The sequence below is a fragment of the Coprococcus sp. RTP21281st1_F1_RTP21281_210402 genome (genome assembly GCF_040915325.1).
GTDB classification, from domain to species: domain Bacteria; phylum Bacillota; class Clostridia; order Lachnospirales; family Lachnospiraceae; genus Coprococcus; species Coprococcus aceti.
This window is the reverse complement of record NZ_JBCPDQ010000007.1, coordinates 87,242-144,912: the sequence shown is the minus strand read 5'-3', so window position 1 is coordinate 144,912 and position 57,671 is coordinate 87,242. Positions and strand designations below refer to the sequence as shown.

Annotated in this window: 34 protein-coding genes, 7 tRNA genes and 1 other RNA gene (1 of these 42 cut by a window edge); 30 read left to right on the top strand and 12 right to left on the bottom strand. The window is 45.5% G+C overall.

Going from position 1 to position 57,671, the window contains the following annotated elements; all coding sequences use genetic code 11:
* The 5 genes from glyA to AB5150_RS11420 all read left to right on the top strand — a co-directional run.
* Positions 1–729 carry the 3' portion of a serine hydroxymethyltransferase gene (gene glyA / locus AB5150_RS11440; RefSeq protein WP_015533968.1) on the top strand. It extends 507 nt beyond the left edge of the window, so the window shows 729 of its 1,236 coding nt (coding positions 508–1,236); its start codon lies beyond the left edge, outside the window; the stop codon is at positions 727–729.
* A gap of 97 nt (positions 730–826) precedes the next feature.
* Positions 827–1,801: an LCP family protein gene (locus tag AB5150_RS11435; RefSeq protein WP_158576563.1), complete on the top strand. Its 975-nt coding sequence runs from the start codon at positions 827–829 to the stop codon at positions 1,799–1,801.
* Between the two features lie 7 nt (positions 1,802–1,808).
* The gene (gene srtB / locus AB5150_RS11430; RefSeq protein WP_368291884.1) at positions 1,809–2,771 is read left to right on the top strand and encodes a class B sortase; all 963 of its coding nucleotides are present in this window, start codon (positions 1,809–1,811) and stop codon (positions 2,769–2,771) included.
* 104 nt (positions 2,772–2,875) lie between these two features.
* The gene (locus tag AB5150_RS11425; RefSeq protein ID WP_015533966.1) at positions 2,876–3,499 is read left to right on the top strand and encodes a hypothetical protein; all 624 of its coding nucleotides are present in this window, start codon (positions 2,876–2,878) and stop codon (positions 3,497–3,499) included.
* 200 nt (positions 3,500–3,699) lie between these two features.
* Positions 3,700–22,557 (top strand): fibronectin type III domain-containing protein, encoded by an 18,858-nt coding sequence (locus tag AB5150_RS11420; protein WP_368291882.1) that lies wholly within the window; start codon positions 3,700–3,702, stop codon positions 22,555–22,557.
* A gap of 76 nt (positions 22,558–22,633) precedes the next feature.
* Here AB5150_RS11420 and AB5150_RS11415 read toward each other — a convergent pair whose 3' ends face one another.
* Positions 22,634–23,347: a hypothetical protein gene (locus AB5150_RS11415; RefSeq protein ID WP_055147013.1), complete on the bottom strand. Its 714-nt coding sequence runs from the start codon at positions 23,345–23,347 to the stop codon at positions 22,634–22,636.
* 262 nt (positions 23,348–23,609) lie between these two features.
* Between AB5150_RS11415 and ftsH the strand changes: the two genes are divergently transcribed.
* Positions 23,610–25,415, top strand: a complete 1,806-nt coding sequence (ftsH, locus tag AB5150_RS11410) for an ATP-dependent zinc metalloprotease FtsH (protein ID WP_055147076.1) — start codon at positions 23,610–23,612, stop codon at positions 25,413–25,415.
* An 85-nt stretch (positions 25,416–25,500) separates the two neighbouring features.
* On the opposite strand, the gene yfbR is transcribed toward ftsH, so the two are convergent.
* Together yfbR and uvrC are read right to left on the bottom strand one after the other, a co-directional pair.
* Positions 25,501–26,103, bottom strand: coding sequence for a 5'-deoxynucleotidase (gene yfbR / locus AB5150_RS11405; RefSeq protein WP_055147010.1), 603 nt, complete (start codon positions 26,101–26,103; stop codon positions 25,501–25,503).
* 13 nt (positions 26,104–26,116) lie between these two features.
* Positions 26,117–27,940: an excinuclease ABC subunit UvrC gene (uvrC, locus tag AB5150_RS11400; RefSeq protein ID WP_368291881.1), complete on the bottom strand. Its 1,824-nt coding sequence runs from the start codon at positions 27,938–27,940 to the stop codon at positions 26,117–26,119.
* Positions 27,941–28,100: 160 nt separating this feature from the next.
* Between uvrC and AB5150_RS11395 the strand changes: the two genes are divergently transcribed.
* The 5 genes from AB5150_RS11395 to AB5150_RS11375 all read left to right on the top strand — a co-directional run bounded on the left by AB5150_RS11395 (position 28,101) and on the right by AB5150_RS11375 (position 33,957).
* Entirely contained in the window at positions 28,101–29,105 is a 1,005-nt protein-coding gene (locus tag AB5150_RS11395; RefSeq protein WP_022216126.1) for a deoxyguanosinetriphosphate triphosphohydrolase, read from the top strand.
* Between the two features lie 28 nt (positions 29,106–29,133).
* Positions 29,134–30,948, top strand: a complete 1,815-nt coding sequence (gene dnaG, locus AB5150_RS11390) for a DNA primase (protein WP_022216125.1) — start codon at positions 29,134–29,136, stop codon at positions 30,946–30,948.
* Positions 30,949–31,022: 74 nt separating this feature from the next.
* A complete protein-coding gene (rpoD, locus tag AB5150_RS11385; RefSeq protein ID WP_117549470.1) occupies positions 31,023–32,168 on the top strand; it encodes an RNA polymerase sigma factor RpoD in 1,146 nt (381 codons plus the stop codon).
* A 47-nt stretch (positions 32,169–32,215) separates the two neighbouring features.
* Positions 32,216–32,941, top strand: coding sequence for a class I SAM-dependent methyltransferase (locus AB5150_RS11380; RefSeq protein WP_117875429.1), 726 nt, complete (start codon positions 32,216–32,218; stop codon positions 32,939–32,941).
* A gap of 8 nt (positions 32,942–32,949) precedes the next feature.
* Positions 32,950–33,957 (top strand): uridine kinase, encoded by a 1,008-nt coding sequence (locus AB5150_RS11375; protein ID WP_015533961.1) that lies wholly within the window; start codon positions 32,950–32,952, stop codon positions 33,955–33,957.
* Positions 33,958–34,073: 116 nt separating this feature from the next.
* Here AB5150_RS11375 and rnpB read toward each other — a convergent pair.
* Positions 34,074–34,433: RNase P RNA component class A (gene rnpB / locus AB5150_RS11370), an RNA gene on the bottom strand.
* A 198-nt stretch (positions 34,434–34,631) separates the two neighbouring features.
* On the opposite strand from rnpB, the gene AB5150_RS11365 reads away from it, so the two are divergent.
* The 9 genes from AB5150_RS11365 to AB5150_RS11325 all read left to right on the top strand — a co-directional run bounded on the left by AB5150_RS11365 (position 34,632) and on the right by AB5150_RS11325 (position 44,979).
* Entirely contained in the window at positions 34,632–35,345 is a 714-nt protein-coding gene (locus tag AB5150_RS11365; protein ID WP_055223258.1) for a hypothetical protein, read from the top strand.
* Between the two features lie 24 nt (positions 35,346–35,369).
* Complete coding sequence (locus AB5150_RS11360) at positions 35,370–35,912, top strand: nitroreductase family protein (RefSeq protein WP_015533958.1); 543 nt, start codon at positions 35,370–35,372, stop codon at positions 35,910–35,912.
* A gap of 93 nt (positions 35,913–36,005) precedes the next feature.
* Positions 36,006–38,396 carry a PEP-utilizing enzyme gene (locus AB5150_RS11355; RefSeq protein ID WP_349818745.1) on the top strand — a complete coding sequence of 797 codons (2,391 nt, stop codon included), beginning with the start codon at positions 36,006–36,008 and terminating at the stop codon, positions 38,394–38,396.
* A gap of 5 nt (positions 38,397–38,401) precedes the next feature.
* Entirely contained in the window at positions 38,402–39,085 is a 684-nt protein-coding gene (locus tag AB5150_RS11350; RefSeq protein ID WP_015533956.1) for a gamma-glutamyl-gamma-aminobutyrate hydrolase family protein, read from the top strand.
* 80 nt (positions 39,086–39,165) lie between these two features.
* Complete coding sequence (locus AB5150_RS11345; RefSeq protein WP_015533955.1) at positions 39,166–40,125, top strand: hypothetical protein; 960 nt, start codon at positions 39,166–39,168, stop codon at positions 40,123–40,125.
* 237 nt (positions 40,126–40,362) lie between these two features.
* Positions 40,363–41,040 carry a PspA/IM30 family protein gene (locus AB5150_RS11340; protein WP_015533954.1) on the top strand — a complete coding sequence of 226 codons (678 nt, stop codon included), beginning with the start codon at positions 40,363–40,365 and terminating at the stop codon, positions 41,038–41,040.
* A 39-nt stretch (positions 41,041–41,079) separates the two neighbouring features.
* Positions 41,080–42,060: an SPFH domain-containing protein gene (locus tag AB5150_RS11335; protein ID WP_055223264.1), complete on the top strand. Its 981-nt coding sequence runs from the start codon at positions 41,080–41,082 to the stop codon at positions 42,058–42,060.
* Positions 42,061–42,191: 131 nt separating this feature from the next.
* On the top strand, positions 42,192–44,540 hold the full coding sequence (pcrA, locus tag AB5150_RS11330) for a DNA helicase PcrA (protein WP_015533952.1): 2,349 nt from the start codon (positions 42,192–42,194) through the stop codon (positions 44,538–44,540).
* Positions 44,541–44,709: 169 nt separating this feature from the next.
* On the top strand, positions 44,710–44,979 hold the full coding sequence (locus AB5150_RS11325; RefSeq protein WP_015533951.1) for a hypothetical protein: 270 nt from the start codon (positions 44,710–44,712) through the stop codon (positions 44,977–44,979).
* Positions 44,980–45,113: 134 nt separating this feature from the next.
* On the opposite strand, the gene AB5150_RS11320 is transcribed toward AB5150_RS11325, so the two are convergent.
* From AB5150_RS11320 to AB5150_RS11290, 7 genes are all read right to left on the bottom strand, one after another.
* Positions 45,114–45,193, bottom strand: a tRNA-Leu gene (locus AB5150_RS11320).
* Positions 45,194–45,242: 49 nt separating this feature from the next.
* A tRNA-Lys gene (locus tag AB5150_RS11315) sits at positions 45,243–45,315 on the bottom strand.
* Between the two features lie 20 nt (positions 45,316–45,335).
* Positions 45,336–45,407, bottom strand: a tRNA-Gln gene (locus AB5150_RS11310).
* 33 nt (positions 45,408–45,440) lie between these two features.
* A tRNA-His gene (locus tag AB5150_RS11305) sits at positions 45,441–45,514 on the bottom strand.
* A gap of 79 nt (positions 45,515–45,593) precedes the next feature.
* Positions 45,594–45,667, bottom strand: a tRNA-Arg gene (locus tag AB5150_RS11300).
* 41 nt (positions 45,668–45,708) lie between these two features.
* Positions 45,709–45,779: transfer RNA gene (locus AB5150_RS11295), tRNA-Gly, on the bottom strand.
* A gap of 30 nt (positions 45,780–45,809) precedes the next feature.
* A tRNA-Pro gene (locus tag AB5150_RS11290) sits at positions 45,810–45,884 on the bottom strand.
* A 217-nt stretch (positions 45,885–46,101) separates the two neighbouring features.
* On the opposite strand from AB5150_RS11290, the gene AB5150_RS11285 reads away from it, so the two are divergent.
* The 6 genes from AB5150_RS11285 (at position 46,102) to AB5150_RS11260 (ending at position 52,013) form a co-directional block, all read left to right on the top strand.
* Positions 46,102–47,046 (top strand): AEC family transporter, encoded by a 945-nt coding sequence (locus AB5150_RS11285; RefSeq protein WP_022215932.1) that lies wholly within the window; start codon positions 46,102–46,104, stop codon positions 47,044–47,046.
* A gap of 24 nt (positions 47,047–47,070) precedes the next feature.
* Positions 47,071–47,529, top strand: a complete 459-nt coding sequence (locus AB5150_RS11280; protein WP_022215931.1) for an Lrp/AsnC family transcriptional regulator — start codon at positions 47,071–47,073, stop codon at positions 47,527–47,529.
* On the top strand, positions 47,526–48,035 hold the full coding sequence (locus AB5150_RS11275; protein ID WP_055146992.1) for a shikimate kinase: 510 nt from the start codon (positions 47,526–47,528) through the stop codon (positions 48,033–48,035). The genes AB5150_RS11280 and AB5150_RS11275 overlap by 4 nt, the downstream gene beginning before the upstream one ends.
* Positions 48,036–48,120: 85 nt before the next feature.
* Positions 48,121–49,083, top strand: coding sequence for a calcium/sodium antiporter (locus AB5150_RS11270; RefSeq protein ID WP_015533950.1), 963 nt, complete (start codon positions 48,121–48,123; stop codon positions 49,081–49,083).
* Positions 49,084–49,400: 317 nt separating this feature from the next.
* Positions 49,401–50,942 carry a sodium:solute symporter gene (locus AB5150_RS11265; RefSeq protein ID WP_055223271.1) on the top strand — a complete coding sequence of 514 codons (1,542 nt, stop codon included), beginning with the start codon at positions 49,401–49,403 and terminating at the stop codon, positions 50,940–50,942.
* Between the two features lie 123 nt (positions 50,943–51,065).
* Entirely contained in the window at positions 51,066–52,013 is a 948-nt protein-coding gene (locus AB5150_RS11260; protein ID WP_015533947.1) for a magnesium transporter CorA family protein, read from the top strand.
* 64 nt (positions 52,014–52,077) lie between these two features.
* On the opposite strand, the gene AB5150_RS11255 is transcribed toward AB5150_RS11260, so the two are convergent.
* Entirely contained in the window at positions 52,078–53,271 is a 1,194-nt protein-coding gene (locus AB5150_RS11255; protein ID WP_015533946.1) for a DUF4317 domain-containing protein, read from the bottom strand.
* Positions 53,272–53,484: 213 nt separating this feature from the next.
* On the opposite strand from AB5150_RS11255, the gene AB5150_RS11250 reads away from it, so the two are divergent.
* The 4 genes from AB5150_RS11250 (at position 53,485) to AB5150_RS11235 (ending at position 57,574) form a co-directional block, all read left to right on the top strand.
* Entirely contained in the window at positions 53,485–54,174 is a 690-nt protein-coding gene (locus AB5150_RS11250) for a response regulator transcription factor (protein WP_015533945.1), read from the top strand.
* Positions 54,174–56,606 (top strand): sensor histidine kinase, encoded by a 2,433-nt coding sequence (locus AB5150_RS11245; RefSeq protein ID WP_368291878.1) that lies wholly within the window; start codon positions 54,174–54,176, stop codon positions 56,604–56,606. The genes AB5150_RS11250 and AB5150_RS11245 overlap by 1 nt, the downstream gene beginning before the upstream one ends.
* Before the next feature lie 104 nt (positions 56,607–56,710).
* Positions 56,711–57,196 (top strand): transcriptional repressor, encoded by a 486-nt coding sequence (locus AB5150_RS11240; RefSeq protein WP_156327910.1) that lies wholly within the window; start codon positions 56,711–56,713, stop codon positions 57,194–57,196.
* A 21-nt stretch (positions 57,197–57,217) separates the two neighbouring features.
* On the top strand, positions 57,218–57,574 hold the full coding sequence (locus tag AB5150_RS11235; RefSeq protein WP_015533943.1) for a heavy-metal-associated domain-containing protein: 357 nt from the start codon (positions 57,218–57,220) through the stop codon (positions 57,572–57,574).
* Positions 57,575–57,671 lie beyond the last annotated feature (97 nt).

Below are 57,671 nucleotides of genomic sequence, written 5' to 3'. Positions count from 1 at the left end.
GTAGCAGGAGCTTCAGCATATGCCAGAGCTATTGATTTCAAGAGATTCAGAGAGATCGCTGATGAGGTTGGAGCATATCTCATGGTAGATATGGCACACATCGCCGGACTTGTGGCAGCAGGACTTCACATGAGCCCAATCCCATATGCTCATGTGACAACAACCACAACGCACAAGACTCTCCGCGGACCTCGTGGTGGTATGATCATGTGCAGCAACGAGATAAATGAGAAGTTTAATTTCAACAAGGCTGTATTCCCTGGAATCCAGGGCGGTCCTCTCATGCATGTGATAGCCGGTAAGGCAGTATGCTTCAAGGAGGCTCTTACACCTGAGTTCAAGGCATATCAGGAGCAGGTTGTCAAGAATGCGGCAGCACTTGCAAAGGCACTCATGGCAAGAGGCTTTGATATTGTATCAGGCGGAACAGACAATCATCTGATGCTCATGGATCTCAAGAGACTTGGACTTACAGGTAAGGAAGTTGAGAAGCTTCTTGACGAGGTTCATATCACAGCAAACAAGAACACTGTTCCAAACGACCCTAAGTCACCATTTGTAACAAGTGGAATAAGACTTGGTACACCGGCCGTTACCACAAGAGGTGCAAATGAGGCTGACATGGAGATCATAGCAGACGCCATAAAGGCAGCAGTCCTTGACAATGATAAGGCAAAGGCTGAGCAGCTTGTAAAGAGCATTGTAGAGAAGTATCCACTGTATGCATAATCGATAAGAAATATTGATGCATTGCAGTACGTCAGGCATATAAGATAAGAACAAGAGCGGCACGGAAGTTTCCGTGCCGCTTTTTGAGAACATGAACATGAAAAGTAACAGTAAAGTTAAGAAAAAATTACTCATAGCAGCCGTGGCTGTTCTGGCTATAGTTGTGGCGGTGATCCTGGTATGTGCGGCATATCTTCATGCGGGCAGAAGCTCCCTCAGAGGACAAAGATCCAGGGATGCTGAAATGCTGTATGAAGGTCACAGCTACATGTATGATGAAGACAACATTAATATACTGTGTATCGGTGTGGATGCCAGAGGAGAGGCTGACACCGTGGGACAGGGGGATGCCCTGATACTTGTCACACTCAATGTCAGGGACAAGACGATAAGATGCCTGAATATCAACAGGGATACTCTGGCACCTGTCAAGGTATTTGGTGTTGCGGGCAAATATATCACGACCCAGAATCTTCAGGCAGCACTGGCATTTTCATATGGCAGTGATGTGGCTGACGGTGCGGAACTCACGGAATATACGGTATCAGAACTGCTTGACGGACTTCCGATACATGCATATGTGACGCTTGACTTTGATGGGATCAGCAAGATGAACGAGCTTGTCGGCGGAGTGACGGTGAAAGCCATGGAGGATCTGGACAGAGCAGATATACGCCAGGGCGAGACAGTGACACTGTCGGGGGAGCAGGCGGTATATTATGTGACGGAGCGCAACAGTGCCTCGGAGGATATAGGAACAAATGCCGCCCGTATGGACAGGCAGAAGCAGTACATGTGTGCATGGTGCGGCCTGCTAAAGGAAAAGCTTAAGAGAAATCCCCTGAAGATATGGGATATGTATGAACAGATGTCGGGATATATATCAACAGACATATCCAGAACCGGGATGCTGTATCTGGCGTGGAAATTTGCCGGGGCGGAGTTTACTGATGACGGAATGTATGAGTTCCCGGGTTCATATGAGAGAGAGAATTATTATGATGAATATATTGTTGACGATGCGGCGTTAAAGGAGCAGCTTGTCGAAATGTTCTACAGAGAAGTGGAGTAATGCCTGTATGCAGAACGATGATAGACAGGAAGAATTAGAAAGAAAAATTGCAGAGGCGGTGGCGCTCGCGCAATCCGTTGTCGAGGACAATGAGCGGGAAAGTCACGCAGAAAATGGAAATACCGACAGCCCTGAGATAGAGGCAGTGATGACCGAACCGGGAGGAGAGCGTAAGAAGCTCTTATGGAAGGTAGTCTTGGGGGTATCATCGGTGGTTTTGCTGGTGTGCATCTGCCTGATCGTGAGATATGCGTTTGCACATAACCGGAGCAACCGTGCAAACCGGGCACTCAGGGAGTATGTGGATTATGGAACAGATGGAGCTACGGAGAGCGATGCCTCGTCCAAGCAGGATGCAGGAATTGATGATGTGATATTCCCGCATGTGAAGGTGGACTTTGATGAACTTCAGAAAAAGAATCAGGATATATGTGCGTGGATATACATACCTGGAACAGATGTCGATTATGCGGTACTGCAGGGCAGTGACAACAGCTATTATCTGAGCCATGATGCATATGGGGAGTACAGCCCTGATGGAGCAATCTTCATAGACTCTGCAAATTCCAGAGGATTTTCGGATTTTGATACGGTCATGTATGGACACAACATGTCCAGTGGAACTATGTTCAAGACTCTGCACAATTATGAGGATGAGGAATTCCTCAGAAACAACAGGAATGTGTATGTATACACACCGAACAGTACGCTGTGTTATACGGTGTTTGCTGCATACAGGACAAATGACAGACATATATTCACATACAATGATTTCTCTGACAAAAAAGGCAGACGGTCGTACATAGATGGAATATTTGACGAGAATTTTGATATTGGGGTTGTGCAAAATGACCAAAAAATAGATGTTGACAGCAGACTGCTGACTCTTTCTACATGTTGTGGAATGGATGGAAAAAGATGGATCGTGCAGTCGGTACTCACAGGGGAAATAGAAGCGGATGCCAGATAAAAAAGGGAGTTTTGCACAATTGACGCGCTCTTTTTATGATGGTATACTTTGGAACAAAGTATGATGTCAGGAGAAGGACATCAGGGAGACAAGGAGTGAAGGTTATGACAACAAGATTGGGGAAGGCAGCTTCATTTAAGAGAAAAGCGGCAGCCTGGCTTGCAGCGGTGGCGATAACATTAGGCTGCGGAACAACAGCATTTGCGAATAACAGCCCGGAGAATGATTATGAGACAGATTCGACACACATTCTCATATCCGAGGCGGATACAACTATAGCGGATATTGACAATCTCATGCTTGGAGATGCACCATCGGAGGTGCTTGGAGATAAATCACTGGATGGATATTCAACTCTTGCAGTGTTCTCAGTTACAGCGGTGAATGATTATGATTATTCTGAGATAGAGACGACAAAGATAAGAGGAGCAGCCATCACCAGTGATATGACAGTTCAGGTGAGATTTCTTCCGGATGACGGAGACTGGACCAAGATTCCATTCAGCGTAGAGAGCGGAGTTCTTCTGGCAGAATTCCCATCGGATGGACAGCTTGCAGTGTTTGTCAAGGATGACATAGATATACCGGATGATGATGATCCTCAGACTGCGGGTGTATCACAGGCAGGAAAGGCACCACAGACAGGAGACAGACTCCCAATATACATATTTACCGGAATCGTAGCGGCGGCACTTGTGGTTGTATCAGTGAGAAAGATAAGAAAATAATATATAGTGTATATAAAAAAGAACTTTTGCATATATATGTGCAAAAGTTCTTTTTTATGTTTAGAAAGTCAAGTGATTATTTCATAAAGCACATTGAATAACATATTGATTTTTGGTAAAATTGTATATAAATGGGGTTTCCAGACACTTATACTGGTTATTCCGCAAATGTACATATCAAGAAAGGCAGGGAGTAATTTATGAGAAGAAGTTATGGCAGACGAATGATCGCATTTCTCATGGCATTCATTATGGCATTGTCCGTATTGTTCCAGAGTGATATTGCGGTCGGAGGGATTGCGCAGGTGCTGGCGGCACAGTCACAGAATGTGGCGACGGCCAGTGATGCGGAGAAGCAGAGTGATGTGGGGGATTCTGTTGCCACGCTGGCGGCGGATGATGCTATAGATCTGAATGCGGACGGATATTATTGTTATACAACGGTGACATCCGGTAAGACGTATTCGGGAAAACCATGGACGCTCACTTCGTCAGAGCTGGTGGTAAAGAAGATTGGAGATACGACCAACGACACGAAGCTGTCGTCAGATTATTATACTGTAGAATACAGTAACAATGTTAATGTTGGTACGGCAACAGTTACAGTCAGAGGTAATGCAGACATGAACTGCAGCGGTACTCTTACATGTACCTTTACTATAAAGGCAAAGAGTATAACTTCGACTGCACTTTTCTATATAGATGGAAAAGAGAAAGCGAACCAGCATAAAAATTGCAAAAATAAAATTTACACATATCAGGCTGGTGGTGTATGGCCGCAGATATATGTAAAGACAGCGAATACATCATCAGGATATTTCCTTACAGAAGGAACTGACTATGTTGTCGATTATTATAACAACGACGAGGAGTCAGAGGTAGTGGAGGATCCTCTTGGGGACGGTCCTAGAGTTGTAGTGTCCGCTGCAAAGAACAGCAATTATAAGATCGGTAGCGACGGAGAGTATTACATATACTACGGAATCAGCGCTGCAAACCTCAGTGATCAGGAGATATCACTGGAGGGTGATACATTTGTATATACAGGAAAACCTATAAAGCCGGCTGTTAAGATACTGGACAAGACCAACAACAAGTATCTGCACAGCATAGACGAGTGGGGTACAAATGACTATGAGTACAAGGTTGAGTATACCAACAATACAGATGTTGGAACGGCGACTGTCACAATAACAGGAGCACCTACCAGATTCAAGGGAACTGTCACCAAGACTTTCCAGATCGTGGATCAGGGAACTGAGGTATACAGCATAGCAGACGCTGACGTTACGGTGGATGACGACCTTGTATATGACGGAACTGCCAAGACTCCAAGTCCGGTGGTTAAGTATAAGGGCACGACACTTGTCGAGGGCAAGGATTATAAGGTGTCATACTACACCAACAATACAAATGCATCCACATCCACATCTAAGCCATCACTGACTATATCAGGACTTGGTTCATATGTGGGTTCAAAGACGGTGAACTTCACCATCAAGCCTAGGAGCACGGAAAATCTCTCCGTAACATTTGATGATGCAGTGTTCAACACCGCAAACAACATAACGATACAGGTTTCTCCACAGAATATTTCTGTCAAGGATAAGGAACTTGGAACTACACTTAAGTTATCCCAAGATTTCTCATATGACTTCAGTGAGTATTGGAATGCCAAGGATTACAATGTAGGAACACATAAGTTTAATATAGTAGGTATTGGAAATTACACTGGAACTGTTCCATGTGAGTTCCAGATTGTTGCAGCGGATATATCCAAAGCTGTAATAACTGCCGATGACGCCGAGTACACAGGTTCTGAGGTGACCACAACCCTGTCAAAGGTCACATTCAGCAATACGGATCTTGTGGAGGGCGTTGACTACGAGATATCAGGTTATGAGAACAACGTGGAGATCGGAAATTCAGCCAGAGTCATGATCAAGGGTCTCGGCAATTTCCAGGGAACATGTGTAGGTACATTTGCGATAAAGACATCTAAGATCAGCATGAATGATGTGGAATTTTCTACGATATCATCGATGAAATATACCGGAGCACAGTTGAAGCCGGATGTGACATTGACATACGACGGCAAGACACTTGTGGAGGGAACCGATTACTCTGTTGCTTACGGCGAGAATATCGTGCCGGGAACCAACAATGGTAAGGTTACATTTACAGGTATGGGAGACTATGCGGGTACTGTGTACAAATCATTTAACATACTTGCAAAGTCATTCTCAGATGCCGATGTAAAGCTGACTGTGAATAAGTCCAGTTATGAATATACCGGAGAGAACATAAAGCCGGATATAACAATTACATACAACGGAATGACATTGGTTGAGGGAGTTAACTACACCTTCCCGTTCAGCTACAAGGAGACCGGAACATGGACAGTCATTGCCATGTCAGCATCGGTATATTATTCCGGTTCAAAGTCATTCCAGATCACTATAGTTGCTCCGTCAGGTGATATGGGCAAACTCACATATGAGGATATACCTGACCAGTATTATAACGGCGGCGAGGTGAAGCCGGAGCTTACCATTAAGAATGGCAGTTATGTTCTGAAGGAGGGAACAGACTTCACAGTCACCGACAGAAAGAACAATGACAAGATAGGAACTTCTACTATTACTATAGAAGGAATGGGCTCATACAGCGGAACTAAGGTTCTTGAGTTCAACATTTTACCTAAGCCTCTTGAGGACTGCGATGTCAAAGATATATCCGACAGCCAGTACACAGGAGAGGCATTAGAGCCGGCAGTCACCATCAAGAATGGCAGTGTTGAGCTGGAGCAGGATGTAGACTATACGGTAGAGTACAGCAATAACACGGATGTGACAGATGAGGCCAAGGTCGTAATAAAGGCTGCAAATGATAATTATACAGGCGAGATCGTCAAGTATTTCAAGATAACACCTGTTTCAATCATTTCATCTTCAAGCGGAATGGGAATAACCCAGGCCGACCAGTCACAGATGTACACAGGTATGGCCATCGAACCGGTGATAAATGTAACCAGATACGTTAATGGTGAAATTATCAAGCTGGAGAGAGACAAGGACTATACTGTTGAGTATGCGAATAATATAGAGGTAACAGGTTCAGGAGAGAAGGCTTCGATCACTGTAACCGGTATAGGAAATTACACAGGACAGAAGGTTATACGTTTCGAGATAGAGAAGAGAGCTGTGTATAACTGTCAGATGGATGCTATAGCGGATCAGTTGTGGACAGGCTCAGCTATAACACCTGAGATCAATATATACAACGGTGAGATCAAGCTTGTTGAGAATGAGGATTACACAGTAGAGTATGCAGACAACACGGATGCCGGAAAAGCGTCAGTGACCATAACAGGCTGTGGTGATCATTACACAGGTCAGATCATCAAATACTTCAATATTACTAAGGAATTTATAGACATAAGCACAAGTGACAAGATCACTTTGACGGGACTTGAGGATCAGTCATACAACTTTGGCATGGCGGTCAGACCAAGCTTTACTCTGAGCTATGACGGCGAGGAGATGACAGCCGGATCAAACGGTGATTATACATATACCTTCAAGGACAACTATGAGGTCGGTACCGCAACACTTGTCATAACAGGTGTGGGCAAGTACAAGGGAACAAAGGAATACACGTTCAAGATCGCCAAGTATGACATATCAGGTGATACACTGATCATATCAGGCGACACATTTGAATATAGCGGTACTGCTATCAAGCCATCACTTGTGGCTGTGAAGGTTGGAACCGTCAACAGAATAACATCATTTGATGATTTCAATGTCACATACGGTGAGAATACAAATGTTGGAAATGGAAGTGTGACCATCACTCCAAAGGCGGACAGCAGCTATACAGGAGAGCTCACACAGAAATTTGTAATATACAAGAAGAGTATTACAGGTGCAACAGTTTCAGCTTCAAGTGTGACATACACAGGTAAGGCACAGACTCCTGCGGTGACAGTTACATGCAAGGACGGAATGGCAGTGCCTTCAGGAAGTTATAGCGTTGAGTATGCCAACAATATCAATGTTGGTACAGCTAAGATCACGGTAACAGCTCTGGAGGATGGCAATTTCGATGGAACCGCTACAGGAAGCTTCGAGATAAAGGCTATAGATATTGCCGGAGCCGATGTGGCTGATATAGCTGACCAGACATACACAGGCTCAGCGATAACACCGGATATAACAGTCAGCTACGATGGCACCGAGCTTGTTGAGGGTGAGGACTATGTTGTATCTTCATATGATAATAATGAGAATGTCAGCACGGCTTCAGCTAAGGCGTCGATAACCATAACTGGTAAGGGCGTATACAGCGGAACAAAGAAGATCGAGTTCAATATTGTTCCTGCATCAGTCAGCAAGGCAGTTGTAACAGGCGTTGAGGACAGTGTGGTATACACTGGCGCAGATATAACATTTGCAGGACTGGCAGTTACAGTGTCGGGCAGAAAGCTCACTGCTGCTGACTACACAGTGAAATATACAAATAACAGAAATGCTTCCACAACTGACAGCAAGGCAGAGATACTTATCACAGGTAAGGGCAATTACACCGGTGAGAAGATAGTTCAGTTCGTGATCGAGCAGAAGGATATAGCAGATTGCACAGTTCAGCCGATCAGCGCACAGATCTATACAGGAAAGGCTGTTGAGCCTGAAGTGACTGTCACTGACGGTGCAAACACTCTTGTAAAGGGAACGGATTATACCGTTGCATACAGCAACAATATCAATGTCACAACAACCGAGTCAAAGGCTGTTGCTGATATAAGTGGAACAGGCAACTATAAGGGATCTGTGAAGGCAACATTTGATATTGCCAAGAAGATCGTCAAGATAACAGATGCGGATGTTGCTGATATAGCAGATCAGACATACCACATGGGAGATAAGATAGAGCCGGCTGCAACAGTCACAGTGGATGGCGTGAAGCTTGACGCTGACTGCTATACGGTAACTTATACAAACAATGTGAATGTCGGAACTGCGACAATGACAGTTACAGGTATCACTGTACAGGGATATTCAGGAACTGTCGAGAAGACATTCAAGATACTTCCATTGTCTATTGCAAAGGCAGTGGCATCTAAGACTTATTCAGCGGTGTACACACCGGCTGGAACGACATTTACAGTGGAGAGCTTTGACATCACAGTTGATGGCAAGAAGTACACTGTGACGGACATGTCAGATTTCACTGTAACACAGAAGAACCTGATAAATGTTGGAACAGGAACAATAACAGTTACTGCAAAGGCTGACTGTAATTTTACAGGAAGCTTTGATATCGCAGTGACAATAACTGCAGCGAAGATAGAGGAGAGCTGGGCAAGCCTTGAGCAGACAGAGTTCAGCTATACCGGATCTGAGATAACTCCTGAGCCGGTTGTCAGAAGTGGAAATGTCATTCTCAAGAAGGATGTCGACTATACACTCAGCTACGACAGCAATGTGGAGTGTTCCGATAAGGCAAGCGTGATGGTGACAGGTACAGGTAACTATACAGGAGAGGTAAAGCTTCTCTTTACTATCGGTGCGAAGTCGCTCACGGGAGCAAAGGTAAGTGCTCAGGCACAGAGCTATACAGGTAAGCCGCTCACCACGAAGATCTCAGTCGTACTTGGAGACGAGAAACTTGTAGAGGGCCAGGATTATACAGTAGAGTATGTAGAAGGCGAAGTTACAAATGCAGGAACCGGTAAATTCAAGATCAAAGGTAAGGGCAACTATACCGGAGAGCTTGACGGCACATTTGTCATAAATGCGAGAAGTATAAATGCTGAGGGCATTATGGTTGCAGGTGTGGCAGATAAGACATACACCGGATTTGAGATAACACAGGATATAACAGTTAAGGATGGAGATGCGGTTCTCACAGAGGGAACAGATTACACTGTCGACTATGAGAATAACGTCAATGCATCGACCACAGATTCAAAGGCTGCAGTTATAGTCAGAGGTAAGGGTAACTATGACAGCAGTACAACAAGACGTGTAGAATTTACAATTGGACAGAAGGATATAACAGATGCAGAGATGGACGGCGTGGAGAGTTCAGTCGTATACACAGGAAAGGCTATTACATTTGATCAGGCTGTGCTCACTGTGGACGGTGTTAAGCTTGTAAATGGTGTGGACTACGAGACTGAATATGTCAACAATCTGAATGTATCTACTGCCAGCAGCAAGGCGAATATCATCTTCAGTGCAAAGGGTAATTATACAGGAAAAGCAAGCTGGACATTCACTATCACAGCAAAGAGCATAGAGGATTGTACAGTCAGCGATATTCCGGGACAGACCCACACAGGAAAGGCACTTACACCTGACATAACAGTCAAGGATGGCAGCAGAACTCTTGTGAAGGGCACGGATTATGATGTCGTATACAGCGACAATATTGAGGTGTCAACAGCAGACAAGCCGGCAAAGGCGGTTGTCACAGGAAAGGGCAACTACACCGGATCTGTACAGAAGACATTTATGATAGCAGAGAGAGTTATAGATATAACACCTGCGGTCATCTCTATAACAGACAAGGGACCATTTGTATATAACTATGGCAAGCAGATCACACCGGCTATATCAGTTACACTGGATGGAGAGGTGCTTCCAGAGGATGCGTATACAGTAAGCTATCAGAGCAATGTGAATGCCGGAAAGGCATACATAATCGTGACAGGAGCCGGAGAGTATCATGGAGTCATAGATACATCATTTACTATCGAACAGCTCGATGTGACAGGAGGAGTCCTTGAGCTTGAGAAGGATGCTTACGGATATACCGGAAGCGAGATCAAGCCTGTAGTGACAGGAATCACTCTGGCTGGCGGCAGCATAGAGCCTGGCACAGATTTTGACGTGACATACAGCAACAATATAAATGTAGGCAGTGGAGAGATAGCTCTCACAGCCAGAAGCAGTTCAAACTATAAGGGAACAGTTACAGGCAAGTTTGCGATCACTGCGGCAGACATCACAGATGCCCAGCTCACGGTTGCCGATCAGACATACACAGGTGCTGCACTCAAGCCGGCAGTGACAGTATATCTGGGACAGACAAAGCTTATAGAGGGAACAGATTACACAGTGGGATATGCTGACAATACCGATGCCGGAACAGCAACGGTTACTGTAAAGGGTATGGGCAACTATGCCGGAACAGTTAAGACGACCTTCAAGATCGCAGCAAGATCCATAAGTGCAGCAAAGATAACTGTTGCAGATCAGGTGTATACTGGAGCTCCGCTTACACCGGAGATAACAGTTACATTAGGTGGAAAGCAGATCGCAGACACCGAGTATGATGTTGACTATAGTGGAAATACCGATAAGGGTACAGCCACAGTGACGATAACAGGTAAGCACAATTACACAGGAACAGCATCAGAGACATTCACCATATCCGCAATGGATATAAGCAAGTGCGTGGTCTCACCTATAGCGTCTGTTGTATACGACGGAACAGCCCACAGTCCAAAGGTTACAGTCAAGAACGGAGAGATAGTTCTGACAGAGGACAGTGATTATGACGTCACATACAGCGACAATGTAAGTGTTACAACAGACTCAAGAAAGGCAAAGGCAACTATCACAGGCCGTGGAAATTATACAGGTCAGTGTGTGGCTGAGTTTGAGATAACAAAGGCAGACTTTGCAGATGCAGTCATAACAGGAATACCTGAGAGTGTAGAGTATACCGGTGAGAGCATAGTCCTCACAGGATATGAGCTCACACTTGGAGATACAAAACTTGTAGAGAATCAGGATTACGTTGTTGAGTACACTGATAATAAGGAGATCGGAACAGCGACTGTCAGATTCATCGGAGCAGGCAATTACAGCGGTGAGAAGACTGCAGCCTTCAAGATAACAAAGGCAGATATAGCAAACTGCGAAATCAGCCCGATCCAGGGACAGACATGGACAGGTAAGGCCATAGAGCCGGTGCTCACCATAAAGAATGGCAGCGTCACCCTGAAGGTCGGAACAGACTATGAAGTTACATACAGCAACAATATAGACGAGACGGATGAGGCGAAGGCAGAGATCACCGGTATTGGCAACTATACAGGAACTGCTGTAGTCTACTTCTCGATAACAAGAAGCGTTGTGGATATAAACGGCGCTACAGTGTCGGCTATACCGACGCAGACATATGCATTTGGCAAGGCTGTAACTCCTTCAGTCACTGTTATGTATAACGGAATTACACTGAAAGAGAATACAGATTACACCTTAACATATGAGAACAATATAAATGCTGGAACAGCATATGTGATCATAACCGGAACAAAGTATTACTCCAAGACAAAGAGAGTAAGCTTCGCCATCAACCCTGCGGACATATCAGCAGGCCGTGTGGTTATAGATCAGGAAAGCTTTGTGTACACAGGAAAGAGCCAGAAGCCTGAGGTTACAGGCATAGAGTTTGGAGATGTGATGATAACTGATATGGACAGCTTTGACATAAGCTTTGGCAGCAATGTCAATGTAGGAACAGCGTCCATCAGCGTATCAGCAAAGAGCAACACCAACTACAAGGGCAGCGTGACAGGTGAGTTTGCCATAACAGAGGCAGATCTGTCAGGCGCAGCAGTTGAGGTAGACGATGCGGTATATCAGGGAACACCTCTTACCCCGGCTGTCAGGGTAACACTTGGTACAGTGGTTCTGACAGAGGGCAGGGATTACACTCTGAGCTACAGCAGTAACACAAACGTAGGCAAGGGTACTGTAAAGATTACAGGAAGTGGCAATTATAAGGGCACCGTCAGTGCAGAGTTTGCTATAACAGAGAGAACGATCACTGATGCCGATGTGGAAGTCGCAGATCAGATCTACACAGGTAAGGAGCTCACTCCTGATGTGGAAGTAACACTTGGAGACAAGCTTCTGACAAATGGTGTGGATTACACAGTTACCTATGAGAAGAATGTCAATGTCGGCACGGCAAACGTTATAGTAAAGGGAACCGGCAATTATAAAGACACTATCACAAAGACCTTTAGAATAGCTGCAGCAGACATTTCAAGTGCAGTTGCGTATAAGATCAGTGATCAGACATATACCGGAAGTCCTATCACCCCGGCAGTGACAGTAAGCATGGCTGATGGAACAACACTGAAAGCCGGTGTTGACTATGAGGCTGAATACACAGGAAACACAGATGTTACGACAAAGGATGCACCTGCACAGGTGGTTATCACAGGAAAGGGCAACTATGTAGGAACCCTCAGAACAACATTTGCGATAGTACCTAAGTCACTTACAGGAGTCGCCATCAGCGGATACAGTGAGTCTGTGGCTTACACAGGTGCTGATGTGACATTTGCAGATATTATAGTTGCCGATGGAAGAGAGATCCTCACAGAGGGAATTGATTACAGGATCACATACACAGGCAACAAGGCAGTCACAACAGAGGATGGTACATACTTTACAGTAACAGGTACAGGCAATTACACCGGAAGCAAGGATGTACACTTTGTGATTACGGCAAAGGATCTCAGGGAATGTGATGTCGAGGAGATTGAAAGCCAGATATACACAGGAAAGGCCATAGAGCCGGAAGTAACGATAAGAAATGGTAATGTTCTTCTTGTGAGCGACGTTGACTATGATGTCACATATGAGTCGAATATAAATGAGACTACAGAGACAACAAAGGCTAAGGCTATAATCACAGGAAAGGGCAACTACACAGGAAAGGTAACGAAGGAATTCGTTATAGGAAGAGTATTTACAGATATATCAAAGGCTGAGATAGAGGCTATTCCGGATCAGACATATACATTTGGACAGGCCATAACCCCTGAAGTCAAGGTAAGCTTTGGAGGAAAGGCACTCACACTTAACACCGACTATACAGTGACTTATACCGATAATATTGATGCGGGAACTGCAACTGTAAAGATCATAGGTACAGGTGATTACAACAAGTCAGTTACAAAGACATTTGTCATAAAGCCGGCAGATATATCAAAGGCGTCAGTAGTTCTCAGGGGAACATCATTCACCTACACAGGTGAGGCGATTACACCTGCAGTGACAAGACTTGGCGTTCCTAATGGTGGTGTGACTGAGAGTATCACAGATCTCTCTTCATTCGCTGTGGAATACAGTGACAATACAGATGCCGGAACGGCAAAGGTTACTGTAAGTGCAGGAAAGGATACGAACTACACCGGAACTGCATCAACCACATTTACTATCACAAGAAAGAGCATAAGCGGTGCGGTCGTGAGCGTGGCAGATGCTGAGTACACCGGATCAGAGGTTATACCGGATGTAAAGGTAACTCTGGGAGATAAGGTGCTGACAGCAGGCGTGGATTACACGGTATCGGCTGAAAACAATGTAGAGGCAGGAGAGGACGCTCTGTTAAAGATCACCGGATGCGGTAATTATGAGGGCGTACTGAGCCAGACATTTGAGATCAGTGCAAAGAGCATAGACGGCGGAAAGTGCAGCATACCGGCTCAGGTATATATAGGATCTGCGCTGACACCTGATGTAGTTCTTGAGGTTGGAGGCAAGACTCTGACCAAGGGTGAGGACTACACAGTTACATACGCAGACAACATAGATGTCACAACGGCTGAGAAGAAGGCATCAGCGATCATCAAGGCCATGGGCAACTACACAGGAAAGCTCACAGTTTACTTTGACATCACGGCAAAGACTCTTACAGCAGCCGATGTTGACAGCATTGATGCTCAGGAATACACCGGCGAGGCGATAGAGCCAGTGGTGGTCGTAAGAAACGGAGACACAGTTCTTGTTGCGGGAAGAGATTACGATGTAACATACAGCAACAATACAGACAAGACTACAGAGGCGAGAGCAGTAGTCAAAGGTAAGGGTAACTATCAGGGAACCGTTACAAAGCTGTTTGAGATATGCGGAGCAAGCATAGCACCGGCGGTTGTGACAGGAATACCTGAGAGCGCAGAATATACAGGTGACAGCATAACCTTTAAGGACATAACAGTTGTGATGAATGGAAAGACACTTGTATATGGAACAGATTACACAGTAAGTTATGAGAACAATGTCAATGCAACCACTGAGGACAGCATGGCATACGTTATCATAAAGGGTAACGACAACTACGGTGGACAGATAAGAACAGCCTTCAGCATAACCCCAAGAAGTCTTGAGAAGTGCAAGGTCGATGCCATCGGAGGACAGACATATACAGGCAGGGAGATCACCCCTGAGGTTACAGTAAGAGATGGATCAAAGGTACTCGAAAATGGAAGAGACTACACGGTATCTTACAGTGACAATATCGAGGTGGGCAAGAATGCCAAGGCAGTTATAGAAGGTAAGGGCAACTACACCGGACAGCTTACAGCAGAGTTCACCATCGCAAAGGAAGTGCTCGACATTTCAAATGCGGTGATAAGTGATATCGCAGATCAGTATTACAACTTCGGTGAGGAGCTCACACCTGCACTCAGTGTAAATCTTGGAGGAAGAAAGCTTACAGAGAATGTTGATTACAGCGTAACCTACACTGATAACATTGAGGCCGGTACGGCTACAGCTACAGTGAAGGGAATCGACCAGAATAAGGGCGAGGTAAGTAAGACATTCAAGATCCTTCCTATAGATATAACAACTGCAGAGATCGCACTTGTGAAGAATTCATATGGTTTCACAGGAGATGCGGTAACAGCAGATGTAGAATCGATAACAGTCACAAGAAATGGAGTTAAGAAGGTACTCACAGATCTCGCAGGATTTGAGATCACATGTACAGACAATGTAAATGTCGGTACGGCTACAGTTAAGATCGCCGCAGGCGAAGGCCAGAGCTATACAGGAAGCACAAGCACATCCTTCAGGATCGTTGCAGCTTCAATAGAGCAGGCAGAGGTCGGCGTTGACAGTGCAGTATATACGGGAAGCGCGATCACTCCTGTATGCAGAGTAGTTCTCGGAGGAAAGACTCTTGCAGAGGGCGTTGACTACAAGGTAACAGTTTCAGGCAATGTGAATGTTACTGACAATGCACTGGTTACTATAGAGGGAACCGGAAATTACACCGGAAAGCTTTCACAGAAGTTCAGCATAACTCCTAAGAGGATATCACAGGCTGAGGTGAAGGCCGATGATGCTGAATACACAGGAAGCGCAGTTACGACAACAGTCAGTGTAGTCCTTGATGGAAAGACTCTTGTTCAGGGAACTGACTATAAGCTCAGCTACAGCGACAATGTGAATGTCACATCTGACACAGCAAAGGCTGTTGTGACAGTGACAGGAACAGGCAACTACACAGGAACAGTCCAGGGAGAGTTCTCTATAACTCCTATGGATATATCAAAGCTTGACATACCGGAGATACCAGATCAGACATACGGCGGTCAGGCAGTAAAACCTGAACTGAGAATTGTAAATGGCAACAATGTTCTCTCAGAGGACACTGATTACACAGTGGCATACGAGAACAACGATTCGGTTACAGACAAGGCCAGCGCTATTATCTCAGGTAGAGGAAGCTACAAGGGATCAGTGACCAGAACATTTGCTATAAAGGCATACAGCATAGACAATGCAGAGATAAGTGGAATCCAGGATGCGGTAGTATTTACAGGAGATGCCATTGAATTTGCAGATATAGCAGTTGTAGTAAACGGCAGGACACTTGTGAACGGTACGGACTACACAGTAAGCTACGAGAACAACCTGAACGTTACAGATGAGAAGAATCCTGCATATGTGATCATAAAGGGCACAGGAAACTACGGCGGACAGGTTAGAACAGCATTTGCCATAACAGCTAAGAATATCGGCAGATGCAGCATTGATCCGATTGGCGGACAGATATACACAGGTAAGGCGGTTGAGCCTGAGATCACAGTCAGAGATGGCGCAAGGATACTGGAGACCGGAAAGGATTATGACATTACTTACAGCAACAACACAGATGTGACAGACAGTGCTGAGGTCACCATAACAGGTAAGGGCAACTACAGAGGCAGCAACAGTGCGGTATTCACCATCACACAGGAGGTTGTGGATATATCAAAGGCTGTAATGAGCAAGGTCGATGACCAGTATTACAACTTTGGAAATGCCATAAGACCAGAGGTTACACTTACATATGGCGGCAAGACATTGACACAGGATGTGGACTACGAGCTTGTATACATCGACAATATCAATGAAGGTACGGCGACGATACAGGCAAATGGTATCAACAAGAACACAGGCTCGGTGAGCACAACATTTGCCATAAAGCCAGTAGATATAACAACTGCTGAGGTTGTACTTGAGAATGACTCATTTGAGTACACGGGATCAGAGATCAGACCTGCAGTTAAGATGATAACAGTAAGCAGGGATGGCAAGGCGACGGCAGTGACATCTATGACAGCATTTGATGTGACATACACGGACAATACAAATGTCGGAACTGCTGGTGCGGTTATAAAGGCAGCACAGGGAAGCGGATTTACAGGATCTGTGACAAAGAAGTTTGAGATCACAGAGGTGGATATCGCACAGGCTGTAGTTGATGTGGAAGACCATGTGTACACAGGAAGTGCAGTAAAGCCTGCATATACAGTGACACTTGATGGCAAGAAACTCACTGCGGGAACAGATTTCAATGTGGTGTTCAGCAACAATGTAAATGTTGGAACAGCAGCCATCCTCACAGTGACCGGTACAGGAAACTACAAGGGAACAGTTGTCGCATACTTTGCGATAACTGCAAAGGATCTGAGCAAGGCAGATGTGAATGTCCAGTCATCAGTTTACACTGGAAAGCCACTTACACCGGCTGTGACAGTAACTCTCGATGATGAGATATTAAATGCAGACATTGATTATGTTGTTTCTTACAGCAACAATGTGAACGCTACGACAGCAAAGTCAAAGGCGACTGTGACCGTCAAGGGAACAGGAAACTATAAGGGCACTGTGACTGCTACATTCGACATTGAGCCAAAGGCGATCAATGAGGCGAAGATCAATGATATACTGGATCAGATGTACAGCGGCAGTGAGATCAGACCGGATGCAAAGGTGACACTCGATGGAGTACAGCTTGTTGCAGGAACGGACTACACTGTGACATATGAGAACAACATAGAGGTTTCAGATTCAGCCAAGCTTATCGTAACCGGTAAGGGCAATTACAAGGGAACTGTAGAGAAGAACTTCAGTATAAAGAGTCTCACTCTTGAGGACGCAGAGGTATCAGGTATACCAGCCGGCACAGAATACACAGGAAAGGCCATAACATTTGGCGAGATCGTTGTGACACTGGTCGGAAAGAAACTGTCCGAGGATGAGGATTACACAGTAGAGTATAAGAACAATGTAAACGTGACAGACAGTGCGGAGGTTGTGATAACAGGTATCGGCAATTACAGCGGAGAGCTGAGCAGAACATTCAAGATCACAGCTAAGGACATAAGCAAGTGTAGAGTCGATGCGATTGGCGGACAGGTACACACAGGAAAGGCTGTAACACCTGAGGTCACAGTGAGAGACGGAACACAGGTTCTCGTGTCTGGAACAGATTACAAGACAGAGTACAGCAACAACATAAATGAGACAACGGCCAGCTCGAAGGCTGAGATCAAGATCACAGGATCTGGTAACTACACAGGAAGCATAACAGTGAACTTCACGATATCTAAGAATCTTGTGGATATATCCAAGGCTGTGATAAGCAAGATCAGTGATCAGCTTTACAACTTCGGCCAGCCGCTCACACCGGATGTGACAGTTACATTTGGTGGAAAGACACTTGTATACGGCGAGGATTACGCACTCGTATATGTGGACAACATCGATGAGGGTGTGGCAACCGTAACAGTTAGAGGTATCAATTCAAATACCGGATCTTTATCGGCTAAGTTTAACATCAATCCGGTCGATATAAGTGATGGACAGATAGCTCTTGATGCATCCGAGTATATGTATACAGGAACAGCAGTAAAACCGGTGATCAATTCATTTACAGTGAAGAGAGCTGGAAAGACAGTGACAGTTACTGATTTTGACAACCTTGAGATCAGCTACTCGTCAAATACAAATGTTGGAACAGGTAAGGTTACTATAAAGGCACTTGAGGGTGAAGGCTTCACAGGAAGTGTCAGCAAGACATTTGCAATAGTAGGTGCTTCAGTCGACAATGCTTCAGTAAAGGTTGGAAACGGAGTTTATACGGGTGAAGCTGTAACTCCGGATCACACAGTTACACTCGGAGGCAGGACACTTGTTGAGGGACGCGACTACAGAGCAGACTACAGCAACAATGTGAACGTGACAGACAGTGCAGTGCTCACCATCACAGGTATGGGTAACTACAGTGGAAGCACCACAGCAAGATTTAAGATAAGTGCCAGAAATCTTGCAGATGCAGACATTACGGTGGCATCGGCAAGATACACAGGAGATCCACTTACACCTGCAGTTACAGTTTCACTTGGCGGAACAGCTCTTGTGGAGGACAGAGACTTTACAGTTTCATACAGTGACAATGTGAATGTCACAACAGACACAGATAAGGCAGGCGTTACCATCACAGGTATAGGCAACTACACTGGAACGGCGGTTGAGAAATTCGATATCGCAGCTAGAGACATATCTCTTGCAGAGATAAAGGACATCGACAGACAGAATTATACCGGTAATGCGGTTACACCAAAGCTCACGGTTGTTGACGGACAGAGAGAGCTTGTGGCAGGCAGGGATTACACCGTAAGCTACAAGAACAATGTCGAGGTGACAACGGCAGCAGTTGCGGTGATAACAGGAAAGGGCAATTATTCAGGAGCTGCCAGCAAGCTGTTTGCTATTGGCGGTGCTGATATTGCAGATGCAGATATAACAGGTATAAAAGACAGCGTAACCTACACAGGAAAGGCAATAACATTTGCCGGACTTAAGGTAACATACGGCGACGATGTACTTGTGGCAGGAAGAGACTACACTGTATCATACAGTGGAAATAAGAACGTGACGGACAAGGCAAGTGTTACCATCACAGGTATTGGCAACTACACAGGAAGTGTTAACAGATACTTTGCTATAACAAGAAGAAATCTTGCAGACTGTCATGTGAGCGAGATCGAGGGTCAGATTTACACAGGCAAGAAGATAGAGCCGGAGCTCACAATTACATATGGAGATCTGGTGCTTGTAGAGGGTGTTGACTACGAGATCGAGTACAGCAATAATATTGAGCCTACAGCAGGCGGACAGTCGGCAAAGGCAACAGTAACAGGTAAGAGAAGCTACACAGGAACTGTGGAGAGAGAATTTACCATTACAAAGGATCCTGTAAATATAAGCGGAGCCAAGATCAGTGCAATACCTGATCAGGAGTTTGCAAAGAAGAATATCACACCTGCGGTAAATGTTACATACGGTGGCAAGACGCTTGTACAGGGAACTGATTACAAGGTTTCATACATCAATAACTATAATGTTGGAACTGCCACAGTGACGATCACAGGATATGGAGACTACGTAAGTTCTAAGACGGCAACTTTCGAGATCGTCAAGAGAGACGTAACAGGTTATGTAGCAGAGCTTTCAAAGAGCAGCATGACATACACCGGAAAGGCACTCACTCCATCAGTTACAGCTATTAACAGCAGTGACGGAGCATTTGTGCTTGACGATGAAGATATCGCGGGCTTCATAGTGAGATATGCTTCAAATGTAAACGTTGGAACAGCAACGGTTACAGCTACAGCAGGAAGCCGGTCTAATTACACAGGAAGTGTGACAGCAACATTTGCCATAACAGCGGCATCAATCGATAATGCAGTAGTTGTGGCAGAGGATACGGAATACACAGGAAAGCCGGTAACTCCAGCCGTTACAGTGACAGTCAACGGTGTTGTGTTATCAGCAGCGGATTACACAGTGGCTTACAGTAACAACACTGAGGTCGGAACCGCAGAGGTAAGCATAACAGGAAAGGGCAACTACACCGGAGAGACAACAGGTACATTTGAGATAACAGCAAGAAGTATCAAGAACTGTACAGTTGAGTGCAGCACATCGATCGAGTACACAGGAAACCAGCTCATACCTGTTGTAAAGGTAAAGAATGGTGATGTGGAGCTGACAGAGGGAGTTGACTACATACTCAGCTTCGATATGAACACAGATGTGACAGGACGCGCAAAGGTGGTTGTGACCGGTAAGGGCAACTACAAGGATTCAGTGACAAGATACTTTGCAATTACAAAGAAGAGTATCGCTGGAGCTGAGATCAAGGGTATTACAGGAAAGGTATTCACAGGTAATGCAATAACACAGGATATTGAAGTTGAACTGGATGGACAGAAGCTCAGCCAGGGAACGGACTATACTGTGAAGTACGAGAACAATGTTCATGTAGGAACAGCAGTCATAACATTAACAGGTGCAGGCAACTACACAGATTCTGTAAAGAAGAGCTTTGTGATAAGCAAGGCAGATATAAGCAACACGGCTGTTATAAACGGAATTGAGTCCGAGGTTATATACAAGGGCACAGCATTTAAGTTTGATAATGTCACGATAACATGGGGAACAAATGTGCTGAAGGAAGGCAGAGATTACACGATCACATACCAGAACAACAGCGGAATCACCATGACGAGAACAAGTAAGGCTTCAGTCACTGTGAAGTTCATGGGCGACTACAAGGGAAGCGTTACAAAGCAGTTCAGGATCAAGGCATTTGACATATCAAAGGCAACCGTATCAGCGATAGCAGACAAGACCTACACAGGATCAGCGATCAAGCCGGCGGTTACAGTTAAGATCGGCAGAACAGTGATAAATCCAAAGGAGTACACGGTTGAGTACAGCAACAACGTGAAGCCGGGTGTTGCAAGTGTTACGATCACAGGACTTAACAACTTCTACGGAACAAAGAAGGTTACATTCAACATCCTTCCTGCAAAGGTGAAGAACCTTGCGGCAAGCGGTGAGACAACAACATCACTGAAGCTATCATGGAGCAGCAGTGCATATGCCCAGGGATATGAGGTGTACAGATATGATACAGGTAAGAAGACATATGTGAAGGTTGCAACAGTGACGGGCACAAGCAGCAATATCACAGGTCTGGCAGCGGGAACTGATTACAAGTTCGCGATATCAGCATATGTGAAGTCGTCAGGCAAGACACTGTATAGCGAGAAGACAGTCATAAATGCAGCAACAAAGCCAGCTAAGGTTTCAGGTATTTCATTCAGCAGCAGGGCAGAGAAGTCGATAGCGCTCAAGTGGAATACAGTTAAGGGAGCTACAGGCTACAAGGTATACAGACTTGTAGCAAAGGACAATTACAAATATCTTGGTTCGACATCAAAGACAGCTTATAATGTAAACGGTCTGACTGGAAGTACAGCTTACACATTCAAGGTAGTTGCATACAAGAAGGTCGGCAGCAAGGAGCTCGTTGGTGAGGATGCTACAGCAAGGATCATGACAACGCCATCGGCAGTCAAGAATCTTAAGATCAGTGCCAGAAGCAATGCATCGATAACGATGAAATGGAGCAAGGTAAACAACGCTGATGGATACATAGTTTACAGATACCGCGGCAACAGAGCAGTCAAGATCAAGACCATCACAAGCAAGTCAAAGGTCGTATTTGTAAGCTCAAAGCTCAGTGCCGGAACAACGTATAAGTACAGAGTTGTGGCATACAAGAAGGATGGAAAGGCGATCGTAGAGAATGCCGGAACATATGTATCAGGATTTACACTTCCTGCAACACCTGTTGTATCAGCGAAGGCCGGAGTCAAGCAGGCGAAAATTGCATGGAAGAGAGCCAAGGGAGCAACAGGTTACATCGTATACATGTCAACATCAAAGCGTGGCACGTATAAGGCTGTTGCAACTATAAGAAAGGCAGGAACTACTTCATACACCAAGAAAGGCCTGAAGAAAGGCAAGACATATTACTTCAAGGTGCGTGCATTTAACAAGTCAGGTAAGACAACATATAAGAGTTCATACTCAACAGTAAAGAAGATCGTTGTCAAATAGTGACTGACAGTTAGATAAGGGAAAGCCGGAAATAAAACTATAAAAAGCATCCAACCGGGTGAGCCTGGAAACAGGCTTATCTGGTGGATGCTTTTTTGTTATCTATGAGGCGGAGGAATCTGTCCGCCTGAGAGATGATAAAGTCCTTAAGTGCTTTATATGGAAATACATTCGTTGTATTATTGCCTACATCGGTGTCTATGGAGGTGAATGAGTCGAGATCATTCTGCAGTCTGCTCTGTGAGAAACATAGACATTTTTTTATGGTCATATCAGGTGATGAAACCTTCGGTATGATTGGTGAGAAATCCCTGATAAACAATGGATTTGTCACATTGTAATCACCGTAGAAAAATTGTTCTGAGAAGAAATCCCGGAATGGGATGCTCCTTCCCTCCGGCTGCATGCTGAGCTCGTGCATTCGGACATGGTCTATGTCGCGTGTCACACAGGTGGGAGTGTTATCGCCTGCCTCAAACTGAAAATATTGCGGCCAGAATTCCTCCACATAGGCGGCGTCCATCATGAGATGGGCAAGTATGCCAAGGTCGGCAGGTGTCATAGCTTCCACTGGATATTCTGACAATATGTGATCGATGTCCGGATATTTTGTTATGAGATCGTTCTGCCATTCCGGCCTGAAATGTGTCAGGGCTTTGTCCATAACCGCATCTGGAAGAACGCAGCCCAGCAGGAAATCATTCAGCAGCTCCGGCTGGGATTCCTTTGAAATATGAAGTTTATCTGCGATGTATCTGCCCTCGCACAGGTGTATTATGTATCCCGGCATTGCAGCCCTCCCATATAGAATATATTTGTCAATTTGTAAAAAAGTGTACCCCCGGAGCCCCCGTAATGTCAATAAAGACAATTTCATACAAACAGTTTACTTGACTTATAATTTGTTAGGCGGTAAAGTCATAGATGGATAAATGGGATATCCATATCAGAGTAAAAGGAGAAACGTGTTGAATAACGATTACAACAAAGAACAAAACGACAAGAATGACGACAACAAGAATAATGGCAACAAAGGCAAAAACAGGAATGTCATGGTTCTGCTTGTCATCTCGGTGATATTGACACTGCTGTGCTGGAGAGCATATGACAAGATCACAAATGGAACGAAAAAAGAGATCCCGTACAGCGGATTTGTGGAGATGCTGGATTCGGGAGAGGTGGACAATGCGGAGATATATGCCAAAAAGATCAGATTTACCTCAAAGGAGTCTGACGGCACTCTGGATAAGAACACCTATGTGACAGTGAGGATAAGCGACGATAAGCTGGCAGACAGACTTAAGACAGCCCATGAGAAGTATGCCACAACATACAAGGGCAAAGACGAGAGCGGTTCAGCCATGGTCGGAACGATACTCTCATATGTGGTCATGATAGCTGCATTCTATCTGTTCCTCTCGTTAGTGACAAGGCGGAGCGGAATGATGGGCTTTGGCAAATCAAATGCCAAGGTATATATGGAGAAGAAGACCGGAGTCACATTTGCAGATGTTGCAGGAGAGGATGAGGCAAAGGAATCCCTGACTGAGATGGTCGACTTCCTTCACAACCCTAAGAAGTATATGGCTATAGGTGCAAAGCTTCCAAAGGGAGCACTGCTGGTCGGCCCTCCGGGAACCGGAAAGACACTTCTGGCAAAGGCTGTTGCCGGAGAGGCAAACGTGCCATTTTTCTCCATGTCGGGATCAAGCTTCGTGGAGATGTACGTGGGAGTCGGAGCATCGAGAGTCAGAGATCTGTTCAAACAGGCATCTGAGATGGCTCCTTGTATAATATTCATAGACGAGATAGATGCCATAGGCCAGAGCAGAGACAGCGTGAGGGGCGGTGATTCGGAGAGAGAACAGACACTGAACCAGCTTCTTGCCGAGATGGATGGATTTGACACATCCAAGGGAATAGTGATACTGGCTGCGACCAACAGGCCGGAGACACTTGACAAGGCACTCCTGAGACCGGGAAGATTTGACAGAAGAGTAATAGTTGAGAAGCCGGATCTTCAGGGTAGAATAGACACGCTGAAGGTACACTCCAGAAATGTCAAGATGGATGAGACTGTGGATCTCCGTGAGCTTGCGCTTGCCACAGCAGGTGCGGTTGGAGCAGATCTCGCCAACATAATAAATGAGGCGGCGCTCACTGCAGTCAGATCCGGAAGGAGCATGGTTTCACAGGCTGATCTGATTGGTGCGGTGGAGCTTGTATTTGCAGGAAAAGAGAAGAAGGGCAAGCTGCTAGGCGACCAGGAGAAGAAGGTCGTTGCATATCATGAAGTTGGACATGCTCTTCTGGTTGCTCTCCAGAAGCACACTGAGCCTGTTCAGAGAATTACAATAGTTCCTAGAACGATGGGTTCTCTGGGATATGTATGGCAGGTGCCTGAGGAAGAGAAGTATATGGAGACCAAGGCTGAGCTTGAGGCGAACATTGTGACGACCCTCGGCGGAAGAGCTGCAGAGGAATTGAAATTCGAGTCAGTGACCACCGGCGCGGCAAATGATATAGAGCAGGCGACCAAGACAGTGAGAGCGATGATAACCATGTATGGAATGTCAGACAAGTTCGGACTCATGCAGCTTGAGACTGTTCAGGGAAAATATCTCGACAGAAATGCAGTGCTCCAGTGTTCAGACAAGACTGCTGCAAAGGTCGATGAGGAGATTAGGAATCAGCTCAAGAAGGCATATGATGAGGCCAAGAAGCTTCTCTCAGAGCACATGAATGCGTTGGATGCCATCGCACAGTATCTGATAGAGAAGGAGTCGATAACAGGCCAGGAGTTCATGGAGATATTCAACAGAGTTGAAAATGCTGAACAAAATGTTGAACAGGAATAAAATTAAAACAATAATAAGATCAAAAAAAGAGAAGCCGGGGCTGGCAAAAAGCTCCGGCTTCTCTTTTTTCTATATCTGCTTTAGATTATATCTGCTGAAGATCGTCCAGGGTCTTGCCGTATGCCGGTAAAAACTCGCACACGAAGTCGTTTACCTCAGGATAAGTCTCAGCCATCTGTGACACGGAATTCATGATCGTACCCATGGCACTGGAGAACTCGGTATTTCCCGATCCTGTCTCCTCCATGCATTTGATCAGGGCGGACAGCTTGTCAGCCGCCTTGACGAGCTTCCAGAGATATACATCGTTCTCGTCGTCGGCATCCTTAAAAAATATCGGTTCATAGGCTGGTCTGAGATCGCCCGGCAGCTTGTCAAGAAGTGTGTGGCATGCGATATCTTCCACATCCTTGAAGGCTGTCTTGATATCATCGTTGTAGTATTTCACCGGGGTCGGCATGTCGCCGGTGATGATCTCCGATGCATCGTGATAGAGACCTATGAGTGCAGCTCTCTCGGCGTTCAGAGTCTTGCCGTAGCGTACATTGCCGATGGTTGCCAGTGCGTGGGCTATCATGCTCACCTCCAGGCAGTGCTCACACAGATTCTCCTCGCGGTTGTTCCTCATGAGTGCCCATCTGTCAATATATTTCATTCGTGATATAAGTGCAAAAAAGTTGTATTCCATCATAAAATCCTCGTTACATCTGTTTATCGTTGTGGAAAAAGTTATATACCGCAGTGGCTGCAGTCTTGTTCATTCCCTGCGGGATCTCGAGATCAGCAATGCTGGCGGCACGGATCTTGTCTATGTCCTTGAAGTATGCCAGAAGAGCCTTTCTCCTTGCCGGACCGATGCCCTCAATATCGTCCAGAACTGAGTGGATCTGGAATTTGCTTCTGAGACTTCTGTGGTACTCGATTGCAAATCTGTGGGCCTCATCCTGAAGTCTTGTTATCATGTTGAAGGCCTGTGTATTTGCAGGGAAATCTATCTCCTTGTTGTTGTAATAGAGTCCTCTGGTTCTATGGTGGTCATCCTTTACCATTCCGCATACCGGGATGTTGAGACCAAGCTCGTCAAGAACCTCCAGAGCTATGTTGACCTGACCCCGGCCGCCATCCATCATGAGTACATCAGGGTAGATATTAAACCGCTCGTCTGTGAACCTTCTTGTGAGTACCTCCCTCATGCTCGCGTAGTCATCCGGCCCGTCTATGGTCCTGAGCTTGAACTTTCTGTAGTCATTCTTCTTGGCGCGTCCGTTTTCAAATACCACCATGGATGCCACGGAGTGATAGCCGCTTATATGCGATATATCAAATGCTTCAAGGCGTCTTGCGGATGAAACTCCGATAAGCTGTGCCAGCTCATTTGCCGCACCCTCAGTGCGCTCCTTTTCACGCTTGAGCTTGTCGGCATCCTGGTTCATGACCAGAAAAGCATTGTCCTTTGCCAGCTTGAGAAGCTTCTGCTTGTCTCCCTTCTGGGGAACAATGATGTGTACCTGACTTCCCCGGCGGGCGCTCAGATATTCCTCGATGACCTTGTAGTCCTCGATCTGCTGCTCGATAATGATCTCCTTTGGCAGATATGGAGTGGAAGCGTAGTATTGCTTGAGAAAAGACTCCATGATCGTGCTGTAAGCCTCAGCATTTACGCCGCTCATGTGGTAGTGTTCCCTGCCGATCATCTTGCCGGATCTTATGAAGAATATGGATATGACACACTCATTTCCAAGATCGGTGGCCATGGCGATCACATCCCTGTCGTCTGCGCTTGTGTCACCGACTCTCTGGGTGGACTCAATGTGATGGATGCTCTTTATCAGATCCCTGATCTCGGCGGCCTGTTCAAATTCCATATCCTCGGCCAGCTCCTTCATCTGCTTTTCGAGATCCCTGATCACATGACCGTGGTTGCCGTTCAGAAAGCTTATGGCATCCTGGACATTTTTGTTGTAATCCTCCTTGGAGATATATCCCTGACAGGGCGCCATGCACTGCTTTATCTGGTGATACAGGCAGGGCCTTTCAAGGCCCATATCCCTTGGCAGAACCTTGTTGCAGCTCCTGATGTGATACAGCTTTTTCAGCAGCTCTATGATATCCTTCACCGCTTTGGAATTGGTGTATGGGCCGAAATATTTGGAGTGATCCCGTTTCATCTGATGGCTGTACAGTATGCGCGGGTAATCCTCCTCCACAGTAATGCGGATATAGGGATAACCCTTGTCATCCGTGAGCATGGTGTTGTAATGCGGTCTGTGCTCCTTTATAAGGTTGCACTCTAGAACGAGAGCCTCGATCTCTGAACCGCAGACAATATATTCAAACCATGCAATATGGGATACCATCTTCTGAATCTTCGGGGATTTCTTGTAGCCGGTCTGGAAATACTGATGTACTCTGTTGTACAGATCTATGGCTTTTCCTACATATATAATATGATCCCCCGAATCGTGCATGAGATATACTCCTGGGACATGGGGGAGCTTCTTAAGTTCTTCTTCAAAATCAAACATGTCATTCACCTCAAAAATCTTATATAAGTATATCACTATACTTACTATCATGTCATTCTTTCATCAGAAAATTTGAAAAATAAAAAAGGATTTTGAGAAAAAACGGAGAATAATAAAAATGTGTGGTAAGAAATATTGATCATGTGATAGGAGAGATTCTATGACGATACGGGAACAGCAGGAAAAAAGGGAACACGAAGTGCTCAGCAGATATGCGGCGTTCAGTGATCAGTCCACAGGACGTGACAGACCGGAGGAGCAGTGCGACCTCAGAACGGTCTACCAGAGAGACAGGGACAGGATACTCCACTGCAAGGCGTTCAGGAGACTTAAGCATAAGACTCAGGTATTTCTGTCGCCGGGTGATGATCACTACAGGACCAGACTGACCCATACTCTGGAGGTGTCGCAGATAGCAAGGACGATAGCCAGATCACTCAGGCTTAACGAGGATCTGACGGAGGCGATAGCGCTGGGACATGACCTGGGACATACGCCATTTGGACATGTCGGTGAGCGGACACTTGCGGCCTGCGCGGGCAATAATTTCAGCCACAATGTTCAGAGCGTAAGGGTTGTGGAACGTCTTGAGAACCGTGGTGAGGGACTTAATCTCACCTGGGAGGTCCGGGACGGAATGCTAAACCATAAGACATCATGCACTCCGCATACGCTGGAGGGACAGTGTGTGAGACTGGCGGACAAGATAGCGTACGTCAATCATGATATAGATGATGCGATAAGGGGTAACATATTGAAGGAGGAGGATCTTCCGACCAATATCACCGACATTCTCGGGAAGAATACCCGCACCAGACTGAACTGTCTCATACATGATGTGATAAATACGAGTCAGGACAAGGATTATGTCGGTATGTCGGCGGAGATCGGGGATGCTCTGGGGAAGCTGAGAACATACATGTTCAGATATCTCTACACTAACCCGATAGCCAAGAGCGAGGAGCTCAAGGCCGACAAGATGCTGAGGATATTGTATGAATACTTCATTGAGGACGCCAGCAGGCTGACAAATGAATGTGTTGAGATGATATATATGGGAGAGGATCCCAAGACAGTCGTGTGCGACTACATAGCTGGTATGACAGACAATTATGCGATAGAGACATTTAAGAGTATATATATACCGAAGTCCTGGAAGGTCTGAGCATACCTGACAAACAGGAGGAATCGAATTGTATTATTCGGATGACGTGATAAATGAAGTCTTGTCAAGAAATGATATAGTGGATGTTATCGGAAGCTACGCAAGCCTTAAGAAGAAGGGCGCGAATTACGAGGCATGCTGTCCGTTCCACCATGAGAAGACTCCGTCATTTAAGGTCAACAGGGAAAAACAGATGTATCACTGCTTCGGCTGCGGAGTCGGTGGCAACGTGTTTACATTTGTCATGGAATATGAGAACCTCAATTTCCCGGAGGCTGTGGAGAGACTTGCGGAGAGGGCTGGAGTACAGCTCCCTGAGAAGTCCATGAACGCCCAGGAGAGGTCGAGGGAGCAGTATAAGATAACGCTCAGGGAGATGAACAAGACTGCGGCTGCATATTTTCATTATATATTGAAGCACAGCCAGCATGGTGAGAAGGCTTATGAGTATTTTCACGAGACAAGAGGTCTCTCTGATGAGACGATAAATAAATTTGCGCTTGGATATTCAGATATATACAGGGATGATCTGTACAGGTATCTGAAGAGCAAGGGATATACAGATGACCAGATGAAGGGCTCGGGACTTGTTGAGATCAGCGAGAAGGAAGGCGGTGTGGACAAGTTCTGGAACAGAGCCATGATCCCGATACTGGATATAAACGGCAAGGTCATCGCATTTGGCGGACGAGTCATGGGCGATGGAAAACCGAAATATATAAATACCAGTGATACCGCGGTGTTCGACAAGAGCCATACGTTGTTTGCCATGAACATAGCAAGGCGGAGCAGGAGAAAAGGATTTATATGCTGTGAGGGATATATGGATGTCATCTCCATGCATCAGGCAGGATTTGACAATGCCGTGGCGTCCCTTGGAACGGCATTTACATTTGGACATGCTGGGATAATAAAGAGATATGCCGATGAGGTTTATCTGGCGTACGACAGTGACGGCGCAGGCGTGGAGGCGACGAAGAAGGTCATAGCAATTCTCCGGGAGGTCGGAGTCGGCGCAAGGGTCATCAATATGAGACCGTACAAGGATCCCGATGAGTTCATACAGAACCTTGGAAGCGAGGCATTTGAGGAGAGGATAAAGAAAGCTGAGAGCGGAATGATGTTCCTTGCAAGGATATATTCTGAGGAATATGACCAGAGCGATCCGGGTGAGCTGACCAAGTTCCAGAACCAGATAGCGAGGGAACTGGCATATATTGAGGACGACCTGGAGAGAAATAATTATGTCGATGCCATAGCGAGGAAATATGTGATCGACAAGGATGCCCTTGCCGCGAAGGTACATGCCTACGGTGTTGCGGGCACGGCAAAGCCGGAGATAGTGGAGCGGGAGACCCGCAGACTCCAGGAACAGCAGGGCTATGAAGAGTTTCCGGGAGACCAGAGCGCGGGAGCTCCGGGAAGACCTGAGACAAAGGATAATAAGACCGCCAAGCTGCTGCTCACATGGCTTGTGAACCGGCCGGAGCTGTTTGCCAGACTTGACGGCGTGGTGAGTGAGGCGGACTTTGAGCCGGGAATATACCGGACCGTAGCGGACAAGCTGTACTCACAGTACAGGGAGAAGCACAAGGTTGAGCCCGCTGTGGTGGTGAACACATTCCAGGATGTGGAGGAACAGAGACTGGTGGCAGGCATGCTCCAGACAGATCTGGCGATAGACATGACCGAGGAGGAGGTTGGCAATGCCATAACCGAGGTCGTGAAAAAGATAAAGCTTGCCAGCATAAAAAAACAGCTTGAGAGCGAGAATGACATGATGAAGGTTCAGCAGCTCATCAAGGACAGGAAAAAGATAGAAAAGTTTAAAGTTATTTTATAAGAAATAAACAATACATTATGTGGAGGAAAGATATGAGTACAATGGATGCGATCAATTCAAATGAAGACAAGTATATGATCAAGGTGAGTGAGGACGATGCGATCAACGCAAAGTTCAACACAAAGCTTCAGGAATTGCTTGACATAGCTCACAGCAAGAAGAACGTTATAGAGGACACAGAGCTCATCAAGCATTTTAACGATCTCAAGGAGGTTGCCCTTGATCTGGATACCATGCAGAAGATCTTCAATTTCCTTGAAAAGAACGGTGTGGACATACTTCAGATAACAGATGACGATGAGGAGGAGCCAACACTTGACGAGGACGTGATCGCTGAGGGCGAGGATGTTGAGAAGATAGATTTCACAGATACAGGTGATATATCAAGCACAACACAGGATCCTGTCAAGATGTACCTGAAGGATATAGGAAAGGTGCCTCTGCTCAGCGCGGAGGAGGAGATAGAGCTTGCCAAGAGAATGGAGGCAGGCGATGAGATGGCAAAGAAGAAGCTTGCTGAGTCCAACCTCAGACTTGTTGTAAGTATAGCCAAGAGATATGTTGGACGTGGAATGTTATTCCTCGATCTAATACAGGAGGGTAACCTCGGTCTGCTCAAGGCCGTGGAGAAGTTTGATTACAGAAAGGGTTACAAGTTCTCAACATATGCGACATGGTGGATCAGACAGGCCATCACAAGGGCCATCGCAGATCAGGCGAGAACCATAAGAATCCCGGTTCATATGGTTGAGACCATCAACAAGGTTACCAGAGTGAGCAGAGATCTGCTTCAGAAGCTCGGCAGAGAGCCGCTTCCAGAGGAAGTCGGAGAGGTTATGGGACTTCCAAAGGAGAGAGTTCAGGAGATCATGAAGATCGCACAGGAGCCTGTATCACTGGAGACTCCTATCGGTGAGGAGGAGGACAGCCATCTTGGAGATTTCATACAGGATGAGAGTATCCCTACACCTGTTGAGGCGACAAACCAGACACTGCTGCACGAGCAGCTCGACGAGGTAGTCAGCACACTTACAGAGAGAGAGCAGAGAGTTATAAAGCTCAGATTTGGATGGGATGACGGAAGACCAAGAACCCTTGAGGAAGTCGGCAAGGAGTTCAATGTCACAAGAGAGCGTATCAGACAGATCGAGGCAAAGGCGCTCAGAAAGCTGAGACATCCTAACAGAAGCAGAAAGCTCAAGGATTTCCTGTATAACTAGCAGAGAGGACCGCGCGATCTGGCATGGATGGTGCGAGGATAATAATTATGAAAGATATAGAATTGTCACTTCGTATGAAGACTGTTGCCGACATGGTAAAGCCCGGCGGCAGAGTGTGTGATATTGGATGCGACCATGCATTTGTGTCCATATACCTTGTGGCAAATGGCATATCGGACCGGGTCATAGCATCAGATGTTAGAACCGGTCCGTGTGCTATAGCCAGGGATAATATAGCCAGATGGAATATGACAGACCGTATTGATCTGAGACTCGGAAACGGACTTGCAACCATATCTCCGGGTGAGGTGGATTCCATCATAATAGCCGGCATGGGAGGAATCCTCATAACGGATATACTTGAAGCCGGCATGGATGTGGTACAGTCAGCCGGTCAGCTCGTGCTGCAGCCCCAGTCGGAGACAGAGCATTTGAGAAGGTACATCGCAGAGAATGGCTGGAAGATCACAGAGGAAAAAATGCTGATAGATGCTGGCAAATACTACGTTGTACTGAACGTGGATGTGACAGCACAGGATTTTGGTAATAAGTCAGCCATGGATGAAGTATATTATAAATACGGATATTACCTCATACATAATCATGACAAGATCCTCGGAGAGTATCTGAGGGATAAGCTTGATTCGACCGGAAAAGTCCTTGATGGACTGAAGAAGGTGGATACGGTCAATGCCAGACGGCGTGCCGGTGAGCTCACACATGAAAAGGAATGCATGGAAGAGGCATTGAGACTTATATCGGATATGGAGTAGATATTTATATGGGTGATGAGCAGAGAAGTATAACATCATTAAAGACAACTGCAAAGGAGTGGGCGAGGAAAGTCGGTATCGATTCGATCGACAGGCTGAACGAGATGATCGATTCAGGAAAGGGACTGGAGCTCATACTGGTATGCGAGGCTATGCAGAGTAACTGCATGTATGAGATAGCCAGAAAAGTTTCCGAACAGAAGCGTAGGATAATACTGATATCCGGGCCGAGCTCGGCGGGCAAGACAACACTTTCCCACAGACTCAGTATCCAGCTTCGTGCCATGGGACTCAGACCACATGCGATAGCTGCGGATAACTATTTTGTGAACCGTGAAGACAATCCTAAGGATGAGAATGGCAACTATGATTTCGAGTGCCTGGAGGCCATGGATCTTGAAACACTTAATAGGGATATGACAAGGCTGTTGGACGGTGAAGAGATAGAGCTTCCGGTTTTCAACTTCAAGACCGGAGTGAGGGAATATCATGGGGACCTTCTCAAAATAGGTGAAAATGATGTTATCATCATGGAAGGAATCCATTCGCTTAACCCGAAGATGACATACGGACTGGCGGATGAAGACAAGTACAAGATATACATAAGTCCCCTTAATCAGTTGTACGTTGAAGGTGAGGACGGCGAGCCGGCAAAGGTTTCAACCATAGACAGCAGACTGCTCAGGAGAATAGTCAGAGACAGCAGGACCAGAGGGAACGATGTGGAGAAGACACTTTCCATGTGGAGCTCAGTCAGAAGGGGAGAGGAGAAATATATCTTCCCATATGAGAGCGAGGCTGATGAGATGTTTAACTCGGGACTGTTGTACGAATATACCGCCATACGGCGTGAGGCGAGACCATTGCTGCTCGGGGTAGATGAGACTTCAGAGCATTACCAGGATGCGGCGAGACTTCTGCGTCTGATAGATATGTTCCACGACATAGACACAGAATACATACCAGCAAATTCCATACTCAGAGAATTTATAGGTGGCGGATGCTTCAGGATATGATGAAGGTTCACACAAGGATAAAGAATAACCAACAATACAAAAATACGGCACAGAGGCAAAACAAATGTCTCCGTGCCGTATTTTTTGTTCAAAATATAAGAAAAATACTATGAAAGGGAATGAGTTGGACTGTAAGCCGGGTTATGTCGAGAGTGATCATCTATCTAGGATTTATGTTACCATAAAACTCAAGCAACCTACCTGGAATGCAGCGGGCAACTGTATCATTCCACAAGCTCCTTTGCAGAAGCTATATTTGGTCTTGCTTCGGATGGGGTTTACAGAGCCTGTCATGTTACCATGGCAGCGGTGAGCTCTTACCTCGCCTTTCCACCCTTACCATACGAATATGGCGGTATATTTCTGTTGCACTGGCCTGGGAGTCGCCTCCACCGGACGTTATCCGGCATCCTGCCCTGTGAAGCCCGGACTTTCCTCACCTGCAAAAATGCAGCCGCGATCACTTATCCAACTCATATAATCTTATAACAAATCACCGGCAAAAAGTAAAGTGAAAATAATCAAAAAACAACGAATGTAGTTTTTAAAACTACTTAACACAGTTAAGAATGCTTGATGTGGATTGCGATTCATGATATAATCTATAGCAAAGACGAGCAGACTAATATATGACTTCAGGCATATGGCGCACATAGCGCTGGAAAGGACTAACAATGGAAGATGTATATTTAACTAATAGAGATTATGTGAAGATAAAGAATCTGAATCTGGTGAGCTACGGTGGCAATCAGAACTGGTCAAAGTCAAAGAAGATGCAGAAGGTCGGATGTGGTGTTATAGCCATGGCAGACCTCACGATGTATCTTGCTGAGCAGAATCCGAATATGATGACCGATGCCATCCGAAAGATCAACAAGCCAAAAGGCTTATACAACAAGCATGACTATCTTGAGTATGTGAGATTTTTCTATGTGCACTACGTGATACTTCTCATGCACAAGGGTATGCTGGGAATAGCACTCAAGCATACGATGAACAGATATTTCATGCTGAACGACATAGGGCTCAAGGCAAAGTGGAAGATGATGCAGTCCGATGAATCGATGCTGAGAGATATAAGACATCTCATAAGAAAGAATAAGCCGGTCATACTGGCCATAGGACCTAACAGATACAATCCATTTGGCAAGAAGGGTATCAGCCTTTATGTGGACAAGGACGGTGAGCTGAAGAGCTCCATCAGGGAGAATGTCCACTCACATTATGTGACTGTTACAGGAGTGTGCACCATAAAAGGAAGAGAATATCTTGTTGTATCTTCATGGGGAAAGAAGTATTATATAGACTATAAGGAATACAGGAATTACGTGAATAACGTCGGTGACAAGTTCACGAGCGGGATATTATATATCCAGGGATTATTATAAGATTTTACACCAGGAGGACATTGTATGAACGCAGTAGAATGTATCAAGACCAGAAGAAGTGTGAGAAAGTTTACAGATGAGATGGTGAGTGTTGACACAGTCAGAGAGATTGTTGAGCTGGCGTCATATGCGCCATCATGGAAGAATACACAGGTTATCAGATATACACTTGTGGAGGATCCGGAGATCATCGCTAAGATAGCTGCAGAGGGCGTTATGGATTTCCCTCTCAACCAGAAGACAGTCAGCAGAGCGAAGCAGCTCATGATAGTCACCAAGAAGGACGGAATATGTGGCTATGAGAAGTCAGGAGAGTTCAGCACAAGCAAGGGCAGCGAGTGGGAGATGTTCGATGCCGGTATAGCAACCCAGACATTCTGTCTTGCCGCTCATGATAAGGGCGTTGGAACAGTCATACTCGGAATATTTGACGATGCAAAGGTAGGAGAGATAGTTGGTATTCCTGATGGACAGACCGTTGCCGCAGTTGTGGCTATGGGTTATCCTGCATTTGCACCGGAGATGCCGCCTAGAAAGTCAGTGGACGACCTTCTCACAGTGAAGTAGATCACAGAACGGTACAATTACATATAAAAAGAAATTGATGTAAGCTGCACTTTAGTATACACTAAGTGCAGCTTTTTTTAATAAGGAGGCAACATGACAGACAGGATTTCTTCAAAGGCTGATGTTCTTAAGAGCCTGTATGGAAAATTGAAGTATTCGAGAGTGGAAAAGCTGAAGATAGTAACCGGAGCTGAGCTTGATGCCGATTCATATGGACTTGCGGCGGAGATAGCAGAAGAATTTGCCGGAGGGTATATCGTGGTCAGAAGCTCGTCCTCAAATGAAGACGGACTCAACACTTCGAATGCCGGTCACTATGAGAGTATTCTGGGAGTGGACCCTTCAGACGGAGAGGCGGTAGTAAGGGCAGTCAGGGAAGTGCTGGATTCATATAAATGTGATCTGGACGATGTGTCCGGCGAACAGGTTCTCATACAGAGACAGATCACGAATATCAGCTACAGCGGCGTTATATTTTCAAGGGAGATCAAGAAGGACAGGCCATATTATACGATAACCTACGATGATTCATCCACAGACGCGGTTACAAGCGGAAGGGGAGGAAAGACGGTATACATAATCAGGAATGTGGACTGTGATGAGCTGCCGGCGAACTGGGCTGCGCTCATCAGATCCATGCGTGAGCTGGAGGAGATGCACCCTGAATATCCACTGGATGTGGAGTTCGCAATAGATGAGGGCAATACAGTCACGATATTTCAGATGAGACCTCTTGCAGCCAGCATCAATGGTGTTCACTCCGATGTCGATGACGAAGAGGTGTTCAGGACTGTTTTGGAGGCTGAGGATACATACAGGGAGATCAGCAGCCTGGTTGGGGACAGGAACACCATATTGTCGGATATGGCATTCTGGAATCCTGCGGAGATCATAGGTGAAAATCCCCATCCGCTTGACTATTCCCTGTACAGGGAGATCATCACGTCTGCGGCATGGAATCAGGGACTCAGCTACATTGGTTACAGAGAGGTGGATGGAGACCTCATGTATAAGCTTGGCAACAAGCCGTACATATCTCTTAAGAAGTCGTTCCTGGGGCTGATGCCGGATGAACTGGATGACAGGCTGGAGGCGAAGCTTCTGAAGTATTACGATAAAAAGCTTATAGATGATCCGACCGCCCATGACAAGATAGAATTTGAGATAGCATTTTCCGAATATGACTTCTCGACGGAGGACAAGCTGGGGACACTGACGGAAGCCGGGTTCACCAGGGAGGAGATTGCGGACCTCTCGGATTCGCTGTTCAATCTGACAAACAATGCGATATGCAATTTCAATAGAAACAGGATGAAGGATCTCAGGGCTCTTAACGGCCTTCGTGTCCACCGTGAGAATACGAGAAGCAACTGGCTTATGGCGCACAATGATGTGGTAACGCTGATACAGTATTTTGTACAGCTCATAGAGAGCATAAAGCATTACGGAACCCCGAAATTTGCGCGACAGGCGAGACTGGCATTCATATCGAAGGCGATTAGCAGATCCCTTGTGTACAGAGGATATTTTACGGACAAAGAGATAGACGATTTTATGATGTCGATATATACTGTTGCGTCGGAGTACGATTCTGACTTTCAGGATCTGGTGGACGGCAGGATAACAAGAGGTACATTTGATGAAAAATATGGACATCTGCGTTCAGGCACATACGACATAACCTGCGAGACATACGCCCAGCGCGAGTTCGACCTGTCCAAGGGAAGCGCTGCTGCGAGAAAGCAGAGGCAGACCATAGAGGAGCTTAAGCATAATCCTCTGGATTCGGTTAAGCTCATGGAGGCACTTGAGGATATAGGCTTTTATGTGGACCTCAGGGAATTCCTGGATTTCCTCAAGGATTCCATGGAGGAGAGGGAATTCTTCAAGTTCGAGTTCACCAAGACATTAAGCCTTGCCATAGACATACTTATAGATATAGGCGATAAACTTGGCATAAGCAAGGAAGACATGGCATATCTTGAGGTGCCGGATATTCAGCTTATGGTGAACAGACCTGCGGAATTCACAGGCGATATATGGAGAAAGATCATAGATCAGAACAAAAAGAAATTCCAGAGGGCGTCCATGCTTATACTTCCGGATGTCATATATGATCCGTTGCAGTTAAAATGCATAGAGATATGGGAGGCCAGACCTAACTTCATAACATCTGAATGCGTCACGGGTGACATTCTCCTGCTTGAAAATTATGAGAATGAGGATCACGAGGATGTGGCTGACGTTCAGGATAAGATAGTAGTTCTCCCGAAGGCGGATCCGGGATACGACTGGATATTTGCAAAGGGGATAAAAGGATTTATAACGAAATACGGCGGAGTTGCATCCCACATGGCGATAAGGTGTGCGGAGTTCAACATCCCGGCGGCAATAGGCTGCGGAGACTGCATATACAGTTTCGTGGAAAAACAGCAGACGGTGACGCTCGACTGTGCACACGGTAAGATAACAAAGGGGGTATAGGTTTTATGTTACATGCACTTATAACACAGCGGGAAGGACACAATATGTATGGAAAATATACGGACGTTCTCGAGGCTGCTTATGTGGAGTTCTATGAGAGCCTTGGAATAAGACTCAGACCGGTATCCAACTTTACAAAAAACTTTGATGAGATAGTGGATGAACAGTTTGATCTCCTGATAGTGACAGGGGGCGGAACGCTCCATCCGAGACATTATGTGGAGCCGCACAATGCAGAGCTGCAGCCGCACCGTGATGCGCTAGAGGAGCAGCTCATAATGTACTGCGTCCAGAATGAGATCCCAGTGATAGGCGTGTGCAGGGGAATGCAGCACATAAATGCGCTGTTTGGCGGTAAGATAAGTTATTCCGCGCGCTTTAAGGTGCCAAGACCCAGAGGCACAGACCACATGGCAAGGATAGTCAAGACGGACAGATATATCAAGGTAAACAACTTCCACAGCGACTGTGTCTATCTGGAAAATCTGTCGACGATGTTCTATCCGATAGTGGTCGATGAGGAGAATGAATCTGTCGAGGCATTTGTATCACCGACGATGAGCATACTTGCCTTCCAGTGGCATCCTGAGCGTATATTTGAGAGCGAGGAAGGACGGCTTTTTACAAGACATCTTATACAGGATTTCCTTGGGCTTCCGAGAGATGATGTGAAACCGGCGATAGATTAACGTTGAAATGCCATATGAAAGATGCTAAAATAAACTAGCGTATACTTATGAGATAGAAAAGTTGCGATGGAGGCACTATTATGGAGAACGGAAAAGCTAAACAGCTTTTAGATAGAATACAGGATATAGTTGGAGATGGACAGAACGTTCCATTTGCAGCAGGTAAGGTACTGGTCAACAAGGAAGAGGTTCTTGAGATCGTTGAGGAGCTCAAGACTACTATAGATCTGGAACTCAAGGCATATCATGAGATCACAGACAAGAGAAGCAAGATCATCAAGGAGGCAGAGCAGGAGGCCGATGAGATCATCGCAGAGGCCGAGGAGACCGCATCCAGGATCAGGCTTACAAAGCCAAGCCCGCTCTTTGTGGACCGCAATGTCAAGAGCCTTGGCAAGCAGGACAGGCAGGCGCTCAGAACGGCCAACGAGATATATGCGGCATCTATCATTTATACAAATGAGATGCTGATGGAGATCAACGAGACCGTGAACCAGGCATATAATATGATAAGCATGGAGAGCGACAGAGTCCTTGATTCTCTGAGAAAGAAATCTGAGATCATTGAGAACAACAAGAAGGAGCTCATGGAAGGTCTCATGGATATGAAGAAGCAGGAGCGCTATGCCGATATACTGGAGATCAGCCAGCTTCTGGCGAATGAGCTGTATTATGAGAAGAACAAAGCCAAGGATGAGGAGCACAAGGATAAGAACGGTGAGCCGGAGATGGTTCAGTGGGAGTTCGATTTTGAAGATAAGAAGGAGCCTGAACCAATCCGAGTGAAGGCATCCAGGGAACCGGTCAAGAGTGTCCAGAGGGAGACTGACGATGCGGATTCTTCGATACATGTCATAAAAGACAGTGATCATGACGATAAGATGAGACGCTTTGGAGACAGAACACCGGTGAGACTTGAGGAGTCGATAACGGATGCGAGTGCCAAGGGAAGCGACTCAGACAAGAACGGCAGACCTGATTTCAGAATAGGCGGACGTATATCCGATGCCTATGATGACGTGGATGACGGAGTCGTATAAAAGTTTCGTGCAACATGCAGGGGACGCGCTAGTTTTGAATATTAAAGCCTGATAAGTTGGCGGCTGATACTTTACAGGGGGTAACGTGTCGAATAGCACATTATATGATGCAGCAACACAGCATGCATGGTATTGCGCCGGAGCATGGGAGATCATATAATGGTGGTGTCGTCGACAGGAGGCAACATTTAATATTATATACAAATAAATCAACCTAAAACGCGGAGGTAAAAAGTTATGGGAATTTTAAAGAGATTTAAGGACATTATGTCATCAAACATCAATGCACTTCTTGACAAGGCAGAGGATCCTGAGAAGATGATAGATCAGTACCTCAGAGACCTTCAGGAGGATCTCAGAAAGGTTAAGTCAGAGACTGCAACTGTTATGGCAGAGGAGCAGAGATGCAAGAGACAGCTTGATGAGTGTGACGCAGAGATCGCAAAGATGCAGACATATGCAGAGAAGGCACTTGTAGCAGGTAACGAGGGCGATGCAATGAAGTTCCTCGAGAAGAAGAACCAGCTCACGCAGAAGCAGGTAGCTCTTCAGCAGGCATATGATGCAGCAGCAGCTAACGCAGCCAAGATGAGACAGATGCATGACAAGCTCACAAAGGATGTCAGCGATCTCAATGCAAGAAAAGAGACTATCAAGGCAAAGGTTCAGGTTGCTAAGACTCAGGAGCGTATGAACAAGATGATGAGCGGTATCGGCGATTCATCAGCTTCACTTGATGCATTTTCAAGAATGGAAGCAAAGGCAGACGCTATGCTTGACAAGGCAAATGCAATGAGCGAGCTCAATTCATCAAGCGCAGATTCAATAGATGATCTTGCAAGCAAGTATGATGCAGCTCCAAATGCAGACGTTCAGGATGAGCTTGCAGCACTTAAGGCAAAGATGGGATTATAATATTCCAAACATATTGCAGAACAGAGAGGAGTGCACTACATGGGTTTATTTTCAAATCAGTTTGCTAATGTTGTAGAATGGGAAGAGTACAGAGATGACGTCATCTTCTGGAAGTGGACAAATAGAGAGATCAAGAAGGATTCAAAGCTTATAATCAAACCGGGACAGGATGCTATATTCCTTTATAACGGAGCGGTTGAAGGTATATTTACCGAGTCTGGAAACTACACTATTGATTCACAGATCATACCATTCCTTTCAACATTGAAGGGATTTAAGTTCGGATTCAATTCAGGACTTCGCGCAGAGGTTCTGTTTGTGAATACAAAAGAGTTTACATGTAACTGGGGAACCAGTTCACCGATCAGACTTCAGGCACCGGGACTTCCGGGCGGACTTCCTGTGAGATCAAATGGTAAATTCTCATTCAAGATAGACGATTATAATGTTCTAATAGAGAAGGTTGCAGGTATAAAGCAGCAGTTCACAGTCGATGACATAAGAGACAGGATAAGGGGTATCCTGGACGGACTGCTGATGAAGTGGATCACAAAGGTTGGCGGAGACGTATTCAATCTTATGGCCAATTCCGTTGATATAGCTAAGGGTATCAAGGAAGATCTGGACATGGAACTTCTGGGAATCGGACTTACGATAACTGATTTCAGAATAAGCGAGTTTACATATCCTGAGAATATACAGAAGCGTGCTGATCAGGCTGCTGAGTATTCTATGATAGGGGATATGAACAGATTCCAGCAGGTGAATATGGTTGATTCCATGGCAAGGGGTGGCCGTACAGGAACAGCCGGAAGCAATGCAACGGATATGGCAAATGCCATGGTAGGAATGCAGATGGGAATGGCTATGGCAGGTCAGATGGCCGGAGCTATGAACCAGATGAACAATGCAGCAACACAGACAGCAGGAACCGGAACAGCTCCAAAGTTCTGTCCTAACTGTGGACAGCCAACTAACGGTGCGAAGTTCTGTGGCAACTGTGGAACGAAGCTGATCTAAAGACAAATACATTATAATTGAATAATGATATTTTCAAATAAACGCTGTTATGATATACTAGGCAGATGGAATAAAACATATGTTTGGTATATATAACGGCGTTTTTTACGTCACAGGATACAGGAGGAATTATGGCAGGACTTAACGATATGCAGGAACAGGCCTGTGAGCATGTGGATGGGCCACTGCTCATACTTGCGGGAGCAGGAAGCGGAAAGACCAGGGTTATCACACACAGGGTAGCCTATCTCATGGAGCACGAAGGAGTTAATCCTCTGAACATACTGGCGATCACATTCACCAACAAGGCGGCCCGTGAGATGCGGGAGAGAGTTGATCTGATAGTTGGGGACGGAGCTGACAGGGTATGGGTCAGCACATTTCATTCGCTGTGTGTAAGGATACTCAGAAGATATGCTGATAAGATCGGCTATGGCAAGAACTTTGATATATATGATTCGGATGACCAGAAGAGTACGGTGAAGAGTATACTCAAGGATTTTCAGATAGACCCGAAGAGGTATCCCGAGAAGATGTTCATGGCGGAGATATCCAAGGCCAAGGAGAAGTATCTGTCACCTGATGAATTCGCAAAAAAGAATGCTGCAGACTATGCAGGAACAAAGGCTGCAGAGGTGTACACTGAGTATCAGAGTCGTCTTAAGAAGAACAATGCGATGGACTTTGACGATCTTATTTACAAGACGGTGGAGCTGTTCGAGCACAATCCTGATGTCCTTGATACATATCAGAATAGATTCAGATATATCATGGTTGACGAGTATCAGGATACTAATCACATACAGTTTCTGCTGGTCAAGATGCTTGCGAGAAAATACAGGAACCTGTGTGTGGTGGGAGACGATGATCAGTCCATATACAAGTTCAGAGGAGCGAATATAACCAATATCCTGAACTTTGAGAAGGAATATGAGGATGCGAAGGTTATCAAGCTGGAACAGAACTATAGATCCTGTGGCAATATACTTGCCGCAGCGAATGCAGTCATACAGCACAATGCAGGCCGTAAGGATAAGGCTCTGTGGACGGATAAGGATGCCGGTGAGAAGATCTCGTTTGAGCAGTGCGATTCGGAATATGCAGAGGGAGATATGGTGGCGAGCCGTATCAAGACTCTTGTCAGACAGGGAGTGGACTACAGGGATATAGCTATCCTCTACAGGACGAATGCACAGTCCCGTGTGCTCGGAGAGAAGATGGTGTATGCGAACATACCATACAGAGTATATGGCGGCACAAACTTCTATGCCCGAAAGGAGATCAAGGATGTTCTGGCATATCTCAAGGTCATCAACAATTCCACTGACAACCTGTACTTCAGGAGAGTGGTAAATGTTCCGAAGAGAGGTATAGGCGAGGCGAGTCTCAGCAAGGTTGAGTCATTTGCGGATGCGTATGGATTGTCGATGATGGATGCTGCGGCGAGAGCTGACGAGATACCGGGAATGGCTGCCAAGACCTCGGCCAAGATCAGGCAGTTTGCGGAGCTTATCACATCATTCAGGGATATGCTGGCGGATGGTGAGAGCCTTGACTCGGTGTACGACAGGATCCTTGAGGATACGGGTTATGAGTCAGAGCTCATAGCAGAGCACACAGAGGAGGCCATGACTAGACTTGAGAATATCGATGAACTCCGCAACAAGGTGGTGGAATTCACAGAGGATAATGAGGAGGCAGGGCTCAGCGAGTTCCTGGAGGAGATAGCGCTTGTGTCTGACCTCGATGCCATGTCGGAGGATGACAATCAGGTCAAGCTGATGACTCTCCACAGTGCCAAGGGTCTGGAGTTCCCATACGTATTTATATGCGGAATGGAGGACAGAGTATTTCCTAGTGGAATGGCACTCAACTCAGATGATCCCGATGCTCTTGAGGAGGAGAGACGTCTGTGTTACGTGGGTATAACCAGAGCCATGAAAAAGCTGTACCTGAGTGCGGCGAAGGAACGAATGATGCATGGTAACAGGGTGTACAGCGATGTGTCCAGATTCATAAGAGAGATCCCGCCTATGCTGTTTGAGCATGAAGCTGATATGAAGAATATGGCAAAGCGAAGAGAGTCGGAGTCTGTCGACAGATATAACAGAGGTGAAGGACGCAGAGATGCGTATGGAAGTTCATATGGTGATACATATGCCGGCTATGGCGGTGGAAGAACCGCTGGAGCGGCCTCAGGCAGAAGCTATGGACAGAAGAATCCATACAGCAGCTATGCAAAACAGCAGTCATACGGGCAGCCGTCTTCCCAGCCTTCGTTCGGCAAAGCCTTTGTGGTAAACAGTGTTGGCAAGCCTGATTATGCTGTTGGAGACAGAGTCAGACATATTAAGTTTGGTCCGGGTACTGTGGAGGCTTTGGAGAAGGGCGATAAGGATTACGAGGTTACAGTGAATTTCGACAGATGCGGTGTCAGGAAGATGTTTGCTTCGTTTGCAAAGCTCAAAAAATGCGAGTAGTCAATTAAACCGCATGTTAGATTTATTTATAAAATACATATAGAAATAATCAAAACCGTATGCTATAATTTTGGTATGTATTGGGAGATAATAACTGTATGTTTCTTCTCTCAAATCAATATAATATAATGAAACCCGTTACAGGGTTAAGAAAGGGTGGAATGTAACGATGAAGAGTAGTGACGTAATCTTAGTTAAAGGCGATGCAACAGAAGAGAAGGCAAAGAGCACATTATTTGTGATCTTGGTTATCATTGGTGCCGTTGCTGCTATTGCAGGTATTGCATATGCAGTATATTCATATCTTACACCAGACTTCCTTGATGATTTTGATGATGACTTCGACGATGATTTCGACGATGACTTCTTCGATGATGAGGAAGATACAGATGAGGCAGAGCCAGCAGCAGAAGCAGCCGAGGCGGCAGACGCTGAGTAATTCGTATTGTATTATATAGAAGAATATGGTAGTATAAAGATACGCTCTATCCATTGAGGATAGAGCGTATTTTTTTGTCATCTACTAAAAAAATAGAAGATAGGACGAAACGTCATGATAAAAGGTATAAAAAATGCGGATAACAGGAATCGAACCTGCACCCCGAAGGACTAGATCCTAAGTCTAGCGCGTCTGCCAGTTCCGCCATATCCGCTTAATTCTTCATAAAATAAAAATAGCCCCTCATATCAGAAGGGAAATAGTGAGCCATCGGGGACTCGAACCCCGGACAACTTGATTAAAAGTCAAGTGCTCTACCGCCTGAGCTAATGGCCCATAAGTCTGGACTTTAATAACTGGGCTAGCTGGATTCGAACCAGCGAATGCAGGAGTCAAAGTCCTGTGCCTTACCGCTTGGCGATAACCCAATAGCATCGCTAATATGTGCGATAAAGAAAAAGGGTGGATAGAGGGACTCGAACCCTCGGCCTCCAGAGCCACAATCTGGCGCGCTAGCCAACTGCGCCATACCCACCATAGGCTTATAAAATAATTGCTATTTTATAAAAATATATCTTAGCCTGCTAACAGTAGTAGTAGCTAAGATACAAAAATGTGCCCGAAGGGATTCGAACCCCCGACCCACGGCTTAGAAGGCCGTTGCTCTATCCAGCTGAGCTACGGACACGTACCAATTCCCGCTATATGTATATGTTAGCGAAAATAAAGAGCGGGTGATGGGAATCGAACCCACGTATCTAGCTTGGAAGGCTAGTGTTCTACCATTGAACTACACCCGCATAATGCTTAACAGTGTTTTGGATTATAAGTCGGGGTGACAGGATTCGAACCTGCGACCTCTTGATCCCAAATCAAGCGCTCTAGCCAAGCTGAGCCACACCCCGTTAGTCCTTTGCGACCAACGCAAAACCTATTATACACAAGTCGGTAATGTTTGTCAACAACTTTTTTAATTTTTTTTTGAAAATCAGTTGCTGATGTGTTATATTGAATCAGACGTTATCGCCTATTCATCAAACCGACTTTTGCATTATATGCATTATAGGAGCGAAAGTCAATAGGTATTTTGAAAAAAATTGAAAATTGTGAGGATGTGTAGTAATGGATAATTTTATATTCAGCATAAATGCAACGATACCGATATTTCTGGTGATACTTCTGGGATGGTTTCTGATGAAGATACATATTATAACAGAAGAGTTCGCCAACGTGGCGAATAAATATGTGTTCAAGGTAGCCCTTCCGGTTCTGCTGTTCAGGGATATTGCGACGACCTCCATATTGGACGACCTCAATGTAAAGTTTGTTCTGTTCTGCTTCTTTGGAACGATCATAATGTTTGGGCTGGTATGGGTGTTTGCACTGATATACTGTAAGGACAGAACCATGATCGGTGCATTTGTGCAGGGGGGAGCAAGAGGAAGTGCTGCGGTTCTCGGCGTTGCATTTGTGGAGAATATCTGTGGCAACTCGGGCATGGCGCCTCTCATGATAGTGTCAGCGGTGCCGATGTACAATATTATATCTGTAATAGCTCTGACATTTGGCGGAAACGACAGACAGAGGGGAACAGCGGGTATCAAGAAAGCGTTCGTCAATATATTGAAGAATCCGATCATCATAGGAATATTGCTTGGAGTCCCGTTCTCTGTATTTGACATACCGATACCAGCCATACCGACAAGAACTATCAGTTATATAGCACAGACGGCGACTCCTATAGCGCTCATAGCCATAGGTGCTGGATTTGACTCACAGCAGGCATTGACCAGGCTCAAGCCGTCACTTGTGGCAACGGTCATAAAGCTTGTGATTCTTCCTGTCATATTCCTTCCGGTTGCCATTGGTATGGGCTTTGGGCCGAGTGAGATTGTTGCTATACTTATAATGGTTGGAGCACCGGCTACGGTGTCGGGATACATCATGGCGAAGAATATGGACAATGATTATGTGCTGTCATCGAATATTATCGTTTTATCCACATTATTATCGTCAGTGACGTTGACTCTGTGGGTGTTTGTGTTAAAATGTTTGGGAGTAATCTAATTTTATTATACAGAGGTTTAACTAATGGATAACATTGACTACAAGATACTGAGATGCCTGAAGGACAATGCGAGACTTACAGCATCGGCCATCAGTGAGGAGATCAATCTCTCTGTCTCGGCCGTGATAGAGAGAATAAGGAAGATGGAGAGCAGCGGGGTAATAAAGGGATATACCATTGAGGTTGACCAGAAAAAGCTGGGCAATGAGATGGTAGCCATCATGGAAGTGAGACTGAAACATCCGAAATATTATGATGAATTTGCACAGCTTATACAGACAAATGACAGCATAGTCGCATGCTTCTATATGACAGGAGATTTTGACTTTATATTGAAGATAGTGACTGATTCCGCTGCAGGTCTGGACGAGGTGTATAGATTTGTGAAGGGATATGAGGGTGTGTCAGCAACTGAAACGCACTTTGTTCTCAAGACGCTCAAGGACGAAGTATCAGTTATACCGGAGGTAAAGGAAAAATGAACAACATAGTACTTACAGGCATGCCGGGAGCGGGCAAGAGCACTATAGGGGTTCTTCTGGCAAAGGTTCTCGGTTATAAGTTCATCGATGCAGATATTCTCATACAGAACAGTCAGGGAATGCTGCTCAGGGAGATCATAGCAAAGTATGGCGATGATGGGTTTTTAAAGATAGAGAATGATGTGAACAAGGGTATCACAGACCAACATGCAGTCATAGCCACAGGTGGAAGCGCTGTGTACTGTACTGAGGCCATGAAGAAATACATGGCGGAGGATACAGTTATATATATCAATCTTCCATATGAGGAGATAGCGAACAGACTTGGCAATATCAAGAGAAGAGGCGTGGTGCTGAAGGATGGACAGACTCTGAAAGATTTGTATAATGAGAGGACAAAGCTTTATGAGAAGTACTGTCATATCAATATCAAAGCGGAAGGCCTTGGAATTGAGGAATTGCTGGACAGCGTTGCGGGCATGATAATTGTCAGAAGAGATCTGTAATACGTCATATGCCACATGATAGAGATAGAAAAGCTGCTTATATAGCTGAGGTGAAAATGTAGCATATATACAATGGAGGGAATGTATGGAGATATTAAAAATGTTAGGTCAGATACTGCTTCTTGTGCTTGGATTTGTGTTTATGATAAAGGGAGCGGATGTATTTGTAGATGGTGCGTCTAAAATAGCTGTCAAATGCAACATACCAGAGATGGTAGTTGGATTAACAATAGTTGCCATGGGCACTAGTGCTCCAGAAGCAGCTGTCAGCATAAAGGCGGCACTTTCGCCTGCGGGAGCCGGGATCACTGTTGGAAATGTGCTTGGAAGCAACATTATTAACATACTTGTCATCCTTGGAGTGACAGCACTCATAGCAGCACTTCCTATAAAGAAAAATACACTTAGGATAGATATACCATTTGTTATCGTGGCGTCGATCATGATACTCTGCATGGGATATTTTGATGGTGTGCTCAGCAGACTTGAGGGTGTGATATTCTATGTAGTGTTTATTGGATTTTTGGTATATCTGATCATCAGCGCGAAGAATGGCAACAGCGAGAGTGATTCTATAGAACTCACGGAGAAGGATAAGACTCCGAGACTTATACTGTTTATAATCATAGGATTAGCGCTGGTCGTGGTCGGAAGTAATTTCACTGTAAATGCGGCATCATATATAGCTGGAAAGCTCGGTATGACAGAGAGACTCATAGGTCTTACAATAGTGGCATTTGGCACATCTCTTCCTGAGCTTGTGACATCATGCACAGCGGCAAAAAAGGGGCAGACAGATATTGCCATAGGCAACATAGTTGGAAGCAATATATTCAATATACTTTTCGTTGCCGGAACTACAATGCTCATAACCCCAGTGCAGTTTGAGCAGAACTTCCTGTTGGATGGCATCATGGCAATAGTGGCTGCTGTTCTCCTCTGGGTGTGCAGCGTCAGAAAGAAGAAGCTCACCAGGCCGGGCGGAATAGTGATGCTGGCTGTGTATGCGGTATATTTTGCTTATATTATGTACAAGAATTATATGTAGCAGATATCAAATGAATGGGGTATAGTCATTTATGTGATGATTATGAACCGGAAGAGTTGGTGTGTATAACAAGTCACGATGACAAGGATTATTACAGTATGGATGATTTTTATGATTTAGATGAACTTGATTAGATCTCAATAAAAAATACAGCGTGTAGCGATTGCCGCACGCTGTATTTTTTGTGGATATTTCTTGACTATGGTATGGGTATAACTTATAATCAGACATAGCAATTTAAACCGCAAAACTTTAAAGTTGACACGCTTTGACGTGATAAAGCAAACCGCGGATAAAAAATGTATTGGGAGGATACTATGGTACTCAAAGTTATTATGCTTGTTGTTTTCTTTGCGATCATGCTTGGAGTTGGATTTTACTCGAGAAAACACACAAAGGATGTGAATGGATTTGTTCTTGGGGGCAGAAGCGTTGGCCCGTGGCTCACAGCATTTGCCTATGGAACATCTTACTTCTCAGCGGTTATATTCATTGGATATGCCGGACAGTTTGGATGGAAGTACGGAATTGCTTCCACATGGATAGGAATTGGAAATGCGCTGCTTGGCTCACTGGTGGCATGGGTAGTTCTCGGAAGAAGAACAAGACTGCTCACACAGGAGCTTGACACGAGAACTATGCCGGAGTTCTTCGAGAAGAGATACTCCAGCAAGTCATTGAAGCTTTTCTCGTCGATCATCATCTTCATCTTCCTCATTCCATATACAGCGTCACTGTACAACGGACTTTCAAGACTGTTCGGAATGGCGTTCAATGTTGACTATAAGATATGCGTAATCGTCATGGCTGCCCTTACAGGTATATATGTAATCGTTGGTGGATACATGGCGACTGCTATCAACGATTTCATCCAGGGACTCATCATGCTGGTGGGAATCGTGGCAGTCATATATGCGGTACTCAACAACTACGGCGGACTCACAGGAGCACTTGACAGCCTGGCAAGGATAAATGATCCTGCAGTGTCAGATACACCGGGTGTATTTGCATCATTCCTGGGACCTGACGTATTCAATCTGTTCTGTGTTGTCGTGCTGACATCCCTTGGAACATGGGGACTTCCACAGATGGTACAGAAGTTCTATGCCATCAAGGATGAGAGATCCATCAAGACAGGTACAGTTGTGTCGACACTTTTTGCTACGATAGTTGCCGGAGGATGTTATTTCCTCGGCGGATTTGGAAGACTCACAGGTACAGATGTTGCGACAGAGGGATTTGATGCTATCATTCCACATCTGCTTGAGAAGCTTCCTGCAGCCCTTATGGGCCTAGTGGTCATACTTGTGCTCTCAGCATCTATGTCCACACTCTCATCTCTGGTTCTTACATCAAGCTCAACGCTTACAATAGACTTTATAAAGCCAGTCATTGCGCCTAAGATGGATGAGAAGAAGCAGATACTTATCATGAGGATCATGCTTGTCATGTTCGTTGCCGTATCGGCTGTCATAGCCATCGTGCAGTACTCAAGCCGTATCACATTCATAGCACAGCTCATGGGCGTTTCATGGGGCGCTATAGCAGGTGCGTTCCTCGCTCCGTTCCTGTATGGCTTATACTGGAAGAAGACAACTGTTGCAGCTTGCTGGACATGTTTTGTATGGGGAACAGGAATCATGACACTGAACTTCATAAGCAACACATGGGGATTGTTTAAGTTCCCTGCAATGATGCAGTCACCTATCAACTGCGGTGCGGTTGCCATGGTTGGAGGACTTATCATCGTTCCTATTGTGAGTCTGTTCACAAAGAAGCCTGACCAGAAGAAGGTTGAGGAAGCATTCTCATGCTATGAGGAGACAGTTACTGTAGCTCACAGGAAGGCACTTGACTAACATAGATATTACACGGTCTTTACACAAAACTTTGTTGAAAGGCCGTGTTTTTTATGTTAATATTATCAGGCGGTAATGTGCATTTGAGGCATGCTGTAATCTATGTGGCAGGAGGCGCAGGGAATGATCACACTGTACAGAACGGATGACAGAATTTTGAGTGAAATACAGGAATATGGTCCTGGTGCCTGGATAGTCATGACTAAGCCAACAATAGATGAGAGTAAGAGCATAGCCGAGAGGTTTGAGATAGATCTGGCGGATGTCAGAGCCGCACTGGATGACGAGGAGAGCTCACGTGTTCAGGTGGAGGACAACTACACACTGATAATCGTGGATATTCCTTCTATAGAGATAAGAAATGAACGAGAGGCATATACAACAATCCCTCTTGGTATCATACTGGTTGCAGACTGCATCATCACCATATGCGCCGAGGAGACTCCTGTGCTTGAGGCCTTTATGGAGGGCAAGGTGAGAGAGTTCAGCACCAAGAAGAGGATGAGGTTCATGTACCAGATACTCTACAGGAACTGTACCACATACCAGTATTATCTGAGAGTCATGGACAGAAGAAGAACCCTTATTGAGCAGCGTATCCAGGAGGAGACCGAGGATGCGGATCTCATAGATCTTCACGAGCTGGAGTCCAACCTCGTATACTTCGCCACATCACTGAGAGCGAATGGAGTAGTTCTTGATAAGCTGACAAGATACGGCAGGATCAAGCAGTACCCGGAGGATAAGGAACTGCTGGACGATGTTCTGGTGGAGAACAAGCAGGCTATCGAGATGACACAGATATACAGGGATATCATAAGTGGTACGAGAGAGCTCATGACGACCATCATCAACAACAGACTGAACAACGCCATGAAGTTTCTGGCGGCCATAACCATCGTCATGGCTGTGCCTACAGTTATATCCGGTGTGTATGGAATGAATGTGGGCACGAAGTGGATGCCATTTGCGAATGTACCATATGGATTTGAGATAGTGTGCGGTATCATACTTGTGATAAGCATAGTTATCGCTATTATATTGAAGAAAAAGAAGATGCTCAAACAGTAGGGCAGATAGAAAAAAGGATCACCGGCGGTTTTGTTGCTGCCGGTGGTCCTTTTTTGTGCCTTTGTTATTTGTTGTTGATAGGTATTCCGTTTACCTCGACCTGATCGGATATCTGGATGACGATGCATTTCCTTCCGTCGATCTCCATGGTCTCTACCAGATCAGTTCTCTCAGGATTCACCTTGATGACCACATCAGGAGTCTTTACCTCAAATGTTTTTGTGTTTGCAACATTTGTCGCGTACATGACAGTTGACTTCTCACGCGGTACAACTATGGCCGGTTCATCCTCCGGGTTCTCAGATGGCTGCTCAGGCGGTGCTGCCGCAGCGGTTACCTTCTCGTAGTGGGCGTCAAAATCTGCCATCTTCTCGTCTGATACTCCGCTCTCTGTCAGTAGGTTCTTTATAGTGTTTTTTGAGAGAGTAAGCGGTTCCGGACTGTCCTTTCTCTGTTCTATCATCTCGTTCAGATTGTCGTGGATGGTTCTTACCATATCGTAATTACAGTCATCTCCCAGAGTCTCAGCAACAATCTCCTGAAATACATCTTTCTGTTCTCCCGCAGTTATAGGAAGAGAAGTGCCAAGGATGTTACTTATGAAGCTGTCGTGAAGCTCCTCCGGTTTTTTGGTGTAGTACAGAACGTTGTGGATATCCGTGCTCCTGTCGATAAATGCCGGGAACAGGAAGCCTATGTCCGGCATGTCGACCACCCAGTCGCGGACTCTGTTGTGGAATGTGCTTTCAACGTCGAAGTAGCTGAGTCCCGCCTTGGACAGGTTGACGTGGCAAATGGAGCACATGATATAGTCATACACCTCGTCTGATGCATCGTCCATCATGATGCCGTCGGTTGTCTTGCCCGGAACATCATATGTATCGTGGATGAGCAGTATGAGGTAGTTGCCGGTGTAATCGTAGTTCTCGATGACCTTGTCATAGAACTCATTTATCAGCTCATCGTTCTCAAGCTTGCTCTTTCTGAGTTTATTCAGGAATTCCTGTGTGCCGCCTTCAAACTCCTGTGAGGTAGGAAATGGCATGGTGACAAGATTCTTGCCAATGCTTCCTGATAAAGTCTTTTTCAGTATTTCAAAATATTTGTATGTTTCTTCTTCCGGCATGGTGAGAAACTGTTCGTTGATGGTCGCCACCTTGTTGCAGTCTCCGTCCACGTAGCATCCGCGGATCTTGCTTATGGAGCATTCCTTTGGAGCAAACAGGTGTCTTATCTCAAGTACGTCTTTTTTTGTCATAAATAAAACTCCGTTTCTATATAGTGATATATTTTGCGTTATAACATCTGCAATGACAGACCGCCTCCTAAGTATACCACAAATAATGACAAGTCTTAAAGATATCTTAAACTTTATAATGGTTGTTTCTTAATGGCAGTATGGCGATAATTGAGAACAGGAGGTGATTGTGGTAAGCTAAGGATAAATACGAAAAAGGTGAGGACAAGAAAAATGTACAATATATTAATATGTGACGATGAAAAAGATATAGTATCAGCTATAGAGATATATCTTAAGACAGCCGGGTATTCGGTGTATAAAGCTTACAATGGTATGGAGGCAGTTGATATGGTAAATTCTAATGACATACAGCTTGTACTCATGGACGTCATGATGCCTCAGATGGACGGTATAACAGCCATGGCAAAGATAAGAGAGAGCAGCAATGTGCCGGTTATCATGCTTACGGCAAAGAGTGAGGATACCGACAAGGTGCTGGGACTTGAGGTCGGCGCAGATGACTATGTGACAAAACCATTTAATCCGGTGGAACTTCTGGCAAGGGTTAAGTCCCAGCTCAGGCGTTACATGCAGCTGGGAGGCGGAGAGACACCAAAGGATAAGCTGGTTATCGGAGGTATAGAACTTGACGACAAATCCAAACAGGTCACACTTGACGGTGAACTTATGCCCCTCACCCCGACGGAGTATGACATCCTGAAACTTCTTATGCAGAATGTGGGAAAGGTATTTTCCACAAAGGAGATATATAAGGCGGTGTGGAAGGAGGATCCTATGGGAGCGGAAGGATCCGTTGCAGTCCACATAAGACATCTAAGAGAAAAGATAGAGATAAATCCTTCGGATCCGAGATACATAAAGGTTATCTGGGGGCGAGGATACAGAATGGAGGGCAAATAGTGGATAAGGCAATATATAAGATACGAGGAAATGTGTTCTTCAAACTTGGAATATATATTCTTGTGGCGGTGCTGGCATATGGAACGCTGTATACAGGCGGTCTGGTGCTGCAGGGAAGCTACCTTGGAGTGTACAGTGATGATGATCAGGGCGCGACGCCGTATGAGAGGCTTGTAAATGATTATGTGGAGGACACAAATTATGCGCTTACCGAAAAGGTGAATGCTTACATCCAGGATACAAGGTCGCAGCTGGAAAGCATTACAACATATAGTCAGCTCGTGAGCGCCGATCATAACGGAGATAAGGTTATAACCGCGGCTGATGTTTTCCGGAGATTGACCAACGCGGATACAACATCTGCGATCAAGTCGTCATACCGGTATGCGGATATGAGCGAACGAGGCGATATCGGCTATATGCTGACGGCAGCCTGCAGTGATGATGCAAATGCAAATACTGGAAAGATAAAAGTAACGACCGGAAATATAAAGCTGATAAATGACGAAGCCCGACTGGACGACAATATATATACGAACGATTATGACAGCACGATAGAAGTGCCTGTTAAAAGATATATTGTGTTTAACAATCTAGGTGATATGGAACAGGGTGAGCAGTATATCAATGCCCTGCTGGGGGAGAACGATCCATATTATGACGAATACACGTATAATGAAGAAAATGACGAAAATGATACTGTGGAGAATGATACAGATTCTGTATTGACAGCGGATGGCAAGTCTATCACCACACAGGATATCATGTATGGCGATTATTACCCGAGTTCAGTTGAAAAACTGTATTTTGACGACACAGACGAGATTGGCAGTTCATCTGGGAATGGCTACTGTCTTGTGCTAAGCTATGATGCATATTCATTTATAAATATCACGGGAAAGTGCTATGTGGACGTGGCAGCTGCTGTAGACAACATCAAAGCGTCAAATCCGGAAATGGTTCAATACATTGGAATATGGAGGATGAAGAGCAAGGGGGTACTGGCAGGATTTGCAGTCATGTTGCTGCTGTGCATCGTCATGTCAATATTTTCAATGGTCAACGCCGGCGTAAAGACAGGGAAGGAGACGATAACTCTCGGCAGATTTGAGAGAACTCCGACTGAGCTTGTGCTGGCTATGGCAGTATGCTCTGCTGCTGCAGCAGTAGGGATCTGCGTTGAAAGCGGTATTGCATCCATATGTGTGAACCAGTATAGGAACTACACATTTGTATCAGAAAATATACAGTACATTGCGTTTTTGGTGCCGGTGGCATGTCTATATTCTGTGGCATTGTTTTTCTTTAATAATATAGTCGCTAAGGTGAAGGCGGGAACATTTTTGGCAGACTGCCTGATAATCCGCACACTGAAGTGGATAGCAAGAAAGACGAAAGCTTGTTTCAGGTATGTGAAAAGTCATATGTCCCTGACGCAGAAGGGCGTATGGGCTTATATAGGTATAACTATAGTAGAGATAATTTTTGTGGCAATCCTGGCAGCAGGCAGCATGAGAGGCCTTCTTTGGGTGGTGATTTATATCATTTTAAAATGGCTGTGCATAGTCGGAATAGTGGCATATCTCATACAGACACAAGAGTTATATAAGTGCGCAAAGGAGATGGCGGAGGGCAATCTGGACAGGAAAGCGGACACAAGCAAAATGTTCTGGGTATTCCGCGCACATGGTGAACACCTCAACCAGATAAGAGACGGCATGTCAAAGGCTGTTGAGGCCAGAATAAAGAGCGAGCATTTGAAGACAGAACTCATAACAAATGTATCCCACGATATAAAGACCCCGCTTACATCCATAATCAACTATGTTGATCTGCTGCAGAAGGGCGATATGGATGAGAAGACAAGACAGGAATATATAGAAGTTCTCTCAAGGCAGTCCGCGAGACTGAAAAAACTCATAGAGGATCTGGTCGAGGCATCCAAGGCATCCACCGGCAATATCCAGATAAACTGGGCAGAGATAGATGCAAATATGCTTCTGGAACAGGCAATAGGAGAGTATGGAGACAAACTGGACAAGGCAGGGCTTAAGGTCGTATTTACGGGATCGGATACACCTGCGGTGGTTATGGCAGATGGACAGCATCTGTGGAGAGTATTCGACAATCTCCTTGCAAATATAAGCAAATATGCGATGCCGGGAACGAGAGTCTACGCATCGGTTATCCGCGGAGATGGCGAGGTAAGGATGGAGTTTAAGAATATATCCAGAGATCCGCTCAATGTGTCCAGTGATGAGCTCATGGAGAGATTTGTCCGTGGAGACAGCTCCAGAAATACGGAGGGAAGCGGACTGGGATTATCTATAGCGAACAGTCTGTGTACTCTGATGAATGCCAGATTTACTATAAGCATAGACGGAGATCTGTTCAAAGCGGCCATAATATTTACAGATAATGGTACTTTATAAAATTAAATTAACATGATTTATTGAAAAATGTTATTGACAACTAATTTGAGTTAGGGCATACTAACCTTGATGATAATATTATCAACAATCAGAAGGAGGCGTGTATGATGACTAACGAAAGATTAGAGACGGACAAGAAGAGTATAGATGATACAGGTATCCAGCGTACAGAGATGCAGAAAGAGATCGTTATCAGCAGACTCAGGGAAAGGGGATGCAGGATAACCAGACAGAGAATGATACTCCTTGACATAATACTCGGGGAAGAGTGTTCTTCCTGCAAGGAGATTTATTATAAGGCGGTCAAGCAGGACAGTCGTATAGGCTCGGCTACAGTGTACAGAATGGTGAATACACTGGAGGATATAGGAGCCATCAACCGTAAAAACATGTATAAGGTTGCCTGTGGTGCCAACTGTGGTATAGAGGATGCCTGTGTCATTGAGCTTGATGATTCATCCAGCATTGAGCTTTCGGCCAAAGAGTGGAACAGGATAATCCGTGCAGGACTTATGGCTGGCGGATATATTGAGAATCAGATGGTGACAGGTGTCAATGTAAAGCCTTGTGGCTGTGGCTCATGTTGTTAATAACGAAGGAGATGATCTACAATGGGTGGAACAATATTGGTAGTGTGCATACTGGTGCTTATAGTAGTGGGTGCAGTTATCAGTTCTGCAAAGCACTTTAAAGGAGAAGGAGGCTGCTGTGGCGGCGGTGGTTCCGTCAAGGTCAAGGGTGACAAGATAAAGGATGTTGTCGCCGTGAAGACTATTTACATAGAGGGAATGCACTGCAGCAACTGTTCAGATCGTGTACAGAATGCATTGAACAGTCTGAGCCAGGTGAACGCAAAAGTCGACCTCAAGAAGAAGCAGGCTGTCGTTAAGCTCGGAAGAGAAGTATCTGATGATGAGCTTAAGAGCTGTGTAGAGAGGTGTGGATACTCAGTAACCGGTATAGGATAAAGTCTTGAATAAAAAATTGTAAAAAATTTTCAAAAAATTGTTGGCAATTCGAATAAGATGTGGTATTATCCATATTGTTGTTGAAAACACAACAGAG

What these genes read in the sequence shown, in the direction of transcription:
- AB5150_RS11240 (WP_156327910.1), top strand. Translation starts at nt 56,711, where the DNA reads ATGATGACTAACGAAAGATTAGAGACGGACAAGAAGAGTATAGATGAT.
- AB5150_RS11420 (WP_368291882.1), top strand. Translation starts at nt 3,700, where the DNA reads ATGAGAAGAAGTTATGGCAGACGAATGATCGCATTTCTCATGGCATTC.
- AB5150_RS11265 (WP_055223271.1), top strand. Translation starts at nt 49,401, where the DNA reads ATGGTACTCAAAGTTATTATGCTTGTTGTTTTCTTTGCGATCATGCTT.
- AB5150_RS11285 (WP_022215932.1), top strand. Translation starts at nt 46,102, where the DNA reads ATGGATAATTTTATATTCAGCATAAATGCAACGATACCGATATTTCTG.
- pcrA (WP_015533952.1), top strand. Translation starts at nt 42,192, where the DNA reads ATGGCAGGACTTAACGATATGCAGGAACAGGCCTGTGAGCATGTGGAT.
- AB5150_RS11360 (WP_015533958.1), top strand. Translation starts at nt 35,370, where the DNA reads ATGAACGCAGTAGAATGTATCAAGACCAGAAGAAGTGTGAGAAAGTTT.
- srtB (WP_368291884.1), top strand. Translation starts at nt 1,809, where the DNA reads ATGCAGAACGATGATAGACAGGAAGAATTAGAAAGAAAAATTGCAGAG.
- AB5150_RS11345 (WP_015533955.1), top strand. Translation starts at nt 39,166, where the DNA reads ATGGAGAACGGAAAAGCTAAACAGCTTTTAGATAGAATACAGGATATA.
- AB5150_RS11425 (WP_015533966.1), top strand. Translation starts at nt 2,876, where the DNA reads ATGACAACAAGATTGGGGAAGGCAGCTTCATTTAAGAGAAAAGCGGCA.
- AB5150_RS11235 (WP_015533943.1), top strand. Translation starts at nt 57,218, where the DNA reads ATGGGTGGAACAATATTGGTAGTGTGCATACTGGTGCTTATAGTAGTG.
- AB5150_RS11380 (WP_117875429.1), top strand. Translation starts at nt 32,216, where the DNA reads ATGAAAGATATAGAATTGTCACTTCGTATGAAGACTGTTGCCGACATG.
- AB5150_RS11280 (WP_022215931.1), top strand. Translation starts at nt 47,071, where the DNA reads ATGGATAACATTGACTACAAGATACTGAGATGCCTGAAGGACAATGCG.
- yfbR (WP_055147010.1), bottom strand. Translation starts at nt 26,103, where the DNA reads ATGGAATACAACTTTTTTGCACTTATATCACGAATGAAATATATTGAC.
- AB5150_RS11275 (WP_055146992.1), top strand. Translation starts at nt 47,526, where the DNA reads ATGAACAACATAGTACTTACAGGCATGCCGGGAGCGGGCAAGAGCACT.
- AB5150_RS11270 (WP_015533950.1), top strand. Translation starts at nt 48,121, where the DNA reads ATGGAGATATTAAAAATGTTAGGTCAGATACTGCTTCTTGTGCTTGGA.
- AB5150_RS11325 (WP_015533951.1), top strand. Translation starts at nt 44,710, where the DNA reads ATGAAGAGTAGTGACGTAATCTTAGTTAAAGGCGATGCAACAGAAGAG.
- AB5150_RS11250 (WP_015533945.1), top strand. Translation starts at nt 53,485, where the DNA reads ATGTACAATATATTAATATGTGACGATGAAAAAGATATAGTATCAGCT.
- AB5150_RS11260 (WP_015533947.1), top strand. Translation starts at nt 51,066, where the DNA reads ATGATCACACTGTACAGAACGGATGACAGAATTTTGAGTGAAATACAG.
- AB5150_RS11365 (WP_055223258.1), top strand. Translation starts at nt 34,632, where the DNA reads ATGGAAGATGTATATTTAACTAATAGAGATTATGTGAAGATAAAGAAT.
- AB5150_RS11255 (WP_015533946.1), bottom strand. Translation starts at nt 53,271, where the DNA reads ATGACAAAAAAAGACGTACTTGAGATAAGACACCTGTTTGCTCCAAAG.
- AB5150_RS11395 (WP_022216126.1), top strand. Translation starts at nt 28,101, where the DNA reads ATGACGATACGGGAACAGCAGGAAAAAAGGGAACACGAAGTGCTCAGC.
- AB5150_RS11415 (WP_055147013.1), bottom strand. Translation starts at nt 23,347, where the DNA reads ATGCCGGGATACATAATACACCTGTGCGAGGGCAGATACATCGCAGAT.
- rpoD (WP_117549470.1), top strand. Translation starts at nt 31,023, where the DNA reads ATGATCAAGGTGAGTGAGGACGATGCGATCAACGCAAAGTTCAACACA.
- AB5150_RS11435 (WP_158576563.1), top strand. Translation starts at nt 827, where the DNA reads ATGAAAAGTAACAGTAAAGTTAAGAAAAAATTACTCATAGCAGCCGTG.
- AB5150_RS11355 (WP_349818745.1), top strand. Translation starts at nt 36,006, where the DNA reads ATGACAGACAGGATTTCTTCAAAGGCTGATGTTCTTAAGAGCCTGTAT.
- uvrC (WP_368291881.1), bottom strand. Translation starts at nt 27,940, where the DNA reads ATGTTTGATTTTGAAGAAGAACTTAAGAAGCTCCCCCATGTCCCAGGA.
- AB5150_RS11335 (WP_055223264.1), top strand. Translation starts at nt 41,080, where the DNA reads ATGGGTTTATTTTCAAATCAGTTTGCTAATGTTGTAGAATGGGAAGAG.
- AB5150_RS11340 (WP_015533954.1), top strand. Translation starts at nt 40,363, where the DNA reads ATGGGAATTTTAAAGAGATTTAAGGACATTATGTCATCAAACATCAAT.
- ftsH (WP_055147076.1), top strand. Translation starts at nt 23,610, where the DNA reads ATGGTTCTGCTTGTCATCTCGGTGATATTGACACTGCTGTGCTGGAGA.
- AB5150_RS11375 (WP_015533961.1), top strand. Translation starts at nt 32,950, where the DNA reads ATGGGTGATGAGCAGAGAAGTATAACATCATTAAAGACAACTGCAAAG.
- AB5150_RS11350 (WP_015533956.1), top strand. Translation starts at nt 38,402, where the DNA reads ATGTTACATGCACTTATAACACAGCGGGAAGGACACAATATGTATGGA.